Source organism: Variovorax atrisoli 110B (assembly GCF_000382045.1).
In the GTDB taxonomy this organism is placed as follows: Bacteria; Pseudomonadota; Gammaproteobacteria; order Burkholderiales; family Burkholderiaceae_C; genus Variovorax; species Variovorax atrisoli.
On record NZ_KB907454.1, the window covers coordinates 1 to 57,671 of the forward strand.

Below are 57,671 nucleotides of genomic sequence, written 5' to 3' on the forward strand. Positions count from 1 at the left end.
CAGGATGGCGAACCAGAAGTTCGGAATGGCGATGCCGACCTGGGCCATGCCCATGAGGCCGACGTCGCCGAGCTTGTTGTGGCGGGCCGCGGCGGTCACGCCCACCAGCAGCGCGATCACGACGGTGAAGGCCATCGCCAGCACGGCCAGGGGCACGGTCAGGGCGAGGCGTTCGAGGATCAGGTCGAGCACCGGCGAGCTGTAGGCGTAGCTGTCGCCGAGGTTGCCGGTGAGCAGGCCGCCGATCCAGTGCCAGTAGCGCGTCCATGCGGGCTGGTCGAGGCCGAGCTTGGTGGCCAGGGCGGCGACGGCCTCGGGCGAGGCGTCGGGGCCCATGAGCATCTGCGCGGCGTTGCCGGGCAGGATCTCGAGCACGAGGAAGACGATGACCGAGGCGCCGATCAGGGTGCCGATCAGCGTCAGCGTGCGCTTCAGCAGGAACAGGCCCATCTCAGCCTCTCAGGTCGCTAGGGGAAAGGCAGGGCGTCATGCTGCCGAGATGCATTCGGCGATCGCGCGGCCCACGTCCACCGTGTTGGCCGTGCCGCCCATGTCGCGGGTGCGCGGGCCTTCGCTCAGCACGGTCTCGATGGCCGAGAGCACGGCGGCGGAAGCCTGCGCGTACACGGGATCGTCGCCGCCGAGGTGGTCGAGCATCAGCGCGGCCGACCAGATCTGGCCGATCGGATTGGCGATGCCCTTGCCCGCGATGTCGGGTGCCGAGCCGTGCACCGGCTCGAACAGCGACGGGAACTTGCGTTCGGGGTTGAGGTTGGCCGACGGCGCGATGCCGATGGTGCCCGTGCAGGCCGGGCCCAGGTCGGACAGGATGTCGCCGAAGAGGTTGGAGGCCACGACCACGTCGAACCAGTCGGGGTGCTGCACGAAGTGCGCGCACAGGATGTCGATGTGGAACTTGTTCGTCGCCACCTCGGGATAGCGCTTGGAGATCTCGGCCAGGCGCTCGTCCCAGTAGGGCATGGTGATCGAGATGCCGTTCGACTTGGTCGCGGCCGTCAGGCTCTTGCGCTTGCGGCGGTTGGCCAGCTGGAACGCGTAGTCGATGATGCGGTCCACGCCGGTGCGGGTGAAGACCGCTTCCTGGATCGCCATCTCGCGCGGCGTGCCCTCGAACAGGCGGCCGCCCACGGAGGTGTATTCGCCCTCGGTGTTCTCGCGCACCACCAGGAAGTCGATGTCGCCGGGCTTGCGGTGCGCCAGCGGGCCGGGCACGCCGGGCATCAGGCGCACGGGGCGCAGGTTCACGTACTGGTCGAAGTCGCGGCGGATCTTGATCAGCAGGCCCCACACGGCGATGTGGTCGGGCACCTTGTCGGGTGCGCCCACGGCACCGAAGTAGATGGCGTCGTGGCCCTGGATCCTGTCGGCCCAGTCGGCCGGCATCATCAGGCCGGTGCGCACGTAGTGGTCGGAGCCCCAGTCGAAGTGGTCGTAGGAGAAGTCGATGCCGAAGCGGCGGCCGACCGCGTCGAGCACGCGCAATCCTTCGGGCATGACCTCGACGCCGATGCCGTCTCCTGGAATCACGGCAATCCTATGCTTTTTCTGCATTGACTCAACCTGTTCAAAGTTCGTTCGTTTCGGGGGACACCGGCGCTCGTGACGCGGGCTTTCGAAAAAATTCTAGAAGCGAGAAACGGGCCCGCGCAGGGGGTTCGCACCCAGTTGGCCTTGACAAAATAAGAAGGTCATGCAGCTGCGTTTTCCTCTGTGGATGGAGGAATCTCGTGTCACGAAACCGACTTCGAATTCGAATAATTAGAAGGCTGAAGCTCCCGATGGCTGCCGCGCAAAGGCCCTTGAGCCTCCTTCATGAAGGCTTTCTGAAGCAGGCGGCGCGGCCCTGCCGGATACTCCGCGCGCTCGCGAGGCGCTCCGCAGAGAACGCTCGCCAGGAGAACCATGAACTTCTTGTCCGTTGCCGCGAAGGCGATCGCACGCCGCATCCGACGGTGGCTCCAGCCCTCGCTGGTGCGGCGCCTGCTGTTCGCGCAGATCGCGGTGGCGGGGCTGCTGTGGAGCGCCACGCTGGCGTTCTTCCTCTACGACTCCAATCGCCTGCCGGAGCTGGTGCGCTACGACAGGATATTCCTGAGCATCATGGCCTGCGCGCAGAACCTCGCCTTCGACCCCGCGCGGCAGCAGCAGACGCTCAAGGCCTTCGACATGGCGCTGCAGGAGACGTCGAGCGACTTCAAATCCGATCAGGACCGGGCGCCCGTGCTGCAGGTGTGGCAGCAGGGCCGGCTCATCTACAACTCCACGCCGAGCGTGCCGCTCATGCACACGCAGATGCCCGGGCGGGTGGAGCGGGTGCGTGCCGGCGAGCGCGTGTGGCGCGCCCGCGCGATGACATCGCCGCTGCTGGACACGCGCGTGCTGCTGGCCGAACCCGACGTGCTGCGCCTGAACTTCACCATCGAGCACCGCAGCTACTACCTCCTGCCGCTGGCCATCAGCCTGCCGTTCATCGTCTTCCCCGCCTGGCTTTCGGTGATGCTCGCGCTGCGGCCGTGGCGGCAGGTGACGAAGGAGACCGCGGAGCGCGGCCCGGCCGATCTTTCCCCGCTGACCTTCGAGCCGCCGCACAAGGAGCTGCAGCCGCTGGTGAACGGCATCAACGGCCTGCTGCGCAGCGTGCGCGACCGGGCATCGCGCGAGCGCGGGCTGATCGCCGACGCGGCGAACGAGCTGCGCACGCCGCTCGATGCGATGCGGATGAACGTCGAGGCGCTGAAGGCGCAGACCGCCGACCCCGGCCAGCGCGAACTCATGGCCAACCTGCTGCGAAGCAACGACCGCGCTGCGCGGCTGGTGGGCCAGCTGCAGCAGCTGATGAGAAGCGACGAGATGCCACGGGACGCATCGCCCGCGACCCTGGCCTTCGACGAACTGGTGCAGGACCGCATCCGCCTCGTCGAAGCGCTCGCGCGGGCACGCGGCATTGCGCTGGAGTTCACGCACGACGAGGCAACGCCTGTGGCGGTGCATGGCGAGCGCGAGAGCCTCGTATCGATGGCGGGCAACCTCGTGGAGAACGCCATCAAGTACAGCCCCGATGGCGGCATGGTCAAGGTACGCGTCTGGCGCGAGGCATCGGAAGCCGTCCTGCAGGTGACCGACGAGGGGCCGGGCATCCCGCCCGCGCTGCGCGAGCGCGTCTTCGACCGCTTCTTCCGTAACCCGGACCAGACGCAGTCGGGCAGCGGCCTGGGGCTGGCCATCGTCAGGTCGGTGCTGGAGAAGCATGGTGGCCGCATCGCGTTGTCCGATGGCGAGGGCGGACGCGGCCTGTGCGCGACGGTGTGGCTGCCTTCGTCCGGCTGACAAGCGGGCGCATCCCTCTTAGGATGGGCCGATGCGAACACTTCAACTCCCCACCGGCGGCGAGATGCCGGTACTCGGCCTCGGCACATGGCGCATGGGCGAAGACGCGAAGCGCCGCGCCGACGAGGTCAAGGCCGTGCGCGAAGCCATCGCGCTGGGCTATCGCCTCATCGACACCGCCGAGATGTACGGCGAGGGCGGGGCCGAGACCGTGATCGGCCAGGCGATCGGTGAAGCACTGCGCGCAAACGACGTGCGGCGCGACGAGCTCTTCATCGTCAGCAAGGTCTATCCGCACAACGCCAGCTGGCGCGGCACGCGCGACGCCTGCGAGCGCAGCCTGAAGCGGCTGGGGCTCGACGCCCTCGACCTCTACCTGCTGCACTGGCGCGGCAGCCACCCGCTGCGCGAGACGGTGGCGGCGATGCACTCCCTGGTCGCGGATGGGCGCATCGCCCACTGGGGCGTGAGCAACTTCGACGTCGACGACATGGAAGAACTCGAGGAAGCCACCGGCGCCGAAGGCCCCGGCTGCGCGGCCAACCAGGTCTACCTGTCGCTGGGCGAACGCGGACCCGAGTTCAGCCTGCTGCCCTGGCAGCGCGAGCGCGGCATTCCGCTGATGGCCTACAGCCCCATCGACCAGGGGGCGCTGGCGGAGGACGACGGACTGGCCGAACTTGCCGCCAGGCTTGGCGTGACCGCCGCGCAACTCGCATTGGCCGCCGTGATCGCGCGGCCCGGCGTGGTTGCCATTCCGAAGGCGGTGCGCAGCGCGCACCTGAAGGAGAATCTGGCCGCTGCCGAGTTGAAGCTCGACGCGGCGACGCTGGCGGAACTGGATCGCCTGCATCCGCCGCCGCGACGCAAGACGCCGCTGGCGATGATCTGAGGGCTCAGAGAAAGGCAGAACGGTCGGAGGCAGAGGGCGCCAAGGTTTCGCCAAGGGCGCGAAAGAAATACCAGGTAGGTCTTTCTTTGTGTTTTTTGCGCCCTTTTCGGATTCTTCGCGTCCTCTGCGTCCGGCCAACCGATCCCGTATTCAGTGAGCGTCCGCGTGCTTGGCCGCAGCGATCACCGCCTGCTCGTCGTGCTTCGCGCCGTTGAGGAACAGGTTCAGCAGCACCGCGGCGACCGACGCCAGCAGGATGCCCGATTCGATCAGCGAGTGGATGGCATGCGGCATCCACTGCTTGAAGTTGGGGGCGATCAGCGGAATCATGCCGATGCCCAGCGACACCGCGACGATCATCGCGTTGTGGCGGTTGTTCTTGAAGTCCACGCCCGACAGGATGCGGATGCCGGTGGCGGCCACCATGCCGAACATCACGAGGCCCGCACCGCCGAGCACCACCGTGGGCAGCGATTCCACCAGCGCCGCCATCTTCGGCAGCAGGCCCAGCACGATCAGGATGATGCCGCCGGCCACGCACACGTAGCGGCTCTTGATGCCGGTGACGGCGACGAGACCCACGTTCTGCGAGAAGCTGGTGTACGGGAAGGTGTTGAAGATGCCGCCGATCAGCGTGCCCAGGCCGTCGGTGCGCAGGCCGCGCGCCAGGTCCTTCTGGCTGATCCTGCGGTCGGTCATTTCGCCCAGCGCCAGGAACATGCCGGTCGATTCGATCATCACCACGATCATGATCAGCGTCATCGTGAGGATCAGGATCGGGTCGAACTGCGGCATGCCGAAGTGGAAGGGCAGCACGATGTCGACCCAGGCGGCCTTGCCCACCTTCTCATACGTCATGAGGCCGGTGAGCGAGGCCACGACGGCGCCGATCACGATACCCAGCAGCACCGAGATGTTGGCGACGAAGCCCTTGGCGTACTTCACGATCAGCAGGATCGACACGAGCACCAGTGCAGCCACGCCGAAGCCCGAGAGGTCGGCGTACTTGGGGTTGGGCACCGTGGGCAGGATCGCGAAGCCCTTGGGCACGGCGGGAATGGAGCTGCCGGGCGAGGTCACTTCCGCAAGCCACTTCGCATAGACCGGGTCGACCAGCGCCGGCGCGGTCGGGCCCACGGGGTTGCCGAAGATCCAGTTGATGCCCACGCGCATCAGGCTGATGCCGATGACCGCGATGATGGTGCCGGTGACCACCGGCGGAAAGAAGCGCAGCATGCGGCTGACCAGTGGCGCGATCAGTATCGACACCACGCCCGCGCCGATGATGGCGCCGAAGAGCAGCTGCGCGCCGTTCTGTCCGGGGTTAGCGTTGGCGATGGCCACCATCGGCGCGACGGAGGCGAAGGTCACGCCCATCATCACCGGCAGCTTGATGCCGAAGAACTGCGTGGCGCCTAGCGCCTGGATCAGCGTGGCGATGCCGCAGCAGAACAGGTCGGCCGAAATCAGCAGCGCGACCTCGTCGGGGCTGAGCTTGAGCGCGCGGCCCACGATCAGCGGCACCGCGACGGCGCCCGCATACATCACCAGCACGTGCTGAAGGCCCAGGGCCGCGAGCTTGCCGGTGGGAAGCCGCTGGTCCACGGGATGGACTGTGGAGGGAGTGGTGTCGGCCGTCATCGTGTGTCTCCTGCTGCGGCGAGAGAGGGATTGATCGAGGAGAGGCGCGCGACACGGCTGGGCATGCGCACACCTCATTGTGTACGCCAAACTGTATACAACTTATGCAACAATCCGGATTCAGGAAAACCCGCATCCGGTGCGGGGCCTTGCCCCCATTTGTTTCAGTGCGTTGCGACGGGGTAGGGGCCTTCGTCGAAGACTTCGGCGTGGTAGCCCTTGCTGCCCACGTCGAGCGCGAGCTGGCTGCGGAAATCGCGGCCCTCGCGCAGGCAGCGCAGCACGTGCGCGAAGTCGTGCTGCGGCTTCCATCCGAGTTCGCGCCGCGCGAGCTCGTTCACGTAGACGCGGTCGAGCTGCGGCGGCAGCGTCCACCCCCGCTTCGCATAGAGTGCCTCTGCCTCGGGGAAGAGGCGGCTCAGCACGGCGGCCGCGTCCTCGCGCAGCATCGGCAGGTCGCCGCGCGTGAAGGGCGTGGTGGCCGAGACGATGTAGCGGCCGAAGCCGATGTGCCGGGCGTGGCGGACGGCCAGAAGATGGGCTTCCACCACGTCCTCGATGTCGGCGCGGCGGTGTAGCAGCTCGTTGGCCTGCGCGTTGTCCAGCGAATGCAGGCTTCGCGCTGCGGCGTCATCGTCCTCCTCGGGGAAGAAGCGCGATGTCTTCAGCACCACGACGGGCAGGTGCTGCCTGCGGTGGAACAGCTCGCACAGGCTCTCGGCCGATGTCTTCGTCACGCCGTAGATGTTCTTGGGCACCGGCACCACGTCTTCGGTGATCCATGCGGCGGGCATGCCCTGCGCGGGCGTGAGCGCGGAACCGAAGGTGCTGGTCGTGCTCGTGAACACGAACGACTCGACACCCGCGGCGACAGCCTCCTCCAGCAGCACCAGCGTGCCCGTGATGTTGGTGTCGACGAACGCCTGCAGGCTGTGCGTCGCCACGTGCGGCTTGTGCAGCGTGGCGGCGTGGATGACGCTGCGCACGCCCCTCATGCAGTCGCGCACGAAGGCGCGGTCGGTGATGGAGCCGGTACGGTCGGTGAAGGCGGAGGGTGCGATGTCGATGCCGCGCGCGTCCTGCGAGGTCGAGCGCAGGGCGCGCATCAGCGCCTCGCCGAGGTGTCCGGCGCTGCCGGTGATCAGGATGGTCATGGCCGCGAGACTATCGCCGGGCGCCTGGACCGTCCACGCATAAGTTATGCGCGATTCTCAGCCTCGCGGCCTGGCCTCGCGCACCGTGAGCCCGGAGGCCGCCTGCTTGGCGTCGTGTTTCGCGATGGAGGCCTCGCCCGCCACGTCCTCGGCATGCCTGAACATGCCCGGCGGGATGCGTACTGCGCCGATGGCCAGCGTGGCGAAAGGCGTGAAGCGGACCACGCCGTGCCGGTCTTCGCCCTCGATGCCGCCGGCCTGCCGGTCGGCCTCGTCGTAGAGGCCGGGTGCCTGCTGGTTGAAGGCCTCGATCAGCCGCACGCAGCGCTGGTGCCAGTCGGGGCTCTGGAACAGCATCAGGAAGTCGTCGCCGCCGATGTGGCCGACGAAGTCGCGATGGGCATCCGCATGCAGCGCCGCGAGCCGCGCGAGCAGCAGGATCATCTCGTCGCCGCGCCAGTAGCCGTAGTGGTCGTTGAATACCTTGAAGCTGTTCAGGTCGGCGTAGCAGGCCGCGAACTCGGCACCCCTGTCGAGCAGCCGTTCGATGTGGATGTTGATGGGGATGTTGCCCGGCAGCGATGTCAGCGGATTGGCGTGCCGCGCCGCCTCGATGCGCGCCTCGGTGACCGCGCGCACGAGCTGGTCGCCGGTGCCCAGGCCCGCATAGCGCTTCTTCTCCGTCACGATGAAGCCTTCGTTCAGGTAGCGCTGGTCCTCCGACATCAGGATGCCGAGCAGGCTCTCGACGTTCTCCTCGCGCTCCACGATCAAGGGCGTGCTGCTGCCATAGGCCAGGCAGGGACGCCGGCCATGCACCTCGCGGAAATACAGCCGCGCATAGTCGTTCATGAACGACTGCCGGTTGATCAGCGCGACCGGCGTCGCGCCCTCGACCACGGCCAGCGCATGCAGCTGTGGGTGCTTCTGGAAGACGGCCGCGACCTCGTCGACCGGCGTCAGCGGGTGGAGTGCGGGCGCCTGGATGATCGACAGGCTGCGCAGCACATTGGGCTGCGAGGGTTGCGATGCGTGCGGCATCACCGCGATGCGGCTGTCGGTGATGGCGGCCGATACGGGCTCGGGCAGCGCCGGCAGCAGCCGCGGCGCCGGCGGGCCGAACAGGAAGCCCTGGCCGTGGGCGATGCCGAGGTCTCGCAGCACGCGCAGGTCCTTGGTGTTTTCCACGCCTTCGGCGATGAGTTCGCTGCCCATCGCGGTGCCCAGGGCGACGATGGCACGCACCATCGCCACGCTCTGCGGGGAGTCGCAGATGCCCTGGGTCAGCAGCTTGTCGAGCTTCACGAAGTCGGGCTGCAGGTCTTTCCAGCGCTGCAGGTTGGAGTGGCCCTGGCCAAAGTCGTCGAGCGCGACGCGCGCACCCAGCGCATGCAGCGCCTTGACCGCATCCTGCAGCGCTGCTGCATCGGCAGCGGCGGATTGCTCGGTGAGTTCGACCGTCACGTCGCGCGCCGCGATGCCGTGGTCCGCCGTCATGCGTTCGAACCGGCAGGCGCCGCCGGAGGCGTCCATGGCTTCGATCAGGGTGTCGGCGCTCATGTTCACGAAGAGCCGGCCCGGCTTGTCGAGCCGACCCCAGTGGGCGAACACCGCCTCCACGCAGTGCAGCTCGAAGCCCGTCAGCCGAGATTCGGCGGCCGCCTGTGCGAGCAGCGCCTCGGGGCCGGGAAGGGCGATGCCGGCGCCGCTGCGGATCAGGGCCTCGTGACCGAAGATCGTTCCCTGGCGCAGGTCCACGATCGGCTGGAAGAACGGAGCGATCGCAGGATGCGACGGGGCGCTGGGCGGGGAGGGCCGGGGCATGCTGTGGAGGTTGTTCGTCGGCGGCTCTCGCGCGGAAGAAAACAAGCAAGTAGCCTTTTTGGGCTACAGAATGCCGTATTTATATGACAGGTGCACGGGCCGCCCTGCCACCGCCAGGGTCAGGCGACGGTGGTGACGATGCGCCCCGCGCGCCCGTCGGACAGCGCGATGCGCTCCCACAGCACGCGTCCGGGAAGGATCGGCACGACGCGGTCGGTGTTCGGCCCGGTGGCGATCTCCAGCGACGACAGCTCGCCCGCGTGCCAGCCCAGAGCGTCGAGCGTGGCCTCGGCTTCGAGAATCTCCTGCGAGGCGTAGCCGATCAGCGAGCGGCCCATGAATTCGCTGGCGTCGGCGCGCCATTCGGACTGGCGCGAGGGCGATGCGGCCAGCAGCCGGTGCGTTCGGTCGCAGATCAGGTGCACCTTGCGCGTGGTCGACTCGACCAGCCGCTTCAGCGCGGCGTCCTGCGCCGAATCGCACGCTGCCGCGAGCAGCCGGTGTGCCACGGCCTGCTGCGCCGGCGATAGCGCAAGCTGTCCGCGCTCCCAGCGCGACACGGTCGCCTGGCTCACGCCCATCAGCTGAGCGAAGTGAGCCTGCTTGATGCCGCGCAGCAGCCGCATCTGACGCAGCGCGAGGCCGAGGTTCCTGCGCATGTCAGGCCAGCAGCGCCTTGACCAGGTCGAGCTGCCGGTCGGGTTTTTCGGTGCCGAGTTCGAGGCTGGCCTCGATGCGCTCCAGGTGCTCGGTCATGCTCTTCACCGCGGCTTCGACGTCGCCCTTGCGGCACAGGCGCAGGAACTCCGCGTGCTCGTCCGACGAGCAGTGCGGGTCGTTCGAGGAGTGGTAGAGCATCGCGATCAGCGAGCTGCGTGCCACCAGTTCGCGTACCAGTTCGGCCAGCGTGCGGTTGCCCGTGGCCTCGGCCAGGGTCACGTGGAAATCGCCCAGCAGCTTCTCGCGCACCGTGCCCATGGTGGTGCTCTGGCGCAGCGCGGTGCGTTCGAACTTGATGTGCTGCTCGAGCGCCTGGTAGTCGCGCGCCCGTGCACTGGCGATGAAGAGGCGCACCACCTCGCTCTCGAGGATGCGGCGCACCGCGAACACCTCGCGGGCTTCCTCGACCGAAGGCTGGCTCACGAACGCGCCCTTGTCGGGAATCATCTCGATGAGCTTGTCCTTCGACAGCATCAGCAGCGCCGCTCGCACCTTGGTGCGGCTCACCGAATACACGCGTCCCAGTGCCTCCTCGCGCAGCCAGGTGCCCGGCGGCAGGCGCTTCTCGACGATCGCGGTGGCGATGTCGTTGGCGATGCTCTCGATGGAGCTGTTCTTGTCGGCCGGTGCCGCGCCGTTCTCTTCCGGAACGGCGGCGGTGGCAGCAGGGGCAGGAGATCTGGTGGAACTGGCGCGGGGCATGCGCGGATTGTGGCCTACCGCGCGAGGGTGAAGCCTTCGAGTGCGCCAATGATGGGCTTTGGCAGGGGCTTTGCGAGCTCGCCGCGCTTGCTGGTGCGCAGCTTCAGCGTCACCAGCGACTCGATGAGCTTGGTGCCCGCGGCCACGCCGTCGATCACCGGTACGCCCAGTACGCCCTCGATGTGCTCGCACAGGTCGGTCATGCCGGCGCAGCCGAGCACGATGCAGTCGGTGCCGTCTTCTTCGAGCGCGCGGCGGCACTCCTCGACGATGCGCTCCCGGGCGCGCGAGCCGGGCTCCTCCAGTTCCAGCACCGGCAGCTCGCAGGCGCGCACGTTGGCGCAGAAGCGCTCCATGCCGTAGATCTCGGCCAGGTGCCAGGCCTGCCCGATGGTGCGGCCCAGCGTGGTCACCACGCTGAAGCGGCTGCCGATCATGCTGGCCAGGTGCATCGCGGCCTCGGCGATGCCCACCACCGGGCCGCGCGCCAGTTCGCGTGCGGCCTTCAGGCCCGGATCGCCGAAGCAGGCGATCACGTAGCCGTCGATGCCGTCGCGCTCGCCCGACGCGATCTCCTGCAGCAGGCCCGGAACGGCGAGCGCCTCGTCGTAGTGGCTCTCGATGGACACCGGCCCCATGGCCGGGCTCACCGCGACGATCTCGGTGCCGGCCTGCGCCACCGCGCGGGCACAGGCGCCGATCTTCTCGGTCATGCTCCAGGTGGTGTTGGGATTGATGATCTTGATGCGCACGGCGCGGTCCCTTTCTTTCTGTCTATCTGACTAACCGGTGGTTCAGGTCTTGTTGCTGCGGTTCAGCACGGCATAGATGATGAAGCCCAGCGCCATGCCGATGAACCATGCATAGTTGGCGGCGCCGCGCAGCGTCGGCACCATCACGCAAAGAATAGGCACGATGGCCGCCGGCACCAGCGCCTGGATCGCCTTCGGGTTGTAGCCGCCGCTGTACCAGTACTCGCCCTTGGGGCTCATGCTGTAGAGCGCGTCAACGTCGATGCGCTGCTTGCGCACGATGTAGTAGTCGGCAATGAGGATGCCGAACAGCGGGCCGATGAACGAGCCCAGCACGTCGAGCGTGTAGTGGATGACTTCGGGGCTGTTGTAGAGGTTCCATGGCGTGAGGAACACCGAACCCACCGCGGCGATCATGCCGCCCGTGCGCCAGCTGATGTGCTGCGGCGCCACGTTGGAGAAGTCGAACGCGGGCGAGACGAAGTTCGCGACGATGTTGATGCCGATGGTGGCGATCATGAAGGTCAGCGCGCCCAGCACGACGGCGGTGGTGCTGTCGATCTTGCCCACGGTGTGCACCGGGTCGGTGATGAGCTCGCCGAACACCGGCAGCGTGGCGGCGGTGGTGATGACCGTCAGCAGCGAGAAGAACACGAAGTTCACCGGCAGGCCCCAGAAGTTGCCCTTCTTCACCGCCTCGAAGCTCTTGCCGTAGCGCGAGAAGTCGCCGAAGTTGAGCATCGGGCCGCTGAAGTAGCTCACCACCAGCGCGATGGCCGAGAGCATCACGGGCAGCGCGTCCCAGCCCTGGAACTTGATGCCGCCCAGGTTCAGGTCGATGTTGCTCCAGCCGGCCTTCCACACCAGCCAGCCGCACAGGATGGCCATGACGACGTACACGGCAGGGCCGGCCCAGTCGATGAACTTGCGGATCGCATCCATGCCGTGCCAGAACACGAAGGCCTGCAGCACCCACATGACCATGAACGCGACCCAGCCCAGGGCGGACAGGCCGGCGAAGCCGTACTTGGTGACCTCGGCGTAAGGCGCCAGGCCGGGCGCCATGTGCAGCGCCAGCACCATGAAGGCGGCAGAGGCGAGGTAGGTCTGCACGCCGTACCAGGCCACCGCGATCAGTCCGCGGATGATGGCCGGAATGTTCGCGCCCAGCACGCCGAAGGGTGCACGGCACACCACGGGGTAGGGCACGCCCGTCACCTGGCTGGGCTTGGCCACGAGGTTGCAGAAGATCTGCACGATCACGATGCCCACCAGCAGCGACACCAGCACCTGCCAGCTCGAAAGGCCCAGCGCGAAGAGGCTGCCCGCGGTGATGTAGCCGCCCACGCTGTGCACGTCGGACATCCAGAAGGCGAAGATGTTGTACTGTCCCCAGGTCTGCTTCTTCAGCGGGGCGAGGTCTTCGTTGGTCAGGCGCGGGTGGTAGCCGGGCTTGATGACGGCATTCGATTCTGCGTGCGGCGCAATGCCGGCTTCGCTCGCCCCCGTGGGGGCCTGGCTGACGACTGTGCTCATGGTCTTACCTCTTGCGGGTGGGTGGATCAGAACCTGTTTTGACGCAAATTTCGCGCCGGATTATCGGGTGCGTTATTTGTATACAAAAAACGAACGCAATCAAGGTCATTCGAGAACTCATATATCGGTGTAATCCCTGAGGTCTTCGCGTTGGCGTCGGGTGCGGCGCGGGCTCACGGGCGTGTCCGTCCCTGCGCTGCTCGCCGTGGGCAGGCGCGGACCGAGGGAATAAGGGGGCAGGGAGGCGGATGCCTCGGGATGGGGCGAGACCGTGTAGCGGTGCACCCGGGAGGTGCGCCGCTACGCGGCCAGCGCCGCCCGATGCGGCGGCGTGCAGTGGGAAGGCTTGACCGGCCTTACTGGCCGTGCTCCTTCTTGTGCGGGGCGGCGGCGTGTTCGTGGGGAGCCGGAGGATGCTCGGGATGCCCATGCGAAGGCGCGGGCGGGTGCGGTCTCGGTGCGGGAGCCGGTGCCGACACCGGCCTCGGTGGCCGCTGGAGCCTCTGCTCGCCTCCTTCGTGCACTGCAACTGGCGGGCGCCCTTCATGCGCCATTCGCGCATCGTCGGCGGGCGGCTTCGGTCTTTGAGGCAGCTCGGCGCGGGCCTGCGCCGGCGTCGGTGAGGCCACTGCAGGCTCGGGCCTCCTGGCAGGGGCCTCGGACATGAGCGGCTCTGGACGCGACTGCGGTGCAGGGTGCGAAAGAGGCTCGCCATGCGCCTGCGCCTCGGGGCGGCCCGGTGGTTCAGGGCGCGACTGAGGCGCAGAGGCCGGCTGCGGCTGCGAAGGTGGGCGAGCCGCAGCAGCCTGTTGTGCGGCAGGAGTGCCGGGAACCGCAGGGCGGAGCGCCTCCGCCGACCGTGCCGCGGGCGGCGGTTGACGGTCGGCCGGCAGCGCGGCGACCGGCTTCGCGCTCGCCGGAACCGGCGCCATCGCGCGCACGACGGGCGGGAGCGCAGCGGCAAGGTGGGCACTTGCCGGAATCGCGGCTTCGAACGGCCTTCCGCTCGCGGTCGCGCTGGCGGGCGCCACCACCTTCACTGTCTGGCTGTTGTTGTTGTTGATGTTCGTGACGTTGGTGATGTTGTTGATCGTCGTGTTGTTCGTCACGCTGTTGATCGTGGTGTTCTGCACGCGCATGCCGACGTTGTTGACCGGCGGCGCGCTGACGACCACCGCCGGCGGCGTACCGATCGGGGCAGGCACGATCAGGCCGAGCCGCGAACCGGGAGGCGCGGGAACGAACACGCCAGGTGGCCCGATCGGAGCGATCCCTGCCACCACGCCGGCTGCCGCCACCGACACTGCAAGGCTCAGCCCCAGCGGCGGCGGCACGAACGCGACGCCCGGCGGCGACCAATGGCCTGCGACGAAGACCACCACGTTGTCGCGGTGCTCGTAGTAAGGCTGCACCCATCCATAGCCGGGTTGCGGGGGCGCGGACCAGCGGCCTGCGGCCCACACCCAGTTGCCCTGCCACGTCCAGTAGCCGCCGGTCCACACCGCGCCCGCGAAAGGCGGGGGCGGCGGCACTTCCACGAGCATCGGCGGCGGAGCCCATGCCACCGCGATCGGAGGAGGCTGATACAGCGGCGGATCGACGTACACGCTCACGACAGGCGGTGCGGCGACAGCGACGTGCGCGGGCTGCACGACGGTGCGGACCACCGGAGCCGGCGGTTGAACGACACAGCCTGCAGTCAGGCTCACCACCAGAACTCCGGCAATCTGAAGTGCGGGGAGAGAAGAAGGTGCTTTTCTCATTCGATATTCCCGAGGACGTGCACGAATGGCACAGGGAACGACCTAACGGGCCCTCGAAAACAGTCGATGACAGCGCCGCGATGAATTTCATGCGGTAACGATATTTCGTTCGTCGAGTCGACCCATGTCAGGCTGCACTCAGGCCGAATATCGTCCGTGAATGGAGGGATGAACGACTCACGTGCAGGAAGACGAAAAGACCGATCGTCTTCCTAAGTAATGAATTAGATCAATGATCTACAGCAAACATATAAGAACACGGTAGCTCCACTCTGGCGCGTTGGAAGGAGAAACCGTGCGGCTTCTGGATTCAAAACTTTCTCTCGACCACGCATCGAGCGGTGAAATCGTCGACACCGAAAAAGGACGAGTTAAGGAGGGCGTCGAAGATATCGATGCCACCCGAATACTGCTCGTCGATCACCGTTCCAGCTTTTGCGATTCGATGAACCAGGCGTTGCAGCAGAAGGGTTTGCTCATCGACGTATCGCGCGGTGCCAACGCGGCAGCGACGCCTGCGCTCGCGCGGGACTATTCGCTGGTTCTGTTGAATTCCATGCAGCCCGGCATCGCTGGCCTGAGCGCCGTGCGATCGATCCGGCGCAAGACGAACGCGCCCCTGCTCGTTCTGACCGAGCGCGACAGCGTTGCCGTGCGCCTCGCGGGCCTGGAGCTCGGAGCGAGCGACTACCTGGTCAAGCCTTTCACGATGCCCCAGCTGCTGTCGCGCATCAGGGCGTTGGCACGCAACTGCGCTGCGCGCCCACAGCCGATACTGTGGCTGGGCGATCTGGAGATCAACGAATGCGATGCGACCTGCTGCCGCGACGGCAAGGACCTCGGCCTGACCAGGATGGAGTTCGTGCTGCTGCTGGTGCTGCTTCGCAATCAGGGTCAAGTGCTCTCGCGCGATACGCTCGCCCGCGAAGTCTGGGGCACGGAGTTCGATCCCGCCACCAACGCGATCAACGTCGCCATACTGCGCCTGCGCAACAAGCTCGATTCACCGTTCCAAGTGAAGCTGCTCCATACGGTGCGAGGCAAGGGCTACGTGCTCGAGCAGCGGACGCGGTCGTGAAGGGCCTGATCGCCACCTGACGGATCGAAGCGCTGGCGGCCAGCGAACCTGGTTCGTGCTAGGGCAGTTCGCGCGCACTGACCGGGTCCGCCGTCGGCGGCAGCGCGCCGCGCAACGGGCTCGGCGGTGCCAGGTTGCGATCATCGATGGCGGGTCGCGGTGGCGGGATGAGTTCGGTGCCCTCCATGCGCGTGCTGCCGCTTCGGCTCGGTGCGCGCGCCAGCGGCGCATCGGGCAGCAGCGGCGCGGCATCCACGGCACGCAGCATGATGTTGCCGGTGTCCGGCTGCGTGCGCTTCTGCATGCTGCGGATCTCGTCGTAGCGGCCGTAGGAGAAGGACTCGATGGACTCCGCATCGCGCATCACGGCGGGGCGCAGGAACATCATCAGGTTGCTCTTGGCGCGCGTGCGGTTCTCGTTCTTGAATAGGTTGCCCACCACCGGCACGTCTCCTGCCAGCGGCACCTTCTCGATGGTGTTGTTGTAGGTGTCGGAGAGCAGGCCGCCGAGCATGACCAGGCCGCCGTCTTCCACCAGCACGTTCGACTCGATCGAGCGCTTGTTGGTGGTCGGTCCGTTCTGGTTGTTGACCGTGTTCTGGTCGACTGTCGAGGCCTCCTGGAAGATGGTGAGCTTCACCGTGCCGTTCTCGTTGATGGTCGGGCGCACGCGCAGCGTGAGGCCCACGTCCTTGCGCTCCACGGTGGTGAAGGGATTGACGCCGACCGAACCGGCGGCGCTCGCGTACTGGCCCGTAACGAAGGGCACGTTCTGGCCGATCACGATGCGGGCCTCCTCGTTGTCCAGCGTCAGCAGGTTGGGCGTGGACAGGATGTTGGCGTCGCCGTCGCTGCTGAAGAAGTTGGCGATGGCGCCCAGCACGTACTGTCCGCCGATCCTGCTGCCCACGCCGATGTTCAGGCCCGGCGCGATCTGGCTCGCCACGCCGGCGGCATTGCGCGTGGCCAGCGCCTGGGTGAGCGCGAGGATGTTGTTCCTGTTGAGGCTCGAATTGGTGCCGATGACGGCGTTGCCGCCCAGCGCGCTCTGCCACTGCACGCCGAAGCTCGCGGCCTTGCTGGCGTTCACCTCGACGATCAGCGCCTCGATCATGACCTGGGCCCGCCGGCCGTCGAGCCTGTCGATCACCGCGCGCATCTGCCGGTATTGCGGCTCCGGCGCGGTGATGATCAGCGAGTTGGTCGACGGATCGGCCTGGATCTGACCCCCGGTGGAGGGCTGGTTCGCGTTGTTCAGGGGCGCGTCGGCCGCGCTCGAAGCGCCGCCCTGGCCTGCCCCGTTCGGGCCCGCCTGCGAGGCTTGCTGTTGCCCCTGCAAGGCCGCGCCGCCACCTGCAGCCTGGGCCGCGTTCTGCTGGCCCGCCGCCATCGCGGCACGCAGCGTGACCGCGAGCCGCACCGCGTCCGCGTTCTTCAGGTAGACCACGTAGATGTTGCCGGCGGCGCCGCTTCCGGTGTCCGCCGGCGGGCGGTCGAGCTTGTCGACCAGCGCGCGCACGAGCTGCATGCGCGCCGGGTTGGCCGCCCGCATGAGCACGGAGTTGCTGCGCGGGTCGGCCATCAAGGTGGTGCGGAACGACGTGTCCGGCGCGTTCGAGATGGGTGCCGCATTCGGCGACTCCGACATGCTCGACATGCCTGATGCGGCCGACAAGGCCGATGCACCCGAACTGCCGCCGTCGATCAGCCGCTGCAGCATCGGTACGATGTCGGTGGCGAGCGCGTATCGCAGCTGGATGATTTCGACGTCGGACGCGTTCGGAACATCCAGCGACGCGATGACGCGCGCGAGGCGGCGCATGTTGTCCGCGTAGTCGGTGATCACGATCGAGTTGGTGCCCGGGTTCACGTTGATGCTGTTGTTCGGCGCGATCAGCGGGCGCAGCACCGGCAGCAGGTTGTTCGGCGACTCGTAGTTGAGCCTGAAGATCTGCGTGACGACCTGGTTGCCGGCGTTCGACGGGATGGCGCCGATCGAGGTATTGACGGTGCCGCTCTGCAGCTTGGCGCTGGCCTCGGGCACCACCTTGTAGAGCCCCTCGGCTTCCACCAGGGCGAAGCCGCGCAGTCGCAGCGCGAGGGCGAACTGGTCGAAGGCCGCGGCCGGAGGGATCGCTCGCTCGGTGACGAGGTTCATCGTGCCCTTCACCCGCGGGTCGACCACCACGTCGCGGCCGGTGACCACCGCCATGGTGCGCGCCACCGCCTCGATGTCTGCGTTGAAGAAATTCAGCGTGACGGGTTCGCTGCCGGCAGGCACTGCCCTGGCGCTGGCAGGCGGGCGAGCCTGCGTCGGTGAGGCCGTAGCGCCGGCGGACTGCAGCGTGACCTTGAGCGTACTGCCTTGGATCTCGGTCTTGTATGAGGCGGGTTGCCAAAGATTCAGCACGACCCGGCTGCGCTCTCCCGCCTGCACGACGTTGATCGAACGCAGGTTGGCCTGGTTCACTTCGACGGCCGCGCGGCCCACCTCGCTGGCGATGCCGGGAAAGTCGAGCGCGATGCGCGCGGGGTTCTGTATGGCGAATCCGCCGGGCAGCTCGTCGAGCGGCTGCGCCAGATCGATCTGAACGACCGTGGCTCCATGCTGAACGTAGCCCGACACGGCCTTGATGGTGTTCTGCGCATGGGCCAGCCCCAATGCGCCGCAGAGCAGCAGGCCGAGGCATGCGGCGCGAACGCTTCGCGCGCCATCGAACCGTGCGCTCATGCGTCAGCGCCTGCACAACCTGCGGTGGCAGGGGTACCTGGCAGGGGCAAGGCTCCTTCACCCGGGCATGGCGCGGGCCGGAACGAACGGCCGCCTTCGGGGCTGACGGCCGAACGGTTCATCGTGCAGGTTCGAATCGCAGGGAAAAACGGCATCAGGGGCCGACAACGATGGTTTGAGTTTCCGCACCGATCCACATCGTTGCTGCTAAAGGCTATGCCGGAAGAGGGATGCGCCGTCAGGTGCCTCCGGGCATGCATGCTCGCTGATTCGCCCTGCGGCCACTAGCCATTCAAATGAGATGGAGAACCTCATTTTTGTATGCAATCGTTGAGCGCCTGGCGTGGCCCAGGATGACCGGCGATGCCTTCAAGGACTTCTTTGCGGAATGCGGCAGCGACGGGACGCTCGCGGTATCGGCCGGCGTTGCGGCCCTCTGGCGCGTAATGGCCCATGAGGCGAGGGGACGCTGGCGCCCGGCGCGCGGGGACCCGTAAGATGCGCTCGCCCGCAGCGGCCGCCGGCCGCACGTGCTGCAACCGCGCCGTTCCATGCTCGAACTTCTTACCGACCCTCAGGTCTGGATCGCCTTCGCCACCCTGACCGCGCTGGAGCTGGTCCTGGGGATCGACAACATCATCTTCATCTCGATCCTGGTCGACAAATTGCCTCTCGCCCAGCGGGAGTTCGCGCGGCGCATCGGCCTTTTCATGGCCATGTTCATGCGCATCGGGCTGCTGCTTGTGCTAGCCTGGATCGTGGGGCTGGTGGCGCCGCTCTTCACCGTCTTCAACCAGGAGATCTCGGGGCGCGACCTGATCCTCATCCTGGGCGGGCTGTTCCTGATCTGGAAGAGCACGAGCGAGGTCCACCAGTCGCTCGAAGGCGAGCAGGAGCACAAGCAGAGCGCCGTCAAGGCGACCTTCGCTTCGGTGATCCTGCAGATCATGATCATCGACCTGGTGTTCTCGCTCGACTCCATCATCACCGCTGTCGGCATGGTGGACGACGTGCGCGTGATGATCGCGGCGGTGATCGCCTCGGTGCTGCTGATGATGCTGTTCGCCGGCCCCATCGGCCGCTTCGTGTCGGCCCATCCGACCATCAAGATGCTGGCGCTGTCCTTCCTGGTGGTCGTGGGCGTGGTGCTCGTGGCCGAGGGCTTCGACCATCACGTGCCCAAGGGCTATGTGTACTTCGCGATGGCGTTCTCGCTGATCGTGGAGATGCTCAACATCCGCATGCGCACCAAGGCCGCCCGGCGCGTCGAGCTGAACCCGCCGCGCATGCCCGGCGATTGAACCGCGGGCCGCGCGGCGTTCGTCCGCCGCTCTACTGTGCAGCGACCTTCACGAACACCGGGTTCGAGTAGAACCACAGGTCGCTGTAGTTGCGCGCGTTGATCGCGTTGAAGCGGGCCACGTTGTCGGTGCCCGTGGTCTGCGCGTCGGGCAGCGGCTCGCCGCCGGCGGTCTCGTTGGGCACGTCGGTGCCCAGGTTGGTGCCGCGCAGGCGGAAGTACTGGTTGTTGCCGGCCTTCACCGTGTAGCTCACCGCGAAGTAGCCGTCGGCGTCGAGCTTCCAGTCGCTGCGCGTGAAGCGCTTGAGCACGCGCGTCGACGGGTTGGTGTCGCGCGAATAGCCCGCCGTGCCGGGCTGCTCGGGGCCGGTCACGTCGCCCGCGATCAGGTCGATGTGGTCGACCACCGGCTTCACGTTGGCGAAGATGCCGCTGCCGAGCTGGTATTCGAAGTTGTTGCGCTCCGGGCTCTTGAAGCGGATGGTGATCGTCAGGTCTTCGCCGGCCTTTGCCGCCACTTCCGAGCCCATCTCGCCGGCGGCCTTGGCACTCCGGACCTTGAAGTCGAGCGCATCGATCAGGCCGCCGTTCACCGCGAAGAGCTTGCCCGAGCGCATGGCCGCGAGCAGCGACTTCGGGTCCTTGATGTCGCCGAACAGGTGGTTCTTCGCGTACTCGCCCGGCGCGTAGCCGCTGCTGTACTGGCCCTTCGAGATGGTGAAGTGGTAGTCGGAGTCGGCCACGTTCCAGATGTGGCGGCCTTCGGAGAGCAGCGCGTCCCAGGTGCCGCCGAGCCTGGCGACCAGGTAGTCCACGCCCCCGTAGGTGCGCGATGGCAGGTTGGCGTCGGTGTAGGCGCTGTTGTAGCCGCCGCGGTCGGGCTCCATCTGGTTGCCGACCATGCCTTCGAGCGAGAACACGATGTTAGGCGCCAGGTCGTTCATCTCGCGCAGCTGGGCGATCGTGTACTTGCCGGGGTTGCGCGAGGGGTGGTTGATCTGCAGGTAGCTGGTGTCAGGGTAGTTCTTCTTGAGCCATGCGATCGCGGCCAGGGTCTCGGCGTGCGTGTTGTAGCCGGTGCCCGCTTTCGGGCCCCAGGCCGCCACGTCGGCGGCCGGGAAGAGCGCCGCGTCGCGGTTGGTGAAGAGGTATTCGAACTGGCTCGCCGCCTTGAGGGCGGCGTCGGACATCGGGTTGTCGGTCAGGATGCCGACGTTGCCGTGGTCGTGCGAGGGCATGTCCCATTCGAAGGCCGCGAAGATGGTCTTGTCGGCGTACTTGCCGCTGGCCTGCAGCGCCTTGATGCGCGGCACCTGGTACTTGGCCATGCCTTCCGAGAAGGGGATCGAGGCGGCCAGCTTGTTGCCGTCGTTGTCGTAGGAGGACAGGCGCAGGTGGTCCGAGATCGCGGCCCAGTCGAGGCCGAACTTGTCGAAGGCCTTGGACAGCACCTGGTCGAGCGTGGTGACCTGCTGGGTGTCGTCCGACTGCATCGTGTGGACGTGCAGGTCGCCAACGGTCCAGCGGCCGGCCGGGGCGGGCGCTGCCGGCGGAGCCGCAGCGGGGGCAGGTGCCGGCGCCGGAGCCGGGGCGACCGCCGCGGGGGTGCCGGTCGTCGTGGGGAAGAATGCGGGGATGCCGGAGCCTCCGCCGCCGCTGCCGCCGCTGCCGCCGCAGCCGGTGAGCATCAGGGTGCCGACGGCGAGCGTGGAGAACAGGGTGCGGCGCAACGGAAGCCCGGGCGTGAAGGGAGGCGGGGTGGTCGGAAGCTTGGACATGGCGGGCTGAAAGGGGCGACGCGCACCTGGGTGCGCGCCTCGCAAAAAGCCGCGAGTCTGGGCAGAGGCGATGACGCTCTGATGAAACTCGAACGAAAGTTCGTTGTCACCACGCACCATCCAGGCGCGAAGAGGGCCTTCGCTCTATAAACTGTGCCCTTTCATGATTCCCAGCGCACCTTCTTCACCGATCACCGCGTCCGTCGACGATCAGGTGCTCTTCCGCATGGTGCGCACCGACCAGTTGGTGGCGGTGCGCCGCAGCGTGCTTGCGGCCATCCCCATCAACATCGTGCTCAGCTGCGTCGTGGCGCTGGTCGCCCTCAACGCCGGCCGTGCCTTCGAAGGCCTGTGCTGGCTGCTGCTGTCGCTCATGGTGAACGGGGTGCGCAGCTATATCTGCCGCTGGCCCTTCGCGCCATGGCCGGGCGTGGCGCCCGAAAGCGGCGTCGCGACGTCGCCGCAGGCCCGGCCGGTCGAGTGGCACCTGCGGGTCACGACGGCCATGGCCGCCTTGTCGGGCTGCGTGTGGGCGCTCATTCCGCTGCTGTGCGACGGCTATTCGTCGCCGCAGACCGTGTTCTACCTGACGGTGGTGTGCGGCATCTGCGCAGGGGCCGTCACCTACGGCATCGCCTATGCATTCGTGCCCGTCGCCTTCATCGTGCCGGCGCTGCTCTCGGTGGCCGGCTGCCTGGCCTATGCGGGCGGCTTCGACAACCTGAGCCTGGCGGCAATGGTGCTGCTGTACCTGGCGGCGCTCGTGCGCGGCGCGCTGCACAGCGACAGGAACTTTCGCGAAAGCAGCCGCATCCGCAACGAAGCCACGGCCATGGCGGTGCAATTGCGCAAGGCGCACACGCAGTCGCTGGACGCGACCCAGCAGCTGGCCTTCCGCGCCTCGCACGACTCGCTGACCGGCCTGCTCAACCGCGAGGGCTTCACCGACGCGGCAACGCTGCACCTCGCGGCCCCCGACGGCCGCCGGCACGCGCTGCTGCTGCTGGACCTCGACGGCTTCAAGGCTGTGAACGACGCCTTCGGCCACAAGGTCGGCGACCGCGTGCTGCAGGACGTGGCCCACTGGCTGCAGCGGGAGACCGCCGAGATGCAGGCCGTGCTCGGCCGCTGGGGCGGCGACGAGTTCGCGCTGCTCTACTGCCTGCGCGAGGAGCGGCAGGCACCGCCCGAGATCGCGCAGGCGCTGATCCGTTCCATCTCGTTCGCCACGGCGCACTACGGCGGCCACCTGGGCGTGAGCATCGGCATCTCGGTCTCGAGCGAGGCCGAGGTGGCCGACATGATCAGCTTCGCCGACGAAGCCCTCCACGAGGCCAAGCGCACCGGGCGCAACCGCTACCAGGTCTTCGACGGCGCGCTCAACCAGCGCCTGGCCACGCGCCGCGACGTGGAGCGCGACCTGCTGCAGGCCATCGGCTCGCGCGACATCGGCGTGTGGTACCAGCCGATCATGAGCAGCGACGGCAGCGAGGTGCACAGCCTCGAGGCCCTGATGCGCTGGAAGCATCCGCGCCATGGCTACATCTCGCCGGAGGAGGTGATCTCCGCGGCCGCGAGCACCGGCGTGGCCGAGCCCCTGCTGCGGCACCTGGTCGATGAAGTCTGCCGCGGCATGCGGCAGCTGGAAGCCGAGGGCTCGAGCCTGGCGGGCGTGCCGGTGGCGATCAACGTCTCGCCGCGCGAGATGGCTCAGCTTGCGGTCGACGACATCGTGCTGGGCATGCTGAAGCTGCGCAGCATCGCGCCGCGGCGGCTGCAGCTCGAGATCACGGAAGAGGTCGCGCTCGACACCCACGCAACGCGCGGCCGGCTGAGCGCGCTTTCGGCCGCGGGCATCGCGATCGTGGTCGACGACTTCGGCGTGGGTTTCTCTTCGCTGGCATCGCTGCGCAGCGAATATGTGCGGCAGGTGAAGATCGACCGCAGCTTCATCCTCGACCTGTCGTCCTCGCCGAGCAACGAGGTGCTGGTGGATGCCATCGTGCAGCTCGGCCACTCGCTGGGCGTGCAGGTGGTCGCCGAGGGCGTGGAAACCCAGGCCGAACTCGACGTGCTGCGCAGCCTGGGCTGCGGACTGGTGCAGGGCTATCACCTCGCGCGGCCTGCGCCGCTGGCCGAGGTGATGGCGTGGGCCGCCGCCCGCTCGGCGCCTCCGTCCGCAGCGGCACCCGCGCCCGTTCCGGCGGGCTGAACGGCCCGCCTCTTCAGTGGGTCAGGCCAGCAGGTCGCTGAGCGTGCGCGCGACCACCTTGGTGGCGCGGCGCAGGTCTTCGAGCACCACGCGCTCGTCGCTGCGCTTGGCGTGCGATTCGAGCACGGTGCGCGGGCCGGCACCGTAGATCACGCCGGGAATGCCGGCTTCCACGTACAGGCGCACGTCGGTGTACAGCGGCGTGCCCATGGCCTTGATCGGCTCGCCGAAAAGCTCTCCGCCGTGCTTCTGGATCGCGTCGACCAGCGGCTTGTTGCCCGCCAGCGGCTTCATCGAGTTGGCCAGCAGCAGGCGCTTGATCTCGACCGTGATGCCTTCGCTCTCGGCGGCCGCGTCCGCGATCACCTTGCGGATGGTGGCTTCCACTTCCACCGGGTTCTCCTCGGGGATCATGCGGCGGTCGAGCTTGAACACCACCTTGCCCGGAACCACGTTGGTATTGGTGCCGCCCTCGATGCGGCCGACGTTGAGATAGGGGTGCGTGATGCCCTCGACCTTCGAGGTGACCTGCTTGTAGGCCGTGTTCTGCGCATACAGCGCATTCAGGATCTTCACCGCGCCCTGCAGCGCGTCGATGCCCGTGGCCGGCACGGCGGCGTGCGCCATCTTGCCGTGCACCGTCACTTCCATCTGCAGGCAGCCGTTGTGCGCGGTGACCACTTCGTAGCTGAAGCCCGCCGCGATCATCAGGTCAGGCTTGGTCAGGCCCTTCTGGAGCAGCCAGCCCGGGCCCAGGATGCCGCCGAACTCCTCGTCGTAGGTGAAGTGCAGCTCGATGCTGCCCTTGGCCGGCTTGGCCACCGCTTCGAGCGCGCGCAGCGCGAAGGTGAAGCTGGCGAAGTCGCTCTTGCTCACCGCCGCAGCACGGCCGTAGAGGCTGCCGTCGACGATCTCGCCGCCATACGGGTCGTGCGTCCAGCCCTCGCCGGGGGGCACCACGTCGCCGTGGGCATTGAGGGCGACGGTTCTTCCGCCGTCGCCGTACTTGCGGCGCACGATCAGGTTGGTGATCGACTCGAGCCCGTAGTCCTTCACTTCCTGCGCGGGCACCGCGTGCTTCTCGGCCGTGAGGCCGAAGTCGTTCAGCAGCTCGGCGGTGCGCTCGGCATGGGGCGCGTTGTTGCCCGGCGGCGTGTCTGTGGGCACCTGCACCAGTTGCTGAAGGAACTTCACTTCCTCGTCGAAGTGGGCGTCGATCCAGGCATCGAGCTTGGCGTAATCGGTCATAGAGAGCCTCTTCAAATAGCTGATTCAGTTTCGGATCGCTGGTCGCTTGCCGAGAATTCTTTTCGCGAAACACCGTGGAACCGGCCTTGCCGGGCCACCGGTGTTACTCCCTCGAGGGGGTGAGCTCATTCAGCGGCGAGGTTTTCCAGCAGGAGCTGGAAGGCCTGCACGGCGAGCTGGATGTCGTCGTTGGTGCTCGACTCGAGCGGGTTGTGGCTGATGCCCGAGTTGATGCCGCGCACGAACAGCATCGCCTGCGGCATCACCTCGTGCAGCTTCATGGCGTCGTGGCCTGCGCCGCTGGGCATGCGGAAGAGCGGGATGCCCAGCGCGTCGACGGCCTTCTCCCAGCGCTGCTGCCAGGCAGGATCGCTCGGGGCGGCGGATGCGCGCATCGTTTCCTCGAGCTCGTAGCGCACGCCGCGGCGGTTGCAGATGTCCTTCAGCGCCGCGACCACGTCGCTGGCCAGCGCGTCGCGCTGCGCGTCGTTGGGCGCGCGCAGGTCGAGGCTGAACTTGCAGCGTCCCGGCACCACGTTGATCGAGCCGCTCGGCACTTCGAGCATGCCGACCGTGCCGACCGAGTCGCCGTCCTTGGCCGCGCGCTGCTCGGTGTAGAGGATCAGCTCGGCCACGGCCGCCGCCGCGTCGCGGCGGCGGTCCATCGGCGTGGTGCCGGCGTGGCTGGCCATGCCGATCACCTCGCCCACGTAGCGCACGCTGCCGTTGATGGAGGTGACGATGCCCAGTGGCAGGTCGAGCTCGGTGAGCACCGGCCCCTGCTCGATGTGCACCTCGACGAAGCCGAGGTAGCGTGCCGGATCGCGCTGGATCTTCGGGATGTCTTCCAGCTTCAGGCCCGCATGCTGCATGGCCTCGCGCATGGTGATGCCGTCGGCGTCCTTCTGGTCGAGCCAGCGCGGGTCGAAGTGGCCGATGAGCGCGCCCGAGCCCAGGAAGGTCGCCTTGTAGCGCTGGCCTTCCTCCTCGGCGAAGCCCACCACCTCGAAGGCGAAGGGCAGGCGCCTGTTCTGGCGCTTGAGTTCGCGCACGCAGGCCATCGGCACGAAGATGCCGAGGCGGCCGTCGTACTTGCCGCCGTTGCGCACGGTGTCGTAGTGGGAGCCGGTCAGCAGGGTCCTGGCGTCGGGCGTGGCGCCTTCATAGCGGCCGACCACGTTGCCGACCGCGTCGATGTGCACCGAATCGAAGCCCACGTCGCGCATCCAGCCCGCGATCTGCGCGGCACAGGCGCGGTGCGCGTCGGTCAGGTAGGTGACGGTGAGCTGGCCCTTCTCGGCATAGCCGGGGTCGGTGTGCACCGAGAGCTGCTCGTGCCAGTCCCACACGTCGTTGCCGAGCGTGATGTCGGCGGCGAACTTGTCGTCCAGGCGGATCTCGGCGATGCGGTGGATGTTGCGCAGCGCCTCGCCGAGTTCGAAGTCGGGGTGGTTGTGCAGCCGGCGCGCGAAGGTCTCGATGATCTCGCGCTTGGCCAGCCCGGTGCCGCGCGGGCCGCGCACGGCGAGGATGAAGGGGAAGCCGAACTTCGCGTTGTAGTCCGCGTTGAGCTGCTGGATCTTCGCGAACTCCTCGGGCGTGCAGTCGGTCAGGCCGGCCTTGCTCTGCTCGTTGGTCGATTCGGCGGTGAGCGTCTTGCTGACCATGGCCTTGCCGGCGAGCTCGGGGTGGGCGCGGATCAGGCCGACCTGCTCTTCGGCCGACGAGGCGGCCAGCGCCTGCACCAGCGCGTGCTTGAGGTGCGGCAGCGAGCGGAAGGGGCGCGCAGCGAGCGCACGTTCCGCGATCCAGGGCGAATGCTCGTAGATGCCGTCGAGCAGTGCGACGGCCTCGGCCGGCGCCGCGGCGTTGAGTTGGGCGATGGTGAGGCTCATGATGCGGCTCCGGCTTCAAAGGGATGCGCCTGCTTCCAGTGGCGCGCGATGTCGACGCGGCGGCAGACCCACACCTTGTCGTGGCTGGCGATGTGGTCGAGGAAACGCTGCAGCGCGGTGATGCGCCCCGGCCGTCCGAGCAGGCGGCAGTGCATGCCGATGCTCATCATCTTGGGGCTGTCGTCGCCGTCCGGGTCGCCTTCGGCGTAGAGCGCGTCGAAGCTGTCCTTCATGTACTGGAAGAACGGGTCGGCGTGCGAGTAGCCCTGGGGCAGCGCGAAGCGCATGTCGTTGCAGTCGAGCGTGTAGGGCACGATGAGCTGCGGCACCACGGTGCCGTCGGTCTTCTGCACCTTCATCCAGAAGGGCAGGTCGTCGCCGTAGTAGTCGCTGTCGTACTCGAAGCCGCCGTAGTCGGCCACGAGGCGGCGGGTGCGGGGGCTGTCGCGGCCGGTGTACCAGCCCACGGCGCGCTCGCCGGTGAGCTTCTCGATGGCTTCCATGCCCAGGCGCATGTGCTCGCGCTCGGTGGCCTCGTCGATGTTCTGGTAGTGGATCCAGCGCCAGCCGTGGCAGGCGATCTCGTGGCCCAGTTCCTTGAAGGCAGCGGTCAGTTCGGGGTGGCGCTGCAGCGCCATGCCCACGCCGAACACGGTCAGCGGCAGTCCGCGCTTCTCGAACTCGCGCAGGATGCGCCACACGCCCACGCGCGAGCCGTACTCGTAGATGCCTTCCATGCTGATGTGCCGGTCGGGAAAGCTCGCCGGGTTGAACATCTCGGAGAGGAACTGCTCGGAGCCCGCGTCGCCGTGCAGCGTGGCGTTCTCGCCGCCTTCCTCGTAGTTCAGCACGAACTGCACGGCGACGCGCGCGCCGCCGGGCCAGCGGGCATGGGGCGGGTTGCGGCCGTAGCCGATCAGGTCGCGCGGGTAGGGCAGGGTGGAGTCGTAGACGGTCATTGTGTGGATCAGGACAGCGCCAGCGAGATGTCGTTGGTCGGGACCTTGCGGTCGAAGGTGAGGTTGGCCTCGACGTGCTCGAGGTGTTCGGTCATGAGGCGCACGGCGCGCTCCTCGTCGCGTGCCGCCAGGGCCTTCACGATGTCGGCGTGCTCGTCGTTGGAGTGCTCGGCCGCGCTGGCGCTCTGGTACATCAGCGTGATGAGGGCGCAGCGCGAGATGAGCTCGCCCAGGATCTGCGCCAGCACCTGGTTGCCCATGAGCTCGGCCATGCGCACGTGGAAGTCGCCGAGCAGCTCGGTGCGCCCGGAAACGTCTTCGCCCGACACGGCGGACTTCTCCAGCGCCACGTGCTCCTTCAGCGCCTTGATCTTGGCGGGCGTGACGGTGCGCACGAACTCGCGCGTCATCTCGGCCTCGAGCATGCGGCGCACGGCGAACACCTGCTTGGCCTCGTCGACCGCGGGCGCCGCCACGAAGGCGCCGCGCGCGGGCTCCAGCCGGATGAGCTTGTTCTGCGAGAGCTGGAACAGCGCCTGGCGCACCAGCGTGCGCGAGACGCCGAAGTGATCGGCCAGCTTCTGCTCGGCCAGCTTGGTGCCGGGCTGAAGCCGGTGCTCGACGATGGCCTTCGTGAGGGCATCGACGATCGAACGGGTGGTGGAGGACTCCATGTTTTTCATGATAGACCCAAAGCCGGTAACTGTATACACTTTTGTCCACCGGAATTTCCCGCACCCACCGATCCGAGTTCTTCGGACTTTCAAGGAGCGCCCCATGGGCCTGAGCACTCACGTACTGGACACGATGCATGGCGGCCCCGCGGCCGGCATGGAGGTCGCGCTCTACACCACCGACGGCGAAGCCGCCACGCTGGTGAAGCGCTTCACGCTGAATTCGGACGGCCGCAGCGACGGGCCGCTCTACGACAACAACTCGCTGAAGGTCGGCACCTACCGCCTGGTGTTCGACGTGGCCGGCTACTTCAAGGCCCTGGGCGTCAAGCTGCCGGAGCCGAACTTCCTGAACAAGGTCTCGCTGGACTTCGGCGTGGCCCACACCGACCAGCACTACCACGTGCCGCTGCTCGTGAGCCCGTGGAGCTACTCCACCTACCGCGGCTCCTGAGCCGGGCGTCAGTCGCCTTGTTGCTGGCCTTCGGTCAGGGTGTCGAGTTGGAAGCGTCCGCTCTCGTCCCACAGCCAGGTGTCCGTCCAGGTGACGGAACCCAGGCGCGTTGCCGGAGGGAAGGGCGACGCCTTCAGCACCGTGCGCTCGATCTCGGCGATCACTTCGGGCGCATGCTTGGGCGCGCGCAGCCAGTGCATCGAACGCACATTGCCGCCCGCGTCGATGTTCACCTCGAGCGTGCCGACCGCATACAGCACCGGCGGCAGCTGTCCCTTGTAGATGCGCGAGCGGTTGGCGTCGTAGACATGGCGCGCGGCATCGCGGCGATAGGCGCGCGCGGAAGAAGCGCTGGATGCGGACGGCACCGGCCCGGCCCCGACATCGGCGCTGGCCCCGCTCAACTGGCCGGGAACCGACCCGGTGGAACCGCAGCCTGCGAGCCACAGGGCCGAAACAACAGAAGCTGCAAGTGCGAGGCGGCGAGGCGTAAGCTGGCGATTCATGGCCGGGTTTATACCGTGAGTCGTCGCGCGCCCGGCAACCGAAGGTATCGATGACGATGAGCGGTGCGGTCGATCAATTGCTGGCGCGCCTGCGCCACGAAGACGCGGTGCTGGTGCGCGTCGAGTCCACGCAGGGCTCGGCGCCGCGCGAGGCCGGGACCTGGATGGCCGTGTGGGCCGAGGGCCTCACCGCCACCATCGGCGGCGGGCAGCTGGAGTTCCAGGCGACCAGGGAAGCGCGCGAGCTGCTGGCCGGCACGCGCAAGCCGTTCGACGGCATCCAGCGCTATCCGCTCGGGCCCAGCCTGGGCCAGTGCTGCGGCGGGGTGATGTTCCTCTCCTACGAGCGCATCACTGCCGCCGATGCGCCGAGGCTGCAGCAGGTTCTGGTCGCGCAGCTCGAGCCCGTGGCCCTCTTCGGCGGCGGGCACGTGGGCGCGGCGCTCGCCCGGCTGCTTTCGACGCTGCCGTTCTCGGTGCGCTGGATCGACAGCCGCGACGGCGTCTTCCCCGACGAACTGCCCGTGCAGATCGACACCGAGCACTCCGAGCCGGTGCAGGACGCCGTTACCGCGCTCGCGCCGGGCAGCCGCGTGCTCATCATGAGCTTCAGCCACGCCGAAGACCTCGACATCGTCATCGCCTGCTTGAAGCGCCTGCGCGAGCGAAACGACCTGCCCTACGTCGGACTGATCGGCAGCAAGACCAAGTGGGCCACCTTCAGCCACCGGCTGGAGGCGCGCGGCTTCACGGCGGACGAACTGGCCCGCATCACCTGCCCGATCGGCGTGCCCGGCATCACGGGCAAGGAGCCGGAGGTCATCGCCGTGGCGGTGGCGGCACAGTTGTTGCAATCGCTGGGCTGAACAGGGTTTTCCCGGCGGTCGCGCCCTAAAAAAGCACCCCGTCTCTTGCCAAAACTGTATACACTTTCGGTCCACAACAAGCCGCAGCGGAGCGAGGCCCATCTTTCCATGGAGCCTGCGTTCGCGGCACTTTCTCTGCTTACAGCGCCCGCGGTGGTGAGCAGGCTGAAACCCGTTCCTGGCGTCCCCACGCGCCAATCGGGTTGAGAGAGAAGCATATGGAAAGCTACTACCTCGACTGGGCCAACCTGCTGCTGCGCTGGGTCCACGTCATCACCGCCATCGCCTGGATCGGCGCCTCCTTCTACTTCGTGATGCTGGACAACAGCCTCGAGAAGCCGCAGGACCAGGAATCGCTCGACAAGGGCGTGGGCGGCGAGCAATGGGCCGTGCACGGCGGCGGCTTCTACAACATGCAGAAGTACGCGCTGGCGCCCAAGAAGCTGCCGGACCACCTGCACTGGTCGTACTGGGAGAGCTACTCCACCTGGATCACGGGTTTCTCGCTCTTCACGATGTCGTACCTGTGGAACGCGAGCACCTACCTCATCGACAAGTCGAAGATGGACTGGCAGCCCGGCGCCGCCATCGCGGTGGCGCTGGCCTTCTTCGTCGTGTTCTGGATGGTCTACGACGGCATCTGCCAGATCTTCGGGCGACGCAAGCACGGCGACACCATCGTCGGCGTGCTGATCGCCGTCTTCATCGCCTTCGCGACCTGGCTGGCCTGCCAGTGGTTCGCCGGCCGCGCGGCCTTCCTGCTGGTGGGCGCCATGATGGCCACGACCATGAGCGGCAACGTGTTCTTCTGGATCATCCCCGGCCAGCGCAAGAACGTGGCGGCGCTGCGCGAAGGCAAGCCGGTCGACCCGGTGCACGGCCAGCGTGGCAAGCAGCGCAGCGTTCACAACACCTACTTCACGCTGCCGGTGCTGTTCGCGATGCTGAGCAACCACTACAGTTTCGCCTACACGCACAAGTACAACTGGATCGTGCTGCTGCTGATCATGCTCGGCGGCGCGGCCATCCGCCAGTTCTTCGTGGTGCGGCACCGCTTCAAGCTGGGCAATGCGGGCAATCCGCTGCCTTACGCGCTGGTGGGCATCGTGGTGCTGGGCCTGACCATCGTCTGGATGAAGCCCGAGCCGGTCGCCGCGCCCGCGGTGGCTGCCGCCGCACCCGCGGTGCAGTTCAAGGACGTGCAGAAGGTGCTCGAGCAGCGCTGCTTCATGTGCCACGGCCCCGCCGTGCAGATGAAGAACGTGCGGGTTGATTCGCCCGAGCAGGTTGCTGCCCACGCCCAGGCCATCTACCAGCAGGTGGTGGTCACCAAGATCATGCCGATGAACAACGCCACGGGCATCACCGACGAAGAGCGGGCACTCATCGGCCGCTGGTTCCAGGGCGGCGCAAAGACCAACTAGTCAGACGGAAGTTGACCGGCGGCAAGCGGGGCCGGTCGCGGTCCGCAGCACAATCGCCGGATTGGAGACAAAGCAGCAATGACGACCGCATCGACCCCGGCCCCCGATCCGCGCGAAGCCCCGCGCGCCTTCCTCGAGCATCTCTACCGCGTGGCGGTGGACCGCGCGCTGCCGCTGTCCACCCTGGGCGCCCATCTGCCGCCGCCGCCGAAGAAGGGCCGGACCCTGGTGCTGGGCGCCGGCAAGGCCGGCGGCTCTATGGTGCATGCGCTGGAGGCCCTGTGGCCGGCCAATGCGCCGCTCTCCGGGCTGGTCGTCACGCGCTATGACCACATTCCGCCGCGCCCCGAGGGCGTTCCGCAGCGCATCGAGATCGTCGAGGCCGCACACCCCGTGCCTGACGAGGCGGGCCAGCAGGCGGCGGAGCGCATCCTCGCGCTGACGAAGGGGCTCACGGCCGACGACCTCGTGCTGTGCCTCATTTCCGGCGGCGGCTCGTCGCTGCTGGTACTGCCGGCCGAGGGGCTGACGCTGGCCGACAAGCAGCGCATCAACAAGCAGCTGCTCGAAAGCGGCGCGAACATCGGCGAGATGAACTGCGTGCGCAAGCACCTCTCGCGCATCAAGGGCGGCCGGCTGGCCGCGGCATGCGCGCCGGCGCGGGTGGTGACGCTGACCATCAGCGACGTGCCCGGCGACGATCCGGCCGTCATCGCCAGCGGCCCGACCGTGCCCGACGCCACCACCTGCGCCGATGCGCTCGCCATCCTCGACCGCTACGGCATCGAGGTGCCTGCCCCCGTGCGTGCACGCCTCGAAAGCGGCGAACTCGAGACGCCCAAGCCGGACGACGCAGTCTTCAAGGGCCACGAGACGCACATGATCGCCACCCCGCAGCAGTCGCTTGAAGCGGCGGCCAGGGCGGCGCGCGAGGCCGGTGTCGAGGCGCACATCCTCAGCGACGAGATCGAGGGCGAATCGCGCGAGGTCGGCAAGGTGCACGCCGCGCTGGCGCGCGCGGTCGCGCATCGCGGCGAGCCTTTCGCACGGCCCTGCGTGATTCTTTCGGGCGGCGAGACCACCGTCACGATCCGCCCCCGCCAGCCGGGCCAGGCCAAGGGCCGGGGCGGACGCGCGGGCGAGTTCTGCATGGGACTGGCCGGCGCGCTCATGGGCCAGCCGCAGGTGTGGGCGCTGGCCGCCGACACGGACGGCATCGACGGCGTGGAGGACAACGCCGGCGCCTTCGTCACGCCCGACACGCTGGTACGCGCCGGTGCTGCGGGAAAGAAGCTGTCCGATCACCTCGACCGCAACGACGCCTATGGCTACTTCGACGCGATCGGCGACCTGTTCGTGACCGGCCCGACGAACACCAACGTCAACGACTTCCGCGCGTTGCTGATCCTTTAGCGGGGGTGTTCGCCGGCCTCCGGCGGCCTTGCCGAACTCGGGTTAATCTATGCCCCTGGCGGCCTTCGGGCCGCCGCTTGTCGCCTGCGCACCGCTTCGGTGCCGCGCCGGACATCCAGATTCCCCTTTCAATCTCCAGTCTTCGAAGGAAAAGCTCGCCATGACCTACACCGACACCCGCCTGCTGATCGACAACGAATGGGTCGACGCCACCGGCGGCAAGACGCTGGACGTCGTGAACCCTGCCACCGGCAAGGCCATCGGCAAGGTGGCGCATGCCAGCATCGCCGACCTCGACCGCGCCCTGGCTGCCGCGCAGCGCGGCTTCGAAGCCTGGCGCAACACCCCCGCCAACGAGCGCGCCGCCGTGATGCGCCGCGCCGCGGGCCTGATCCGCGAACGCGCCGCCGAAATCGCCAAGCTGCTCACGCAGGAGCAGGGCAAGCCGCTGGGCGAGGCCAAGGTCGAGACCATGGCCGCCGCCGACATCATCGAATGGTTCGCCGACGAAGGCCGCCGCGTCTACGGCCGCATCGTGCCCTCGCGCAACCTGGCCGCGCAGCAGCTGGTGCTGAAGGAGCCCCTGGGCCCCGTCGCCGCGTTCACGCCCTGGAACTTCCCGATCAACCAGATCGTGCGCAAGCTCGGTGCCGCGCTGGCCACCGGCTGCTCCTTCCTGGTGAAGGCCCCCGAGGAGACCCCGGCCTCGCCCGCCGCGCTGCTGCGCGCCTTCGTCGACGCGGGCATCCCGCCCGGCGTGGTCGGCCTGGTGTTCGGCAACCCCGCCGAGATCTCGAACTACCTGATCGCCCACCCGATCATCCGCAAGGTCACCTTCACGGGCTCGACCCCGGTCGGCAAGCAGCTGGCCGCGCTGGCCGGCCAGCACATGAAGCGCGTGACGATGGAGCTCGGCGGCCATGCCCCGGTGATCGTCGCCGAAGACGCCGACGTGGCGCTGGCCGTGAAGGCCGCCGGTGCCGCCAAGTTCCGCAATGCGGGCCAGGTCTGCATCTCGCCGACCCGCTTCCTGGTGCACAACAGCCTGCGCAACGAGTTCGCGAGCCTGCTGGTCAAGCACGCCGAAGGCCTCAAGCTCGGCGACGGCCTCGCCGAAGGCACCAACATCGGCCCGCTGGCCAATGCGCGCCGCCTCACCGCCATGGCCCACGTGCTGGAAGACGCCCGCAAGAAGGGCGCCACCGTCGCCACCGGCGGCGAGCGCGTCGGCGATGCCGGTAACTTCTTCGCGCCCACCGTGCTGACCGACGTGCCGCTGGACGCCGACGTGTTCAACAACGAACCCTTCGGCCCCATCGCTGCCATCCGCGGCTTCGACACGCTGGAAGAAGCGATCACCGAAGCCAACCGCCTGCCTTTCGGCCTGGCCGGCTACGCCTTCACCAAGTCAATCAAGAACGCGCACCTGCTGAGCCAGAAGCTCGAGCTGGGCATGCTCTGGATCAACCAGCCCGCAACCCCCTCGCCGGAAATGCCTTTCGGCGGCGTGAAGGATTCGGGCTACGGCTCGGAAGGCGGCCCCGAGGCGCTCGAGGCCTACCTGAACACCAAGGCGGTTTCGATCCTCGGCGTCTGACGCGCTTCACTCCTCGGCGGTGGCATTCCAGAAGGCCTGCTGCACGCCGTCGAGCGCTTCAAGATCCGCGATGACGCGGTCGAGCTCCGCGGGCTCGACCGCCGTCGCATAGAGCGTCGCGCCGATCTCGGTGTCGGCCGGCCCGAAGGGGTGCTGGTCGACATCGCGCACCGGATAGTTCGCGGCCTCCAGCAACACCAGCAACTGGTCGAGCACCTCGGGCCGCGCGGCGCGCGAGCAGATCACGCGCACCACATAGGTCGCTTCGCTGCTTTCCTCGCTGATCGGCTGGCGGTTGATGCGGTTCACCACCGGACGCAGAAGCGTGTTGCTCGCCAGCACGAAGAGCGCCGCGATCAGCGCCTCGCCCAGCAGGTCGGCGCCCGCGCAGGCGCCCACCGCCGCCGACCCCCACAGCGTCGCCGCCGTGTTCAGCCCCGTGACGTTCGCGCCCTCTTTCATGATCGCACCGGCGCCCAGGAAGCCGATGCCCGACACCACGTAGGCCACCACGCGCACCGCACCGCCGCTGCCATCGAGCCGGTAGGCCATGTCGACGAACACCGCCGCGCCCACGGCCACCAGAGTGTTGGTGCGAAGACCCGCCGTGCGCTGCCGTATCTGGCGCTCCAGGCCGATCACCGAGCCGAGGATGAACGCAGCGGCCACGCTGACCAGGGTGTCGAGCAGCGAGGCCAGATTGATGTTGTGGATGGCTTGCATCGATGGGCTCCTTCTTCTTGTTGATGTTGGTCCGCAGTTTGCAGCCGCCCGGTTTCATGAACATGTCATGAAACCGGACGGCCTCGATAGGTCACTGCCACCCATACCTGCGCGCGTACCACCCCTTCACCGCCTGCGTCAGCAGCGCATAGCCTAGCAGCATCGCCACGAGCCACGGGAAATACGCCAGCGGCAGCGCCTGCAGCTTGAAGTAGTGCGACAGCGGCCCCATCGGCAGCCAGATGCCCGCGGCGGCGATCGCGGCGCCCATGATGAGCAGCGGCCATGCGGCGCGGCTTTGCAGGAACGGGATCTTGCGGGTGCGGATCAGGTGCACGATCAGCGTCTGCGACAGCAGGCCTTCGACGAACCAGCCCGACTGGAAGAGCGTCTGGTGCTCCACCGAGTTGGCGGCGAAGACGAACCACATCACCGTGAAGGTGAGGATGTCGAACACCGAGCTCAGCGGTCCGAAGAACACCATGAAGCGGCCCAGGTCTGCCGGGTTCCAGCGCTGCGGGCTCTTGAGGAACTCGTCGTCGACGTTGTCGAACGGAATGGCGATCTGCGACACGTCGTACAGCAGGTTCTGCACCAGCAGATGCAGCGGCAGCATCGGCAGGAAGGGCAGGAAGGCGCTCGCCACTAGCACCGAGAACACGTTGCCGAAGTTCGAACTCGCCGTGAGCTTGATGTACTTGAGCATGTTCGCGAAGGTGCGGCGGCCCTGGACCACGCCTTGCTCCAGCACCATCAGGCTCTTCTCCAGCAGGATGATGTCAGCCGACTCTTTGGCCACGTCCACCGCGCGGTCCACCGAGATGCCGATGTCCGCAGCACGCAGCGCGGGCGCGTCGTTGATGCCGTCGCCCATGAAGCCCACCACGTGCCCGTTGGCATGCAGCGCGTGCACGATGCGTTCCTTGTGCGCGGGCGTGAGCTTGGCGAAAACCTGGTGCGCCTCGACGACCAGCTTCAGGTCGGCATCGACCATATCCTCGATCTCCGCGCCGAGAACGATGCGGCCCACTTCGAGGCCCACGTCGGCGCAGACCTTGCGCGTGACCAGCTCGTTGTCGCCCGTCAGCACCTTCACCGCCACGCCGTGCTCGGCCAGCGCGCGCAGCGCGGGTGCGGTCGATTCCTTCGGCGGATCGAGAAAGGCCACGTATCCGAGCAGCGTGAGCCCCGACTCGTCGGCCACGCCGTAGGCCGGCTTCTGCTCCTCGACCTTCAGCGAGCGGCTGGCCACGGCCACCACGCGCAGTCCCTGGGCATTGAGCTGCGAGGCCACGCTGTGGATGCGCGCGAGCACGCCGGCGTCGAGCGACAGCACTTCCGCGCCGCGTTCGACCGAGGTGCACACCGAGAGGATCTCTTCCAGCGCGCCCTTGCAGATCAGCAGGTGCTCGCTGCCGCCGTTGGCCACCACCACCGACATGCGGCGGCGCGAGAAATCGAAGGGCACCTCGTCGATCTTGCGATAGGCGGTCTGCAGGCGGGTTTCGAGCTGCATCTCGGCGTGGCTCAGCACGGCCTTGTCCAGCAGGTTCTTCAGCCCCGTCTGGTGGAAGCTGTTGAGGTAGGCCAGCTGCAGCACGTGGTCGGACTGCTCGCCCCATGCGTTGGTGTGGCGCTCGAGCACGATGCGGTCCTGCGTCAGCGTGCCGGTCTTGTCGGTGCACAGCACGTCCATGGCGCCGAAGTTGTGGATGGCCTCCAGCCGCTTCACGATCACCTTCTGGCGCGACATCACCACCGCGCCCTTGGCCAGCGTGGCGGTCACGATCATCGGCAGCATCTCGGGCGTGAGGCCGACCGCGATCGACAGCGCGAACAGCGCGGCCTCCCACCAGTCGCCCTTGGCCACGCCGTTGATCACCAGCACCAGCGGCGCCATCACCAGCATGAAGCGGATCAGCACCCAGCTCACGCGGTTGATGCCGGCCTGGAAGGCGCTCGTGCCGCGGTCGGTGGCCGTCACGCGCTGGGCCAGCGCGCCGAAGAAGGTGCGGTCGCCCGTGTGCACGATCACCGCGGTGGCGGTGCCGCTGATCACGTTGGTGCCCATGAAGAGCAGGTTCTCGCGTTCGAGCACGCCTGCTGCGTGGTCGCCGCGGTCGACCACGAACTTCTCGACCGGCATCGCCTCACCCGTCAGCGCCGACTGGCTGATGAAGAGGTCCTTGGCCGTGATCAGGCGGCTGTCGGCCGGGATCATGTCACCTGCTGAAAGCGCGATCACCTCGCCCGGCACCAGATCGCGCATCGGCACCTCCACGCGCACCGTGCCGGCGTGCGTGGTGTCGAAGCCTTCGTCGCCCGCCGCGCCCGCCTTGTGGCCCGGGGCGGGGCGCAGCACGGTGGAGGTGTTGCTCACCATCGCCTTGAGCCGGTCGGCCGCCTTGTTGGAGCGCGACTCCTGCAGGAAGCGCAGCACCGTCGACAGCACCACCATGCTGCCGATCACCAGCGTGGCCTTCATGTCCTCGGTGACGTAGGAGACCAGCGCCAGCACTGTCAGCAGCAGGTTGAACGGATTGCGGTAGCACTGCCAAAGGTGCTGCCACCAGCGAAGCGGCTGCTCGTGGCGCACCTCGTTGCTGCCGAGGCGCTTGCGCAGCACCTGCGCATGGCCTTCGCTGAGGCCTCGCGGCGAACTGCCGAGCTTGACCAGCATCTCGGCGGCGTCGGTGCGCGAGGCGGCGTTCAGCGCCTTCGCGATGTCGGGCGGCATGCTGACGGAGCCGGTTCCGACGGGCTTCGAGCCCAGCAGCGTCTGCCAGCGCTCGAAGTGGTGCAGCATGTGGCGGCTGCGCAGGAAGCTTTCGAAAAAGGACTTGAGGACGTTCTTCATGATGTTCTCCTTCGGGGCGGCCGCCACTGCCGCCCGCGGAAGGAGAACCCCGGCGTCGATCAGCCCGCCGGGCGCACCCCTCTGCAAGGCGCGGCAGCGGGCCGCGTCATTGTTGGAATAGGTCTGGACGAAGGGGGCGCGCTATGGCGCCAACAAGAGGCGGGGTCCATGGTGTGCTCCTGGATTGCTTGCGAGTTGCTTGAAAGTCAGACGTGTGAAGCGCGGATCAGCGGCGGGGCACGCAGATCGGCTGCAGCAGCAGATAGCTGCGGATGCGGCGCGTGGTCCAAAGCGCCGCAGCCTGGTCGAGCTTGGCATCCACGGCAGGCGCGGCTTCCGCCGCTGTAGTGGCGGCGTGCGCAGGCACGTGCGCCGACGGACGAACACGCGGCTGTTCGTGCGGCTGACGACGAAGATGAAAGTGACGCATGACAAGGCTCCTTCGCACAGAAGGGCCTCGCGCACGGACGCACGCAAGCTGACTGAAATAGTCAGTGACGAAGAACGAAGGGAATCGGGAGGAGGGAGCCGCTCGCCAGGCCGGCGAGCGGGTCACGCTGTGTGCAACGACCGGCACGCAGCGCGGGAGAAGCCTGCGCTAGAGGGCCGGATGTGTCACGCCTGCCGAGGCACGCGTCTTGTCACTGATCCAACTGGCACTGTCCACGCACGGGGCTCCGAAATGAAGATTTCCAGATTGTTGCACCGCGTCATGGATGCGTCAACCCGCGAGAGGGTGTTCTACGATGCGGTTCGAGGGCTTATTGCCTCATTGTTGCGATTGCAGCAGGGCATCTGAAGCAAACCTTTCAATCAGCATTCGTTCCGATGAAGACACCGTCCGTCTTGTTTATCTGCACCGGCAACATTTGCCGCTCCCCCACGGCCCACACATTGCTCGTGCACAAGGCACGCGCAGCTGGCTTCGACATCGAAGTCGACAGCGCCGCGATCTCCGACGAGGAGCGCGGCAACCCGCCCGATCCACGCTCCGTGGCCGAGGCGAGGCGGCGCGGCATCGAGATGCACCCGCATTGCGCGCGGCAGGTCCGCAAGTCCGACTTCGATCGCTTCGACCTGATCATCGGCATGACCGCCCAGCATTGCGCGGCGCTGCGCAGGCTCGCGCCCGCCGGCACGGCCGGCAAGATCCATCTGTTCACTGAATACGCCGAGGGCATCGAAGGCGACGTGCCCGACCCTTGGTACGGCGGGCCGAAGGACTTCGTCGAGGTCTTCGACCTGATCGACCTGGGCGTGGATGGCCTGCTCGCGCAGCTGCAGACCGACGCTGCGGCTACCAGCGCACCCGCACGCCCACCGAAGCGTTGAGCGAGCTTTTCATGCGCGTGTCTCCGCCCGTGGCCCAGAGCTTGCCCAGTTCACCGTAGACCGACGTGCGCTCGCCGAGTGCTAGGGTGAAGCCGCCGGCCAGTTCGGTGCTGGTGCCGCCCGTTTCGCTGGCGATGCCGGTGCTGCCGGCCGGCCCTGTCAGGCGCGCGACGTCGGTGCCGCTCGATGCGCGGTTCACGTTGATGCGCGCATAGGGCTGCAGCAAGCCGGCGCCGGTGGCGATGGAACCCTTGATGCGCACGCCGGCGCGCGCGATCAGGCCGTCGTGCGTGTCCTGCGTGATCCACGCGCCGGAGATGCTCGTGCCGTCCATGCTCAGGCGCTGGTGGATGAGCTGCAGCTGCGGCTCCACGCGCCAGCCGCCCCCGATGTCGAAGGCTTTGCCTACCTCGACAGATGCCAGGAAGCTGTCGCCCTTGCCCGAGCTGCCCATGCTCGCGAGCGGCCGCGCCGTGTAGCGGTGCTGGCCGCCCTGCAGCACGATGTCGGTGTACCAGCCGGCATCGTTGTGCCAGCTGGCGTATACGCCGAGGTAGCGGCTGCGCAGGTCGCTGCGGCCCACGCGCAGACCCTGTATGCCGCTAGCGAAGCCGCGCACGTCCACGTCGCCCTCGAGCTGACCGACGTAGACGCCGACGCGCCAATTTGCATCGGCCCACAGGTCGGTGCCGGCCTGGAAGCCCGTGAGGCGGCCTTTGCTCTCCGGGCTCACGGTGCCGCGCTGGCGCACGTCGATGTCGGTGCTCAGCACGCGGCCCCATGCGCGGCGTCCCGCTTCGACTGTCGTGTCGCCGGCGTCGTTGGCCAGCCGCATGTCGTCGCCGCCGCGCAGATGTAGGTTGCCGAGCATCGCGACATTTGCCTGGCGCAGTTGCTGGGGCACGGCGGCATACAGCGGAACTTCGGCGCGATAGGTCGGCAGGCCCGGCCCGCCGGGTACACCTGGCACGCCGGGGCCACCCGCACCGGTGGTCGAGCGCAGGTACCAGTTCTCGCCCGCGCCGTTCGCATCGGCCGGATAGAGGCGGTACTCGTAGGCCCCTGCATCCACGTGCCCGCCGGCGAGCGTGAAGGCGTCCCTGGTGGTCTGCGCGGTGGTGGTCGCGCCGTTGAGGGCGCTGATCACATCGATGCCGTTGCCCGTGGTCAGCGCGCCCAGGCCGCCGAGGTTGACCACCTGCACGGTGGTGCGGCCGCTGGCCGTGGCGCTGGCGCCGTCGAGCACCAGACGGTCGGACGGGCCGCTCGCGTTGAGCACCGCGCCCAGCCGCAGCACGCCGTTGTTGCCCACGTAAGGCCCGGTCACGGTGAGGCTGGTACCGGCCGCGGCGCCAGGCAGCGAAACCGTACCGCTGTTGTTCAGCGACGCAACGGTCTGGTTGAAGCCCGCGAGGTCGAGCGTCGCGCCCGCGGCCACGCTATGGGCCGAAGTCGCGCTGAAGGCGTTGGGGGCGCCGGCCTGCAGCGTGCCGGCATTCACCTGCGTCGCGCCGCCGTAGCTGTTCGAGCCGGCGAGGGTGAAGGTGCCTGTGCCCTGCTTCACGAGGCTGCCGTTGCCGCTCAGCCTGCCGCCGAACGTGGTGCTGGTGTTGTCGTCGCCGGTGGTGAGCGTCGCGCTGCCCAGCTTCAGTTCGCCGCCCGCGCTGCCGCCGCCGGAGAGCGAGCCGATGGTCTGGTTGAAGCCGTTCAAATCCAGCGTGGCGCCGGCCTTGTCGGCTAGTGCGATCGTCGCCGTCGGATTCAGCAGATCGGCGGCGCCGAGACGAAGCGTGCCCGCGTCGACCACAGTGGCACCCTTGTGGCTGTTGGTGCCGGCCAGGGTCAGCGTGCCCTGGCCCGATTTGACGAAGGTGCCGCCGCCGCCCAGCGTACCGCTGGCGGTGAAGTCGTGAGCGGCGTCGACGACCTCGATGCCGCCGCCCGCCGCGCCGATGTCGATGTCGCGTGTCGTACCGGCGAAGCCCGTGCCGGTGACTTGCAGGCGCCCGCCGTCGAGCGCGAGTCCGCCGCCGGCCGCGCCGAGGTTGGCATCGGCGGAAACCGACAGCACACCACCCTGCACGGCCGTGCCGCCGGTGTAGGTGTTGGTGCCGCCCAGCACCAGCGTGCCCGCGCCTGTCTTGGTGATGCCCGCGCTGCCGGCGATCGCGCTGTTCACCGTTGCAACGAAGCCCGAAGAGGCCGCGCTGCCGTCGCCCACGCGGATCTCGGCCTTGGCGCCGCCGATGCCCAGCAGCGTGAGCGCATCGCCGGCCAGCGTGTAGCCGCCGCTGGTGAACTGCATGCCCAGCGCCTGCACCGGGCCGCCGGTCTTGTCGATGGTGACGGTGCCCGGCGCGCCGCCGAAGATGGCGAAGCCCGGCTGCGGCTGCGGCTGCATGGGCACGGTCACCGTGCCGGCCGCGTCGGTCCATACCGGGCTGGTGGTCGACCACGTGCCCGTGCCGCCGCCAGACTGCACCGGACTGGCCAGGCCGTCGGCGTTCCAGAAGTTCAGCGTCAGGCCGGTGGTGTTGACCAGGTTGAAGCGCTTGTCGGCGCTGAGGTTCTGCAGCAGCACCGTGCTGCCGCCCGGCAGGCCGCCCAGCGAAAGGCTGCCGGCGCCCGTCAGCGAGCCACCATAGTCGACGAGCCGGTACACGCCGGGGCCGAAGCTGCCGGCGTTGGCGACGTTCAGCGTCACCGGCCCGCCGAGCGACAAATTGCCGCCCACGCTCACGCTGTCGCTCGCACCGGGCGTGCTGAAGTCGGACCCCGGAGCGCCGAAATCGAAATCCAGCGTGCTGCCGGCGGCGAGCGAAAGATTGCCGCCCACGCTCAGCACGCCGAAGCTGCCGGCCGTGCCGGCACCCGGAGCCAGCTTCGCGCCCGTGTTCAGGGTGACGTCGCCGCCGATGCGGCCGATGCCGCCGAGCGTGGCGCCGGTCAGCACCGCGACCGTACCGGTGCCCGTGGCACTGCCGCTCGTGTTGGTGGCCAGCAGCGTGCCCGAGGCGACCGTGGTGGTGCCCGCATAGGTGTTAGCGCCGCCCAGGCTCAGCGTGCCGGTGCCGCTGTAGGTGAGGCCGAAGCCACCCCCGACGAGGCCGCCCAGTGCGATGTTCTTCGCCCCCGCGACGTTCAGCGCGCCATTGAGCGTGACGTCGTTCGCCAGCGCGACGTCGGCGCTCGATGTCAGCGTGGCAGCGCCGCTCACGGTCAGCGCGCCCATGCCCAGCGAGGTGCCGGTGCCCACGCCGAGCGTGCCGGCCTGCAGCGTCACGCCGCCGCCGAAGTCGTTGGCGCCGCCGAGCACGAGCGTGCCGGTGCCTGTCTTGATGAGAGAGCCTCCGCCCCCGATGGGCCCGTTCAGCGTGAGATCGTCGGTGCCGCCCACGCTCAGGGCCACGCCTGTGCCGAGCGAGACGGCGTTGGCCAGCGTCAGGGCGCCAGCCGCGCTCTGCAGGCCGGCGTTGCCCGCCACGCCGAGGGTACCGCTGCCCAGCGAGGTGCTGGTGCCCAGCGAGAGAGTGCCCCCCGCCAGCGAAACGCCGCCCGAGAAGTCGCTCGCGCCGCCCAGCGTGACGCTGCCAGGACCGTTCACCGCGAGAGAGCCGGCTCCGGTGATGGTGCCGCCCAGCGCGAGCGCATTAGCGCCGGTCAGGCTCAGCGTGGTCCCGCTGCCCAGCGTCACGCCGTTGCCGAGCCCGATGCCGGGCGCGTTCGCCGTGAGGCTCGCGTTGCCTGTCACGCCGAGCCCGCCGGTGCCCAGTGCGAGGTTGTTGCCCACGCCGAGCGTGCCGCTGCTCAGCGTGACGCCGCCGCTGAGGGCGGCGTTCGCGCCGTTCAGGCTCAGCTTGCCCGTGCCATTGAACGACAGCGCACCTGCGCCCGAGACCAGCCCGCCCAGAGCGATGTCGTTGCCGCCGCCGACGGCCAGGCCCGCGTTGAGCACCACCGCATTGCCCAGGTTCACGCCCGCGCTGGCATCGAGCGTGGCCGCGCCGTTGACCGTGAGTGCGCCCAATCCCAGCGAGGTGTTCGTGCCCACGCCCAGTCCGCCGCCGAGCAGGTTCACACCGCCGGAGAACCCGTTGGCGCCGCCCAGGGCGAGCTTGGCTGGCCCCGACTGCGTCAGGCCGCCGAGGCCGCCGATGGTGCCGTTGAGTGCGAGATCGCTGCTACTGGCGATGTTCAGGCTCGCGTTCAGGTTGAAGTTGTTGGCCAGGCCCACCGGCGCATTCGCCGCCAGCGAACTGGCGCCGCTCACCGCGACGGAACCTGCGCCCAGCGCGAGGTTGTTGCCCACGGTGAGCGTGCCGCCGCCCAGGTTGAAGCCGCCGCTGAAGTCATTGGCACCGTTGAGCGTGAGCCCCGGCGCACCGGCCAGGCTCATCCCGCCTGTGCCGCTGATCTTGCCGTTGAGCGTCAGCGCGCCACCGCTTCCGCCGCCGGCCAGGTTCAGCGTGTTGTTGAGCACGATGTCGTTGCTCACCGCGAGGCCGTTCTTGCCGGTCAGCGTGGCGGCACCAGTGACCGCCAATGCGCCGGTACCGAGCCCGGTTGCGGAGCCGAGGTCTATAGAGCCGGCTTGCAGCACGGTGCCTCCACCGTAGTTGTTGGCACCGTTCAGCACCAGGTTGCCGCTGGCGAGCGCCAGGCTGCCGGCACCGTTGATGTTGCCATTCAAGGTCAGCGTGCCCGCGCCGTTGAGCGTCAGCGCGCCGTTGAGCTGCACTTGGTTGGTCAGCGTGCCGGTGAAGGCGGTGTTGAGCGCGGCGGGACCGCCGACCAGAAACAGGCCCGTGCCGAGTGAGCCCGCGTTGTCCAGAGTCAGGCCTCCGCCATTGAGTGACAGCCCGCCGCTGAAGTTGTTATTGCCCGATAGCGTGAGCGTGCCGCTGCCGTTCTTGATGAGGCCGCCAGCACCGGTGAGGGTGCCACCCAGCGTCAGGCTGTTGGCGCCCTGCACGATCAGTCCTCCGGTGAGGTTGACGTTCTGCGACAGCGTCAGCCCCGTTACCGACGGCTGAATCGCACCGCCGTTCGCGGTGAGCGTCCCGGTTCCGAAGGACAACGCGTTGTCGAAGATCGAGGTGCCGCCGTTGAGCGTTGACGCGCCGCTCGCCACCGCGCCCTGGAGCGTCCAGGTGCCGCTATTGACGACGAGGTTCTCAAAGTTCAGGTACTGCAGGCTCGATGCCGTTCCAGAGCCGCCGCTGCCCGAGCCGGGCCCCGCCACGGTGTTCTGCAGAACCAGCGTGTCGTTGCCGCCGATGCCCGCGTCCACCGTGCCGCCGGCGGCGAAGGTGACGAAGCTCACCGGAATTGCGGGCGTCGGAATGGTCACGCCCGGCAGCGGCACCAGGCCGCCGTTGATCGACGAGCCCGTCACTGCCACGAAGGTGTCGTTGCTCAGCGTCGTGCCCAGCGAGACGCTGCCGTTGATCGTGCCGGCATTGACGAATGTGTTGCCGCCGCTGACCGGGCTCTGGAAGGCCACGCGGCCGGTGATCGTTCCGGTGTTCGTGAAGTTGACGTTGCCCCCGCCGTACACAGCGACGGCAATCGAGTTGATCGGGTCGAAGAGCCCCAGTGCGCTCATGCCGATCGTGCCGCTGTTGTTGAAGGTCGTGGTTCCGGTGGTGGCGATGACGGCCGCCGCGCCCAGCAGGCCGAAGGTACCGTCGAAGGTGCCTTCGATCGTGCCCTGGTTGTTCACCGTGACGTTGCCGCTGCCAGGGGTGACAAGGTTGCCGATCGTGAGGGCTCGCGAGAGCACGAGCGAGCCCGCTGCGTTGGCATCGATGGCTCCCAGGTTGTTGAGTGTGATGCCATCGCCGCCGAGCGTCATCGCCGTGCCGCCGGGAAGGGTGCTCACGATTGCGCCCGACTGCACCGTGACGCTGAGCCCGTTGGCGTTGCTCAGGAAGCTGTTCGGATTAGGCGGCAGCAGGATGGGAACGCCCGTGCAGCTGACCACGTCGTTGTCTGCGGGCGCTGCCGGCGTGCAGGCCGCGAAGGCCTCGCCGCCGTGCAGCGCGAGGGCTGCAAGCGCTGCGAGTGCTCCGAGCACGGGAGCGGCGCTCCCGCGCGCGGCACCCCTTCGTTCCCTGACGGCTGTTCCTCCGGAACCGCTGGTGCTCTTCGCCAGTTCGGAAACCACGCGATACCGGCTCTGCCGGCGGTCGAAGATCACACGGTAGACATGGTTCACGGCTCGCCTCCAAGCCTTTGTAATGCGTGTGATTATTTGTGAGGCATAGGTGAGGTGAATATCTGCCGAAAGGACTCAGGACGCGTGATGCGGCAAGAAAAAGAAGAAATATGGCGTAGGTGAAAACCAGCGCCGGGCATGCGGCAGCGGCTTCGCGGCTACTCGCAGAGCACCCGTATCGAAGGCGGAATCGCCACGGCCCGTATCCCGCCGCCCTCGCGCTTCGCCGCGAAGATGCGCACCTCCTCGCAATCGAGGATCAGGTCGTCCCCGCGCGTCACGCGGTAGGTCTGCACGAAGCTCTTCTCGCGCCACTCGATGATGCGCACCGCGACGCTCAGCGTGTCGCCATAGCTTGCGGACTTCACGAAGCGGGTGTGCGTGTCGACCAGCGGCGTGCCGATCACGCCCAGCGTCTGCGTGGTTTCTTCCCAGCGCGGCACGCCGCATTCGGCGAAGAAGTGGCGCGAGGCCGCGTCGATCCAGCGGAAGAAGTTGGGAAACCAGACGATGCCGGCGGGGTCGCAGTCGCCGAACTCCACGCGCACGGTGTAGACGACTTCCTTGGTTGAAGTGGTGCTTGTATTGCTCATCAGCCCATTCTCGTCGGCAGCCACAAGGCGATGATGGGGAACGCGATCAGGATCACCAGCCGCACGATGTCGGTCACGATGAACGGCAGCACGCCCTTGAAGATGGTGGTGAAGCTCACGTCCTTCACCACGCTCTTGATGACGAACACGTTCATGCCTACCGGCGGGTGGATCAGGCCGAGCTCGACGGTCATCACGATGATCACGCCGAACCAAATCGGGTCGAAGCCCAGGTGCACGATCACCGGATAGATGATGGGCACGGTCAGGATGATCATCGCCATCGCATCCATCAGGCAGCCCAGCACCAGGTACATGAGCATGATGAGCGCGAGCACGCCGTAGCGGCCGATGCCCAGGCCGGTGAGGAATTCGGTGAGCTTCTGCGGGCTCTGCGTGATGGTGAGGAAGTAGCCGAACAGCAGCGCGCCGATCAGCACCGTGAACACCGCCGCCGCCGTGCGCGTGGCCGACAGCAGCGCCTCGCGGATCTTCGGGCCGTCGAGCTTGCGCCGCACCAGCCCGAGGATGAAGGCGCCGCTCGCGCCCACGCCGCCCGCCTCAGTCGGCGTGAAGAAGCCGCCGTACAGGCCGCCGATGACGAACACGAACAGCACCAGCGGCGCCCACACGTTCTTCAGGTCCTTCAGGCGTTCCGACCACGGCTTGACCTCGCCGCCGGGCAACCAGCCGGGCCGCGTCTTCACGATGACCGCGATGGTCAGAACGTACATGGCCATCGCGAGGATGCCCGGCACGATGCCCGCCATGAAGAGCTTGCCGATGTCCTGTTGCGTGAGGATGGCGTACACCGCGAGCACGGTCGATGGCGGCAGGATCGCGCCCAGCGTGCCGCCCGCGGCGATCACGCCGGTGGAGAACGACTGCGGGTAGTTGAAGCGCCGCATCTCCGGATAGGCCACCGCCGAGAAGGTGGCGGCCGTGGCCACCGACGATCCGCAGATCGCCGCGAAACCGCCGCAGGCCACCACGGTGGCCACGCCCAGGCCGCCGCGCAGGTGGCCGATCATCGAGTTGGCGGCCTTGAAGAGCTCGCGGCTCACGCCCGAGACCGACACCAGCGCGCCCATCAGCATGAACATCGGGATCACGCCGAAGGTGTAGTCGGTCACCGTGCGCATGGAGGTCTGGCCCACCAGCTTCAGCGCAGGCCCGGGGCCGACGAGGTAGCTGTAGCCCACCACGCCCACCAGGCCCATCGCCATGCCGACCGGCACGCGCAACAGCATCAATACGAAGAGGGCGACGAAGCCCAACACTGCGACTGCATCGGGGCTCATTCGTCGGCCTTCTGTTCTGCGTGAACTTCTTCGAGTTGTTCGGGATGGAAGATGAGCCGGTAGGTGCGGATGGCGATCAGCAGCACGGCGCAGACGTCGCCGGCCCAGGCCACGGCGTAGAAGGGCCAGGTCGGGATGTTGAGGTCGTAGGTCTGCACGTTGTCGACGTAGGTGCCGCGCACCTTGTCGAACAGCATGATTGTCTGCACCGCCACCACGAAGAGCAGCACCAGCGTGGCGAACACGTCGATGGCGCGCTTCATGCGCGGGCCCGCCGCCGTCCACACCAGGTCGACCGTGATGTGGCCGCCGCGGTAGCTGGTGGCCGCGATGCCCCAGAAGATCAGGATGCCCAGCAGCATGCGGCCGAAGTCGTAGGCGTCGGGGATCGAGGTGTCGAAGAACTTGCGCAGCACCACGGCCACGAAGATGTTGAGCGCGACGATCCCCACGAAGATGGCGGCAAGCCATTCAATCGTGTTGATCGCACGGTCCATAGCGCTTCGCTTCATTGGCTCGCCCCCCAGGCTTCGCGCACTTCGTGTCGCTTCGCCAACCCCCCTACCGGGGGGCGGGCCGGCCGCTTCGGGCGGCCGTGCGCGGCGGCCCCTTGAAAGAAGACGCCCGACATCACAGGGCTGACTTGTATTTGGTAAGGCTGGCCTTCAGCGCATCCATCACGGCCTTCGGGTCTTCGCCGACCTTCTTCACGCTGTCGGCCCACTGCGCTTCGGAAGGCGCCGCCGCCTTGCGCCATGCGTCCAGCTGCTCGGGCGTGAGCTTGTAGATCTCGTGCCCCGACAGCGCAGCCATCTTGGCGCGGCCGCCGAACTCGAAGTCGGCCCACGGGCCCGCCACCTTCTGCGCCCACTCGCTGGTGCAGTGGTCGTCGATCACTTTCTTCTGCGCGGCGGACATCGCGTCGTACTTGCCCTTGTTCATCACCCACACGAAGGGCGTGACGTACAGCGGCACGTCCATGTGGTACTTCACCACCTTGTCGATGCCGAACAGGCCGATGGAGCCCCACGGGAAGGTGATGGCGTCGGCCACGCCGCGCTCGAGCATGTCGCGCGACTCGGGCGCCGAGGCCTGCACGTTGGTGCCGCCCAGCGAGGTGATGAGCTGGCCCACGGTGCTGGTGGCCGGGCGCACCTTCATGCCCTTGATGTCGCCGGGCACGGTGATCTTCTTGCGCGAATGGAAGGTGCCCGGGTCGTGCACGAAGGCGAAGCAGTACTTGACGTCCTTCATCTCCTTGGCCGCGTAGTTGCGGTACCAGGCGTCGATGGCGGCCGAGCCTTCCTTGCTGTTGGCGAACAGGAAGGGCAGCGACGCACCCGCCATCACCGGGAAGCGGCCCGGCTGGTAGCCCGGGTTCACGTACGAGAAGTCGGCGATGCCGTCGCGCGCCATGTCGTAGTGATCGAAGGCCTTGCCCAGCTGCTCCGATGGGAAGAGGATCGCGGTGATGGTGCCGCCCGACTCCTTCTTGATGTCGTCGGCCCACGCCTGCAGCGCGGGGTTGAGCGGGTGCTGCGCGGGCACCCAGCTCGACAGCTTGAGCTGCACCGGCTTGTCCTGCGCCTGGGTGGCGGGAACGGCCAGCGCGAGGGCTGCGGCGGCCGCTGCAAGGCCCAGGGGCATGCAGCGGGACGGACGGGGTTGGCGAGTGGCTTTCATGGTCTCCTTCGTTGTGTTGTGTGTCTCTACGAGCGCATCCGCAATCTAGGCAGCCGCGTGCGCGGGGTAAATGGAGGCTTTCCCGTGCGTCGGCACGGATGCGTGCGTCGCGTGCCCGACTTGTTCGATCTGCGAACGCGATGCATGCATCTCGACATGCCTGCGCCCGAGTTCGGCGACGCGCGAGGCGCCCAGCAGAGTCATCGTGCGTTCGGTTTCCTGCGCGAGCAGCTGCAGCACCGAGAGCGCGCCCTCCTCGCCGCCGCAGGCCAGGCCGTAGACCGGTGCGCGACCCAACAGCGCCGCGTTCGCCCCGAGCGCGAGCGCCTTGACGATGTCGCTGCCGCGCCGCATGCCGCTGTCCACCAGCACCGGCATGCGCCCGCCGACCGCATCGAGCATGGCCGGCAGTGCGGCGATGGTGGCCGGCGCGGCATCGAGTTGCCGCCCGCCGTGGTTGGAGACCACGATGCCATCCGCGCCGTGGCGCAGCGCACGCCGGGCGTCCTCGGCGCCCAGCAGGCCCTTCACGAGCAGCGGCCCGTCCCAGAGCTTGCGCAGCCAGGCCAGGCTCTCCCAGGTGAGCGTGCGGTCCATGGCGCGCGAGAGCAGCGCGGCCTGGGTCTGCGCCGAGACCGGCGCCCCGTCGTCTTCATCCGGCAGCAGGTTCGCGAACTGCGGCATGCCGCCGCCGGCCAGCCGCAGCAGCCATGCGGGGTGCCGCGCCATGTCGAGCACGGTGCCGGGCGTGAGGCGCATCGGCACACGGAAGCCGTGACGCAGGTCGCGTTCGCGCAGGCCGCTGACGGGCACGTCCACCGTGAGCACGAGCGCCTCGAAGCCCGCATTGCGCGCGCGGCGCACGATGCGTTCGGCGATGGCGCGTTCGCCCATCACGTAGAGCTGCATCCACAGCGTGGCATCGGGCGCGGCGCTGCGCACCTCCTCGATGCGTGTGTTCGAGGCCGTCGAAAGAATGAAGGGCACGCCCGCCGCCTGCGCGGCGCCGGCCAGCAGGGCGTCGGCGCGCGGCCGCACGAGGCCGGCCAGCCCGATGGGGGCGATGGCGAAAGGGGCGCGCCAGCGGCGGCCGAAGAGTTCGGTGCCGATGTCCACCTTGCTGGTGTCGCGCAGGCATTCGGGGATCAGCGGCAGCGCCTCGAGCGCCTCGCGGTTGCGCCGGAGGCAGCGCTCGTCTTCCGCGCCGCCGTCGATGTAGTCGAACACCAGCCGCGGCAGCGCGCGGCGGGCGCGGCGCCGGTAGTCCTCGACGTTGAGCAGCTGGGCCATCTGCGTTCAGTCCGCGACGATCCAGCGTTCGCGGATCAGCGCGCCGAAGCGCTGGGAGTCGGCCGTTGCGCGCTGCTGGAATGCTGCCGGCGAGCCGGGCTGCGCCTCGCCGCCGATCGACGCGATGCGCTCCTGCACCGCCGGCAGCGCGAGCGCGCGGTTGATCTGCGCGTTGAGCTGCGTCACCACCTCCGGCGGCGTACCGGCGGGTGCGTAGAAGCCGAAAACCGTGTCGGCGTCGAAGCCGCGCAGGCCGGCCTCGTCGAGCGTGGGCACGTCGGGAAAGAGCGGCGAGCGCTTCGGGCTGCCCACGGCCAGCAGCCTCAGCTTGCCCGCGCGCACCTGCGTGAGCGCGATGCCGGGGTCGAAGGCGTAGTCGATCTGGCCGGCCAGCAGGTCCTGCAGCGCGGGCGCGGCGCCTCGATAGGGCACATGCAGCGCGAACAGCTCGGCCTGGGTCTTGAACATCTCGCCCGCGAGGTGCGGCGAGCTGCCGTTGCCCGGCGAGCCGTACGACAGCTTGCCGGGGTTGGCCTTCACGTACGAGATGAACTCCTTCACGTTCGCATGAGGCAGCGAAGGCCGCGTGACAAGGAACACCAGCACGCGCGCGGCGGCCGCCACGGGCACGAGATCCTTCGCAGGGTCGAAGCTCATGCGCGAATAGAGGTGCGGGTTCACCGACACCATGCCGCCCGAGCTCATCAGCAGCGTGTAGCCATCGGCCGGCGCGCGCGCCACGGCCTCGCCGCCGAGGTTGCCGTTGGCGCCGGCGCGGTTCTCGATCACCACCGGCTGCTTCAACGACTCCTGCAGCGGCTGCGAGATCGCGCGGGCGATCTGGTCCGCGGCACCGCCTGCGGGGAAATTGACGATCACCTTGATCGGCCTGGCAGGCCACGCGTTGTTGGCGTGCGCCGGGGCCAGCATGGCGGCTGCTGCCAGCAGCAGGAGGCATCGTCGCCAGGGAAGGGCGGGGCGGGTCATCGGTCTTGTCTCCTTTTCTTGTATCCGGCTGCGTCCGCTCAGGCCTTGGCCGGCGGCGGCCGCTTCATCCAGCGGATCGGCTGCGCCTGCACCGGCCGCGGCGCTGCGCCATGGGCGGCCAGCGCGGCGTCGAGGGCCTTGCCGCCCTCATCGGCCAGTGCAGCCTCGCGCGCCGCGGCAATGGCGCTGGCCCGCTCGGAGGCCGTCAGCGTGCTGCGGCCGGCCAGTTCGTCGATCACGTGCAGCAGGTTGTGCTTGCCGCGCTCGTTGGTGCTGCCGTAGCCCTTGATGAGCCGTCCGCACAGCGCGAGTTCATGGCCCAGCGCCCAGGCCTGGCGCGTGCCGGTTTCCACGGCGGCCAGCCAGCGCTCGATGAGGGCCTGCTCTTGCGCAAAGCGGCTGCCGCGCCGGCGCAGCCAGCGCAGCGAAGCCAGCAGCCGCAGCGAGGCCATGCCGAACACCGAATGGCTGCCCACCTTCAGCGGCAGCGCCCACGGCGCGAGGCCTCGCGACTGGCGGCGGCGGTCCCAAGCCGTGACGCGGCTGGCGAGCGACGCTGGCAGCAGCGCCGCGAACTCGGCGGCGCCGGGCTTGAAGTGGTCGTAGACCTTCACGATGTCTTCCTCGCCGGCGCGCACCTCGCGCCGAACGCGCTGCGCACGGCTGGCGCGGCCCTTGAGCGCGGCCACGCGCACGATGTCGTCGAAGGCCATCCACAGCGCGAGCCAGCGCGCAGCCTCGCGTGTGACGGCGAAGCCCCGCGCGCCGGCCGGATCGGCGGCACGCTCCGCATCGAGGACGCGGCCCAGCCGCTCGGCGTAGAGCGAGGCATAGGCGGCGTCCTGGTAGTCGAGCACGCGGGCATGGCCCAGCGCGAGCATGTCGTGCACGGCCGGCGGAAAGCGCCGCGCCAGGTCGGCGGGCAGGGCGGCGACCGGTGGCGGCGCGTCGTTGCCCTCGCCGGCCATCACGCTGCTGACGAAGGCGGCCTGCGTGCGTGGCGCGTCGACCGCCTCGAAGGCCGAGGCGAAGCCGCGCAGGCTGGCGGCGGCCATCCGGTTGAGCTTCTCGGGCGCGCTGCTGTCGCCGCCGCGCACCACGTGCTCGTAGGCCTCGCGCGGGAACGGGAACAGCCCGCTGCCCGCGATGGCGCCCAGCATCACCGCGCTGACCACCGTGCCGCTCTCGCGCGCGACGGCGTTCATGTCGAACACATGGTGCTCGCGGCTGAAGGCCTTGACCACGTCGAGCAGCTGCTGCGCGTCGGCGCGGCCGTCGCCGAGCTGCATGCGCTCGGCCGTCGTGAAGATGCGCGCCGAGGAGCTGATGACCATCGTGCGCTGCGGCGCGCTCATGCCGTTGCCGATCTGGCGCGCGGTCTCCAGCAGCTCCGAGGAGACGATGGCGTCCAGCGCGCCCGGCACCGGGCTCAGGCTGAACACGGGGCGCCTGCCGCCGAGCTGCGCGAGCGGCACGGGAAAGACTTCGATGTAGTAGGTGGTGGCGCCGGTGCGCTGCGCCACGCCGGGGATCGAGGTGCTCTGCGCTGCATAGCCGGCATGGCGCGCGGTGTCGACCAGCCATTCGGTGAGCACGCCGCCGCCTTCGCCGCCAAGGGCGCAGACGAGCAGGGTGATGGGGCGGGTGTGGTCCATGGTTCGGTTCATCGGGTCGCTTCTGTTCTTGTTATTTCCGGATGGCTGCTGCTCCCTCTCCCCCAAGGGCGAGGGAGAAGGAAAGCGTGGTCATGCGGGCTGCAGCGCGCGAACGAACGCGCCGCGCAGGCCATGCAGCAGCCGCTCATGCCACTTCGGGTTCTGCACCACCTCCGCCCGGTAGAAGCTCGGGCACAGCGTGGCCGCATGCGCATTCGCGCCGCACAGGCCGCAGCCCACGCAGCCGTCGATCACGGTGGCCACGGGGTCCACCTTCAGCGGATCGGGGTTGTCGCGCAGCGTGAGCGTGGGGCAGCCCGACAGGCGGATGCAGGCGTGGTCGCCGTTGCACACGTCCTCGTCGACGCCGTACTTCACGCGCACCACGCGCTCGCCTTTCTTCAGCAGGCTGGCGATCCAGGGCTTGATGCGGCGCTGGCGCTCCAGCTGGCATTCGCCCTCGGCGATCACCACCTTCAGGCCGTCGAAGTCGCTGGTGAGCGCCTCGGTCAGCGTCTTGCGCATGCGCTCCACGTCGTAGGTGGTGACGGTGCGCATCCACTGCACGCCCAGGCCCTTGAGCGTGGCCTCGATGGTCTGGTTCTTGTCGACCAGGCTCTGCTGCTTGTCCTCGGCGCGTTCCTTGATCTCGTCGTCGGGCGTGGAGATGATGTCCTGCGTGCCGGTGGCCGAGGTGTAGCCGTTCTTGAAGATCAGCAGTACCGCATCGTCGCCGTTGAAGAGCGCGCTCTGCACGCCGGTGAGCAGCCCGTTGTGCCAGAAGCCCCCGTCTCCCATGATCGAGAGCGTGCGCCGGTTCATCATCGGCGCCACGCCCGCGCGGCTCGCGAGGCTCATGCCGTAGCCCAGGATGGAGTGGCCCATCGAGAAGGGCTCGAAGGTGCCGAAGGCGTGGCAGCCGATGTCGGCGGCCACGTGCACCGGCCCGGTCTCCTGCTGCGCGAGCTTGAGGGCGGAGAACACCGGCCGCTCCGGGCAGCCGACGCAGAAGCTCGGCGGCCGGTTGGGCAGCGGCGAGCTCAGCCGGCGGGCCACGGCCTCGCGGCGCTCGCGGTTGCCCGCCAGCCAGGCCTGGGCCGAGGAGGAGGCCTCGTCCGCCTCGATGTACTTCGCTGCGAAGGCGCCGATGCCGCCGGAGAGCATCTCCACGCCGTACTCGCCCGCGGAGGGCAGCATGTCCTTGCCGTGCAGCGGGGTCTGGATGTCGCGCCGGCGCAGCAGCGTGGCGATGTCCTGCTCGATGTATTCGGGCTGGCCTTCCTCCACCACCAGCACCGCGCGCTTGCCCACGCAGAAGTCGGCGACCTGCTCGGGCACCAGCGGGTAGGTCACGTTGAGCACGAGGATCGGGATGTCCGTCTCGCCGAAGGCATCGGCCAGCCCGTGCTGTTGCAGGCTGCGGATCAGCGCGTTGTAGAGACCGCCCTGCACCACGATGCCGAGGTCGGCATGGCGCCGCCCGGGCATCAGTTCGTTGAGGCCGTGCTCGGCGATGTAGCGGCGCGCGGCCGGAATGCGTGCCTCTCCCTTGAGCTTCTCGTGCCTGAAGGTGACGGGCGGGTGTGCGAGTCGCATGTAGTCGAAGCCGGCGGGCTCCTCCATCAGCGCACGGGTGGAGACGGCGGGCCGCACGTTGTCCTTGCACTCGAAGCTGCCGCGCACGTGGCAGGTGCGGATGCGCAGCTCCATCAGGCAGGGCATGTTCGAGCTTTCCGAGAGGCGGAAGCCCTCCTCCACCATGCGCACCATCACGCCGAGGTCGGGCCTGGGGTCGAGCAGGCACATGCTCGACTTGAGCGCGTAGGCGTGTGTGCGCTCCTGGATCACGCTGGCGCCTTCGCCGTAGTCCTCGCCCACCACGATGAGCACGCCGCCTGTCACGCCCGGCGACGACAGGTTCGACAGCGCGTCGGCCGCCACGTTGGTGCCGACGATGGACTTCCACGTCACGGCGCCGCGCAGCGGGTAGTGGATGGAGGCGCCGAGCATCGCCGCGGCCGAGGCCTCGTTGGAGCAGGCCTCAACGTGCACGCCCAGCTCGTCCATGTAGGCCTTGCCCTGGACCATCACATCGAGCAGGTGCGAGACGGGAGCGCCCTGGTAGCCGCCGACGTAGGCCACGCCCGACTGCAGCAGGCCCTTGGTGATCGCGAGGATGCCCTCGCCGTGGAAGGTGTCGCCCGCGCCGAGGCGCAGCATCTCCACTTCCTTGCTGAATGAAACTTCCATCTTGTCTCTGTCTCTTCTTTTGTTCTGGGGCCCGGTGGGGTTCTGGGGGGCCGGTGGGGAAACGGGAGTGTGGTCGGCGGTGCGCCATACCTCAATAAAATGAGGCAGCTATCCAATATGAACACGGTGCATATCGACACGGTCGACCTCAACCTGCTGCGGCTCTTCGACGCGGTCTACCGCGCGCGCAACGTGAGCCGCGCGGCCGAGGCGCTCGGCCTGACGCAGCCGGCGGCCAGCCACGGCCTGACCCGGCTGCGCCTGCTGCTGGGCGATGCGCTGTTCACCCGCACCCCCGGCGGCGTGGCGCCCACGCCGCGCGCCGACCGCCTGGCGGTGGCCGTGCAGGCGGCGCTGGCCACGCTGGAAAGGGCGCTGCACGAGCCCGACCGCTTCGAGCCGCAGGTGTCGCGCAAGACCTTCCGCATCCACATGAGCGACATCGGCGAAGGGCGCTTCCTGCCCGCGCTGATGGCGCGGCTGCGCGAGCTGTCGCCCGGCGTGCGGGTCGAGACGATGCCGCTGGCGCCGGGCGACATCGCCGCCGGCCTCGACAGCGGCAAGGTCGACTTCGCCTTCGGCTTCCTGCCCGGGGTGAAGGACACCCAGCGTGCCCAGTTGCTGAAGGACCGCTACATCGTGCTGCTGCGCAAGGACCACCCCTTCGTCAGGCGCAGGCGCAGCGGGCAGGCGCTGCTGGAGGCCCTGCAGGAACTCGACTACGTGGCGGTGCGCACGCATGCCGAGACGCTGCGCATCCTGCAGCTGCTCAACCTGGAAGACCGGCTGCGGCTGACGACGGAGCACTTCATGGTGCTGCCGGCCATCGTGCGCGCGACCGACCTCGCCGTGGTGATGCCGCGCAACATCGCGCGCGGCTTCGCGCAGGAGGGCGGCTACGCCATCGTCGAGCCGCCCTTTCCGCTGCGCGACTTCACCGTGTCGCTGCACTGGAGCAAGCGCTTCGAGGCCGACCCGGGCAACCGCTGGCTCAGGCAGGTCATCACCGAGCTGTTCTCCGAGCGGGCGTAGCCGGCCCCCGCCTGCCGCGGGCCGGCAGAAAAGAAGCGGGCGACGGCCAACGTTTTTCCGGGGACGGACGTTGAACGTTCATTCCCTGGTCAGGCTCGCCGTGCCACCATCCGCCCCACATGAAGAAACTCATCCCCTCGTTCCTGCGACACGTAGGCCCCGGCGTCGTCACCGGAGCGGCCGACGACGACCCGTCGGGCATTGCCACCTACACCCAGGCCGGCGCCCAGTTCGGCACCGGGCTGCTGTGGACGGTGTTCCTGTCGCTGCCCTTCATGGTGGCGATCCAGCTGGTGTCGGCGCGCATCGGGCGGGTCACGGGCAAGGGCGTGGCGGCCAACCTGCGCGAGCACATGCCGCGCGGCTTCCTGATCGTGCTGGTGTCGCTGCTGGTGGTGGCCAACACCATCAACATCGCGGCCGACATCGCCGCGATGGGCGAGGCGCTGCAGCTGGTGGTGGGCGGCGGGGCGCACTTCCACGCGCTGGTGTTCGGCGTGGTGACGGTGCTGCTGCAGGTGTTCGTTCCCTACCGCAAGCTGGCGCACATCCTCAAGTGGCTCACGCTCACGCTGTTCGCCTATGTGGCGGCGGTGTTCTCGGTGCAGGTGCCCTGGGCGCAGGTGCTGCACGACCTGGTGGTGCCCAGGCTGCAGTGGCGCGGCGACTACTGGATGATGATCGTGGCGCTGCTGGGCACCACCATCTCCCCGTACCTGTTCTTCTGGCAGGCCTCGCAGGAGGTGGAGGAGCTGCGGCTCAAGGGCGGGCGCAAGGGCTCCGAGCAGGAGGTGCGGCACGACCTGAAGCGGGTGCGGCTCGATACCTGGATGGGCATGACCTTCTCCAACCTGATCGCCTTCTTCGTGATGGTGGTGGGCGCGGCGGTGCTGTATGCGGGCGGGGTGCACGACGTGACCTCCGCCGCCCAGGCCGCCGAGGCGCTGCGCCCGCTGGCCGGCGACTTCGCGTTCCTGCTGTTCGCCGGCGGCATCATCGCCACCGGGCTGCTGGCCGTTCCGGTGCTCGCGTCCTCGGCCGCCTATGCGGTGGCCGAGGCCTTCGGCTGGGAAGAGGGGCTGGAGCGGCACTGGCGCGAGGCCAAGGAGTTCTACGCGATCATCGCCGTGGCCACGCTGGTGGGCACGGCGCTCGACTTCACGCCGATCGATCCCATGAAGGCGCTCTACTGGAGCGCCGTCATCAACGGCGTCGTGGCCGTGCCGATCATGGCGGCCATGATGATCCTCGTGACCCGCGAGAAGGTCATGGGCGTCTTCACCT

42 protein-coding genes (1 of these 42 running past the window's edge) are annotated in these 57,671 nt (G+C 68.2%); 13 read left to right on the plus strand and 29 right to left on the minus strand.

Translation table 11 applies throughout. The annotated features are described in order from the left end of the window. Positions 1–450 (minus strand): ABC transporter permease (locus tag G369_RS0116180; RefSeq protein WP_019655059.1); only part of this gene is annotated, 450 nt, incomplete at its 3' end. A gap of 36 nt (positions 451–486) precedes the next feature. Further along, positions 487–1,572, minus strand: coding sequence for a tartrate dehydrogenase (locus G369_RS0116185; RefSeq protein ID WP_019655060.1), 1,086 nt, complete (start codon positions 1,570–1,572; stop codon positions 487–489). Between the two features lie 351 nt (positions 1,573–1,923). Between G369_RS0116185 and G369_RS0116190 the strand changes: the two genes are divergently transcribed. Together G369_RS0116190 and G369_RS0116195 are read left to right on the plus strand one after the other, a co-directional pair. After that, positions 1,924–3,348: a sensor histidine kinase gene (locus tag G369_RS0116190; RefSeq protein ID WP_020723098.1), complete on the plus strand. Its 1,425-nt coding sequence runs from the start codon at positions 1,924–1,926 to the stop codon at positions 3,346–3,348. 31 nt (positions 3,349–3,379) lie between these two features. After that, positions 3,380–4,240: an aldo/keto reductase gene (locus G369_RS0116195; protein WP_019655062.1), complete on the plus strand. Its 861-nt coding sequence runs from the start codon at positions 3,380–3,382 to the stop codon at positions 4,238–4,240. 150 nt (positions 4,241–4,390) lie between these two features. On the opposite strand, the gene G369_RS0116200 is transcribed toward G369_RS0116195, so the two are convergent. The 8 genes from G369_RS0116200 to G369_RS0116235 form a co-directional block, all read right to left on the minus strand. Beyond that, positions 4,391–5,881: a nucleobase:cation symporter-2 family protein gene (locus G369_RS0116200; protein WP_019655063.1), complete on the minus strand. Its 1,491-nt coding sequence runs from the start codon at positions 5,879–5,881 to the stop codon at positions 4,391–4,393. A 164-nt stretch (positions 5,882–6,045) separates the two neighbouring features. Beyond that, the gene (locus tag G369_RS0116205; RefSeq protein WP_019655064.1) at positions 6,046–7,035 is read right to left on the minus strand and encodes an NAD-dependent epimerase/dehydratase family protein; all 990 of its coding nucleotides are present in this window, start codon (positions 7,033–7,035) and stop codon (positions 6,046–6,048) included. A 57-nt stretch (positions 7,036–7,092) separates the two neighbouring features. Next, positions 7,093–8,859, minus strand: coding sequence for an EAL domain-containing protein (locus G369_RS0116210; RefSeq protein ID WP_019655065.1), 1,767 nt, complete (start codon positions 8,857–8,859; stop codon positions 7,093–7,095). Between the two features lie 119 nt (positions 8,860–8,978). Further along, a complete protein-coding gene (locus G369_RS0116215) occupies positions 8,979–9,518 on the minus strand; it encodes a helix-turn-helix domain-containing protein (protein ID WP_019655066.1) in 540 nt (179 codons plus the stop codon). Between the two features lies 1 nt (position 9,519). Then, positions 9,520–10,281, minus strand: coding sequence for a GntR family transcriptional regulator (locus tag G369_RS0116220; protein WP_019655067.1), 762 nt, complete (start codon positions 10,279–10,281; stop codon positions 9,520–9,522). 14 nt (positions 10,282–10,295) lie between these two features. Beyond that, complete coding sequence (locus G369_RS0116225; protein WP_019655068.1) at positions 10,296–11,033, minus strand: aspartate/glutamate racemase family protein; 738 nt, start codon at positions 11,031–11,033, stop codon at positions 10,296–10,298. A gap of 42 nt (positions 11,034–11,075) precedes the next feature. Next, on the minus strand, positions 11,076–12,569 hold the full coding sequence (locus tag G369_RS0116230; protein WP_019655069.1) for an NCS1 family nucleobase:cation symporter-1: 1,494 nt from the start codon (positions 12,567–12,569) through the stop codon (positions 11,076–11,078). A 356-nt stretch (positions 12,570–12,925) separates the two neighbouring features. Next, positions 12,926–14,278 carry a hypothetical protein gene (locus G369_RS0116235; RefSeq protein ID WP_132752723.1) on the minus strand — a complete coding sequence of 451 codons (1,353 nt, stop codon included), beginning with the start codon at positions 14,276–14,278 and terminating at the stop codon, positions 12,926–12,928. Positions 14,279–14,627: 349 nt separating this feature from the next. Here G369_RS0116235 and G369_RS0116240 point away from each other — a divergent pair, with 349 nt between their 5' ends. After that, positions 14,628–15,410, plus strand: coding sequence for a winged helix-turn-helix domain-containing protein (locus tag G369_RS0116240; protein ID WP_080647843.1), 783 nt, complete (start codon positions 14,628–14,630; stop codon positions 15,408–15,410). A gap of 58 nt (positions 15,411–15,468) precedes the next feature. Here the strand turns inward: G369_RS0116240 and gspD are convergent, their stop codons facing one another. Beyond that, a complete protein-coding gene (gene gspD, locus G369_RS35860) occupies positions 15,469–18,141 on the minus strand; it encodes a type II secretion system secretin GspD (protein WP_019655073.1) in 2,673 nt (890 codons plus the stop codon). A gap of 551 nt (positions 18,142–18,692) precedes the next feature. Between gspD and G369_RS0116255 the strand changes: the two genes are divergently transcribed. Further along, entirely contained in the window at positions 18,693–19,442 is a 750-nt protein-coding gene (locus G369_RS0116255; protein WP_019655075.1) for a TerC family protein, read from the plus strand. Between the two features lie 31 nt (positions 19,443–19,473). Here G369_RS0116255 and G369_RS0116260 read toward each other — a convergent pair whose 3' ends face one another. Beyond that, the gene (locus G369_RS0116260) at positions 19,474–21,219 is read right to left on the minus strand and encodes a CehA/McbA family metallohydrolase domain-containing protein (protein WP_019655076.1); all 1,746 of its coding nucleotides are present in this window, start codon (positions 21,217–21,219) and stop codon (positions 19,474–19,476) included. Between the two features lie 163 nt (positions 21,220–21,382). On the opposite strand from G369_RS0116260, the gene G369_RS35865 reads away from it, so the two are divergent. Further along, positions 21,383–23,431, plus strand: coding sequence for a putative bifunctional diguanylate cyclase/phosphodiesterase (locus tag G369_RS35865; protein WP_019655077.1), 2,049 nt, complete (start codon positions 21,383–21,385; stop codon positions 23,429–23,431). A 21-nt stretch (positions 23,432–23,452) separates the two neighbouring features. On the opposite strand, the gene G369_RS0116270 is transcribed toward G369_RS35865, so the two are convergent. The 4 genes from G369_RS0116270 to G369_RS0116285 all read right to left on the minus strand — a co-directional run bounded on the left by G369_RS0116270 (position 23,453) and on the right by G369_RS0116285 (position 28,216). Further along, positions 23,453–24,679 (minus strand): M20 family metallopeptidase, encoded by a 1,227-nt coding sequence (locus tag G369_RS0116270; protein WP_019655078.1) that lies wholly within the window; start codon positions 24,677–24,679, stop codon positions 23,453–23,455. 125 nt (positions 24,680–24,804) lie between these two features. Continuing rightward, positions 24,805–26,574, minus strand: a complete 1,770-nt coding sequence (gene uraD / locus G369_RS0116275) for a 2-oxo-4-hydroxy-4-carboxy-5-ureidoimidazoline decarboxylase (protein ID WP_026346418.1) — start codon at positions 26,572–26,574, stop codon at positions 24,805–24,807. Further along, entirely contained in the window at positions 26,571–27,533 is a 963-nt protein-coding gene (gene puuE, locus G369_RS0116280) for an allantoinase PuuE (protein ID WP_019655079.1), read from the minus strand. The genes uraD and puuE overlap by 4 nt, the downstream gene beginning before the upstream one ends. An 8-nt stretch (positions 27,534–27,541) precedes the next feature. Then, a complete protein-coding gene (locus G369_RS0116285) occupies positions 27,542–28,216 on the minus strand; it encodes a GntR family transcriptional regulator (RefSeq protein WP_019655080.1) in 675 nt (224 codons plus the stop codon). Positions 28,217–28,310: 94 nt separating this feature from the next. Between G369_RS0116285 and uraH the strand changes: the two genes are divergently transcribed. Then, a complete protein-coding gene (uraH, locus tag G369_RS0116290; protein ID WP_019655081.1) occupies positions 28,311–28,661 on the plus strand; it encodes a hydroxyisourate hydrolase in 351 nt (116 codons plus the stop codon). Between the two features lie 8 nt (positions 28,662–28,669). Here uraH and G369_RS0116295 read toward each other — a convergent pair whose 3' ends face one another. Further along, positions 28,670–29,167: a hypothetical protein gene (locus G369_RS0116295; RefSeq protein WP_019655082.1), complete on the minus strand. Its 498-nt coding sequence runs from the start codon at positions 29,165–29,167 to the stop codon at positions 28,670–28,672. A gap of 56 nt (positions 29,168–29,223) precedes the next feature. On the opposite strand from G369_RS0116295, the gene xdhC reads away from it, so the two are divergent. The 4 genes from xdhC to G369_RS0116315 all read left to right on the plus strand — a co-directional run bounded on the left by xdhC (position 29,224) and on the right by G369_RS0116315 (position 34,467). After that, complete coding sequence (xdhC, locus tag G369_RS0116300; protein WP_026346419.1) at positions 29,224–30,033, plus strand: xanthine dehydrogenase accessory protein XdhC; 810 nt, start codon at positions 29,224–29,226, stop codon at positions 30,031–30,033. 218 nt (positions 30,034–30,251) lie between these two features. Then, a complete protein-coding gene (locus tag G369_RS0116305) occupies positions 30,252–31,457 on the plus strand; it encodes a urate hydroxylase PuuD (RefSeq protein WP_019655084.1) in 1,206 nt (401 codons plus the stop codon). A gap of 78 nt (positions 31,458–31,535) precedes the next feature. Further along, positions 31,536–32,870 carry a glycerate kinase type-2 family protein gene (locus G369_RS0116310; protein ID WP_019655085.1) on the plus strand — a complete coding sequence of 445 codons (1,335 nt, stop codon included), beginning with the start codon at positions 31,536–31,538 and terminating at the stop codon, positions 32,868–32,870. Positions 32,871–33,030: 160 nt separating this feature from the next. Continuing rightward, positions 33,031–34,467, plus strand: a complete 1,437-nt coding sequence (locus G369_RS0116315; protein WP_020723101.1) for an NAD-dependent succinate-semialdehyde dehydrogenase — start codon at positions 33,031–33,033, stop codon at positions 34,465–34,467. Between the two features lie 6 nt (positions 34,468–34,473). On the opposite strand, the gene G369_RS0116320 is transcribed toward G369_RS0116315, so the two are convergent. The 3 genes from G369_RS0116320 to G369_RS0116330 form a co-directional block, all read right to left on the minus strand. After that, positions 34,474–35,190 (minus strand): MgtC/SapB family protein, encoded by a 717-nt coding sequence (locus G369_RS0116320; RefSeq protein WP_019655087.1) that lies wholly within the window; start codon positions 35,188–35,190, stop codon positions 34,474–34,476. A 91-nt stretch (positions 35,191–35,281) separates the two neighbouring features. Further along, on the minus strand, positions 35,282–38,047 hold the full coding sequence (gene mgtA, locus G369_RS0116325) for a magnesium-translocating P-type ATPase (RefSeq protein ID WP_020723102.1): 2,766 nt from the start codon (positions 38,045–38,047) through the stop codon (positions 35,282–35,284). A 226-nt stretch (positions 38,048–38,273) separates the two neighbouring features. Continuing rightward, complete coding sequence (locus G369_RS0116330) at positions 38,274–38,477, minus strand: hypothetical protein (RefSeq protein WP_019655089.1); 204 nt, start codon at positions 38,475–38,477, stop codon at positions 38,274–38,276. Positions 38,478–38,875: 398 nt separating this feature from the next. Between G369_RS0116330 and G369_RS35870 the strand changes: the two genes are divergently transcribed. Further along, positions 38,876–39,379 (plus strand): low molecular weight protein-tyrosine-phosphatase, encoded by a 504-nt coding sequence (locus G369_RS35870; RefSeq protein WP_038114904.1) that lies wholly within the window; start codon positions 38,876–38,878, stop codon positions 39,377–39,379. On the opposite strand, the gene G369_RS35875 is transcribed toward G369_RS35870, so the two are convergent. From G369_RS35875 to G369_RS0116385, 9 genes are all read right to left on the minus strand, one after another. Continuing rightward, positions 39,345–45,596, minus strand: a complete 6,252-nt coding sequence (locus G369_RS35875) for an autotransporter outer membrane beta-barrel domain-containing protein (RefSeq protein ID WP_019655091.1) — start codon at positions 45,594–45,596, stop codon at positions 39,345–39,347. The two genes, G369_RS35870 and G369_RS35875, sit on opposite strands and share 35 nt — an antisense overlap. A gap of 158 nt (positions 45,597–45,754) precedes the next feature. Further along, positions 45,755–46,189, minus strand: a complete 435-nt coding sequence (locus G369_RS0116350; protein ID WP_019655092.1) for an acyl-CoA thioesterase — start codon at positions 46,187–46,189, stop codon at positions 45,755–45,757. Next, positions 46,189–47,490, minus strand: a complete 1,302-nt coding sequence (locus tag G369_RS0116355) for a TRAP transporter large permease (protein ID WP_019655093.1) — start codon at positions 47,488–47,490, stop codon at positions 46,189–46,191. Before G369_RS0116355 ends, G369_RS0116350 begins: the two co-directional genes overlap by 1 nt. Continuing rightward, the gene (locus G369_RS0116360) at positions 47,487–47,987 is read right to left on the minus strand and encodes a TRAP transporter small permease (RefSeq protein ID WP_019655094.1); all 501 of its coding nucleotides are present in this window, start codon (positions 47,985–47,987) and stop codon (positions 47,487–47,489) included. Before G369_RS0116360 ends, G369_RS0116355 begins: the two co-directional genes overlap by 4 nt. Positions 47,988–48,120: 133 nt before the next feature. Further along, complete coding sequence (locus G369_RS0116365; RefSeq protein ID WP_026346421.1) at positions 48,121–49,173, minus strand: TRAP transporter substrate-binding protein; 1,053 nt, start codon at positions 49,171–49,173, stop codon at positions 48,121–48,123. A gap of 45 nt (positions 49,174–49,218) precedes the next feature. Next, positions 49,219–50,463 carry an alpha-hydroxy acid oxidase gene (locus tag G369_RS0116370; protein ID WP_019655096.1) on the minus strand — a complete coding sequence of 415 codons (1,245 nt, stop codon included), beginning with the start codon at positions 50,461–50,463 and terminating at the stop codon, positions 49,219–49,221. A gap of 6 nt (positions 50,464–50,469) precedes the next feature. Then, a complete protein-coding gene (locus tag G369_RS0116375; protein ID WP_020723104.1) occupies positions 50,470–51,450 on the minus strand; it encodes a Bug family tripartite tricarboxylate transporter substrate binding protein in 981 nt (326 codons plus the stop codon). 38 nt (positions 51,451–51,488) lie between these two features. Further along, complete coding sequence (locus tag G369_RS0116380) at positions 51,489–53,105, minus strand: indolepyruvate oxidoreductase subunit beta family protein (protein ID WP_020723105.1); 1,617 nt, start codon at positions 53,103–53,105, stop codon at positions 51,489–51,491. 90 nt (positions 53,106–53,195) lie between these two features. After that, positions 53,196–55,355, minus strand: coding sequence for a thiamine pyrophosphate-dependent enzyme (locus G369_RS0116385; protein WP_019655099.1), 2,160 nt, complete (start codon positions 55,353–55,355; stop codon positions 53,196–53,198). Positions 55,356–55,472: 117 nt separating this feature from the next. Between G369_RS0116385 and G369_RS0116390 the strand changes: the two genes are divergently transcribed. Both G369_RS0116390 and G369_RS0116395 read left to right on the plus strand, forming a co-directional pair. Next, entirely contained in the window at positions 55,473–56,387 is a 915-nt protein-coding gene (locus G369_RS0116390) for a LysR family transcriptional regulator (RefSeq protein ID WP_026346422.1), read from the plus strand. A gap of 119 nt (positions 56,388–56,506) precedes the next feature. Next, positions 56,507–57,671, plus strand: the 5' portion of a protein-coding gene (locus G369_RS0116395; RefSeq protein WP_019655101.1) for an NRAMP family divalent metal transporter. The gene runs 89 nt beyond the window's last position; the window shows 1,165 of its 1,254 coding nt (coding positions 1–1,165); the start codon lies at positions 56,507–56,509; the stop codon falls past the right edge of the window.

Coding starts and splice junctions, on each gene's coding strand:
- G369_RS0116185 (WP_019655060.1), bottom strand. CDS start 1,572: ATGCAGAAAAAGCATAGGATTGCCGTGATTCCAGGAGACGGCATCGGC.
- G369_RS0116190 (WP_020723098.1), top strand. CDS start 1,924: ATGAACTTCTTGTCCGTTGCCGCGAAGGCGATCGCACGCCGCATCCGA.
- G369_RS0116195 (WP_019655062.1), top strand. CDS start 3,380: ATGCGAACACTTCAACTCCCCACCGGCGGCGAGATGCCGGTACTCGGC.
- G369_RS0116200 (WP_019655063.1), bottom strand. CDS start 5,881: ATGACGGCCGACACCACTCCCTCCACAGTCCATCCCGTGGACCAGCGG.
- G369_RS0116205 (WP_019655064.1), bottom strand. CDS start 7,035: ATGACCATCCTGATCACCGGCAGCGCCGGACACCTCGGCGAGGCGCTG.
- G369_RS0116210 (WP_019655065.1), bottom strand. CDS start 8,859: ATGCCCCGGCCCTCCCCGCCCAGCGCCCCGTCGCATCCTGCGATCGCT.
- G369_RS0116215 (WP_019655066.1), bottom strand. CDS start 9,518: ATGCGCAGGAACCTCGGCCTCGCGCTGCGTCAGATGCGGCTGCTGCGC.
- G369_RS0116220 (WP_019655067.1), bottom strand. CDS start 10,281: ATGCCCCGCGCCAGTTCCACCAGATCTCCTGCCCCTGCTGCCACCGCC.
- G369_RS0116230 (WP_019655069.1), bottom strand. CDS start 12,569: ATGAGCACAGTCGTCAGCCAGGCCCCCACGGGGGCGAGCGAAGCCGGC.
- gspD (WP_019655073.1), bottom strand. CDS start 18,141: ATGAGCGCACGGTTCGATGGCGCGCGAAGCGTTCGCGCCGCATGCCTC.
- G369_RS0116255 (WP_019655075.1), top strand. CDS start 18,693: ATGCTCGAACTTCTTACCGACCCTCAGGTCTGGATCGCCTTCGCCACC.
- G369_RS0116260 (WP_019655076.1), bottom strand. CDS start 21,219: ATGTCCAAGCTTCCGACCACCCCGCCTCCCTTCACGCCCGGGCTTCCG.
- G369_RS35865 (WP_019655077.1), top strand. CDS start 21,383: ATGATTCCCAGCGCACCTTCTTCACCGATCACCGCGTCCGTCGACGAT.
- G369_RS0116270 (WP_019655078.1), bottom strand. CDS start 24,679: ATGACCGATTACGCCAAGCTCGATGCCTGGATCGACGCCCACTTCGAC.
- uraD (WP_026346418.1), bottom strand. CDS start 26,574: ATGAGCCTCACCATCGCCCAACTCAACGCCGCGGCGCCGGCCGAGGCC.
- puuE (WP_019655079.1), bottom strand. CDS start 27,533: ATGACCGTCTACGACTCCACCCTGCCCTACCCGCGCGACCTGATCGGC.
- G369_RS0116285 (WP_019655080.1), bottom strand. CDS start 28,216: ATGAAAAACATGGAGTCCTCCACCACCCGTTCGATCGTCGATGCCCTC.
- uraH (WP_019655081.1), top strand. CDS start 28,311: ATGGGCCTGAGCACTCACGTACTGGACACGATGCATGGCGGCCCCGCG.
- G369_RS0116295 (WP_019655082.1), bottom strand. CDS start 29,167: ATGAATCGCCAGCTTACGCCTCGCCGCCTCGCACTTGCAGCTTCTGTT.
- xdhC (WP_026346419.1), top strand. CDS start 29,224: ATGAGCGGTGCGGTCGATCAATTGCTGGCGCGCCTGCGCCACGAAGAC.
- G369_RS0116305 (WP_019655084.1), top strand. CDS start 30,252: ATGGAAAGCTACTACCTCGACTGGGCCAACCTGCTGCTGCGCTGGGTC.
- G369_RS0116310 (WP_019655085.1), top strand. CDS start 31,536: ATGACGACCGCATCGACCCCGGCCCCCGATCCGCGCGAAGCCCCGCGC.
- G369_RS0116315 (WP_020723101.1), top strand. CDS start 33,031: ATGACCTACACCGACACCCGCCTGCTGATCGACAACGAATGGGTCGAC.
- G369_RS0116320 (WP_019655087.1), bottom strand. CDS start 35,190: ATGCAAGCCATCCACAACATCAATCTGGCCTCGCTGCTCGACACCCTG.
- mgtA (WP_020723102.1), bottom strand. CDS start 38,047: ATGAAGAACGTCCTCAAGTCCTTTTTCGAAAGCTTCCTGCGCAGCCGC.
- G369_RS0116330 (WP_019655089.1), bottom strand. CDS start 38,477: ATGCGTCACTTTCATCTTCGTCGTCAGCCGCACGAACAGCCGCGTGTT.
- G369_RS35870 (WP_038114904.1), top strand. CDS start 38,876: ATGAAGACACCGTCCGTCTTGTTTATCTGCACCGGCAACATTTGCCGC.
- G369_RS0116350 (WP_019655092.1), bottom strand. CDS start 46,189: ATGAGCAATACAAGCACCACTTCAACCAAGGAAGTCGTCTACACCGTG.
- G369_RS0116355 (WP_019655093.1), bottom strand. CDS start 47,490: ATGAGCCCCGATGCAGTCGCAGTGTTGGGCTTCGTCGCCCTCTTCGTA.
- G369_RS0116360 (WP_019655094.1), bottom strand. CDS start 47,987: ATGGACCGTGCGATCAACACGATTGAATGGCTTGCCGCCATCTTCGTG.
- G369_RS0116365 (WP_026346421.1), bottom strand. CDS start 49,173: ATGAAAGCCACTCGCCAACCCCGTCCGTCCCGCTGCATGCCCCTGGGC.
- G369_RS0116370 (WP_019655096.1), bottom strand. CDS start 50,463: ATGGCCCAGCTGCTCAACGTCGAGGACTACCGGCGCCGCGCCCGCCGC.
- G369_RS0116375 (WP_020723104.1), bottom strand. CDS start 51,450: ATGACCCGCCCCGCCCTTCCCTGGCGACGATGCCTCCTGCTGCTGGCA.
- G369_RS0116380 (WP_020723105.1), bottom strand. CDS start 53,105: ATGGACCACACCCGCCCCATCACCCTGCTCGTCTGCGCCCTTGGCGGC.
- G369_RS0116385 (WP_019655099.1), bottom strand. CDS start 55,355: ATGGAAGTTTCATTCAGCAAGGAAGTGGAGATGCTGCGCCTCGGCGCG.
- G369_RS0116390 (WP_026346422.1), top strand. CDS start 55,473: ATGAACACGGTGCATATCGACACGGTCGACCTCAACCTGCTGCGGCTC.